At 65.4% G+C, this 55,594-nt stretch carries 55 protein-coding genes (2 of these 55 cut by a window edge); 24 read left to right on the top strand and 31 right to left on the bottom strand.

The window, feature by feature from the left end; all coding sequences use genetic code 11:
* Positions 1–2,138 carry the 5' portion of a TonB-dependent receptor plug domain-containing protein gene (locus V7778_RS00565; RefSeq protein WP_335551415.1) on the bottom strand. The gene continues 106 nt to the left of window position 1, outside the view, so only the first 2,138 of its 2,244 coding nucleotides appear in the window; the start codon lies at positions 2,136–2,138; its stop codon lies off the left edge, out of view.
* Positions 2,139–2,630: 492 nt separating this feature from the next.
* On the opposite strand from V7778_RS00565, the gene V7778_RS00560 reads away from it, so the two are divergent.
* Positions 2,631–4,049, top strand: a complete 1,419-nt coding sequence (locus V7778_RS00560; RefSeq protein WP_335551414.1) for a S41 family peptidase — start codon at positions 2,631–2,633, stop codon at positions 4,047–4,049.
* A gap of 132 nt (positions 4,050–4,181) precedes the next feature.
* Positions 4,182–5,303: a beta-ketoacyl-ACP synthase III gene (locus tag V7778_RS00555; protein ID WP_335551413.1), complete on the top strand. Its 1,122-nt coding sequence runs from the start codon at positions 4,182–4,184 to the stop codon at positions 5,301–5,303.
* A gap of 140 nt (positions 5,304–5,443) precedes the next feature.
* Here V7778_RS00555 and V7778_RS00550 read toward each other — a convergent pair whose 3' ends face one another.
* From V7778_RS00550 to V7778_RS00530, 5 genes are all read right to left on the bottom strand, one after another.
* Positions 5,444–7,477, bottom strand: coding sequence for an NADPH-dependent 2,4-dienoyl-CoA reductase (locus tag V7778_RS00550; RefSeq protein WP_335551412.1), 2,034 nt, complete (start codon positions 7,475–7,477; stop codon positions 5,444–5,446).
* A 43-nt stretch (positions 7,478–7,520) separates the two neighbouring features.
* Complete coding sequence (locus V7778_RS00545; RefSeq protein WP_335551411.1) at positions 7,521–7,976, bottom strand: hypothetical protein; 456 nt, start codon at positions 7,974–7,976, stop codon at positions 7,521–7,523.
* Positions 7,977–8,009: 33 nt separating this feature from the next.
* On the bottom strand, positions 8,010–8,456 hold the full coding sequence (locus tag V7778_RS00540) for a DUF2721 domain-containing protein (RefSeq protein WP_335551410.1): 447 nt from the start codon (positions 8,454–8,456) through the stop codon (positions 8,010–8,012).
* Positions 8,457–8,523: 67 nt separating this feature from the next.
* The gene (gene pip / locus V7778_RS00535) at positions 8,524–9,480 is read right to left on the bottom strand and encodes a prolyl aminopeptidase (RefSeq protein WP_335551409.1); all 957 of its coding nucleotides are present in this window, start codon (positions 9,478–9,480) and stop codon (positions 8,524–8,526) included.
* A 53-nt stretch (positions 9,481–9,533) separates the two neighbouring features.
* Positions 9,534–10,859: an amino acid deaminase gene (locus tag V7778_RS00530; protein ID WP_335551408.1), complete on the bottom strand. Its 1,326-nt coding sequence runs from the start codon at positions 10,857–10,859 to the stop codon at positions 9,534–9,536.
* A gap of 579 nt (positions 10,860–11,438) precedes the next feature.
* Here V7778_RS00530 and V7778_RS00525 point away from each other — a divergent pair.
* Both V7778_RS00525 and V7778_RS00520 read left to right on the top strand, forming a co-directional pair.
* Positions 11,439–12,641 carry a hypothetical protein gene (locus V7778_RS00525; protein ID WP_335551407.1) on the top strand — a complete coding sequence of 401 codons (1,203 nt, stop codon included), beginning with the start codon at positions 11,439–11,441 and terminating at the stop codon, positions 12,639–12,641.
* Positions 12,638–13,306, top strand: a complete 669-nt coding sequence (locus tag V7778_RS00520) for an ABC transporter ATP-binding protein (RefSeq protein ID WP_335551406.1) — start codon at positions 12,638–12,640, stop codon at positions 13,304–13,306. The genes V7778_RS00525 and V7778_RS00520 overlap by 4 nt, the downstream gene beginning before the upstream one ends.
* Positions 13,307–13,418: 112 nt before the next feature.
* On the opposite strand, the gene phbB is transcribed toward V7778_RS00520, so the two are convergent.
* Positions 13,419–14,159 carry an acetoacetyl-CoA reductase gene (phbB, locus tag V7778_RS00515; protein WP_335551405.1) on the bottom strand — a complete coding sequence of 247 codons (741 nt, stop codon included), beginning with the start codon at positions 14,157–14,159 and terminating at the stop codon, positions 13,419–13,421.
* A gap of 50 nt (positions 14,160–14,209) precedes the next feature.
* The gene (locus tag V7778_RS00510) at positions 14,210–15,388 is read right to left on the bottom strand and encodes an acetyl-CoA C-acetyltransferase (RefSeq protein ID WP_335551404.1); all 1,179 of its coding nucleotides are present in this window, start codon (positions 15,386–15,388) and stop codon (positions 14,210–14,212) included.
* Positions 15,389–15,706: 318 nt separating this feature from the next.
* On the opposite strand from V7778_RS00510, the gene minC reads away from it, so the two are divergent.
* From minC to minE, 3 genes are read left to right on the top strand one after another with little or no spacing between them, the layout of a single operon-like run.
* Complete coding sequence (gene minC / locus V7778_RS00505; protein WP_335551403.1) at positions 15,707–16,480, top strand: septum site-determining protein MinC; 774 nt, start codon at positions 15,707–15,709, stop codon at positions 16,478–16,480.
* A 35-nt stretch (positions 16,481–16,515) separates the two neighbouring features.
* A complete protein-coding gene (gene minD / locus V7778_RS00500) occupies positions 16,516–17,331 on the top strand; it encodes a septum site-determining protein MinD (protein WP_335551402.1) in 816 nt (271 codons plus the stop codon).
* A gap of 1 nt (position 17,332) precedes the next feature.
* Positions 17,333–17,584 (top strand): cell division topological specificity factor MinE, encoded by a 252-nt coding sequence (gene minE / locus V7778_RS00495; RefSeq protein ID WP_211521554.1) that lies wholly within the window; start codon positions 17,333–17,335, stop codon positions 17,582–17,584.
* A 484-nt stretch (positions 17,585–18,068) separates the two neighbouring features.
* Here the strand turns inward: minE and V7778_RS00490 are convergent, their stop codons facing one another.
* The 11 genes from V7778_RS00490 to V7778_RS00440 all read right to left on the bottom strand — a co-directional run bounded on the left by V7778_RS00490 (position 18,069) and on the right by V7778_RS00440 (position 28,619).
* Positions 18,069–18,764, bottom strand: coding sequence for a YIP1 family protein (locus V7778_RS00490; RefSeq protein ID WP_335551401.1), 696 nt, complete (start codon positions 18,762–18,764; stop codon positions 18,069–18,071).
* An 81-nt stretch (positions 18,765–18,845) separates the two neighbouring features.
* On the bottom strand, positions 18,846–19,613 hold the full coding sequence (locus V7778_RS00485; RefSeq protein WP_335551400.1) for an SDR family NAD(P)-dependent oxidoreductase: 768 nt from the start codon (positions 19,611–19,613) through the stop codon (positions 18,846–18,848).
* The gene (locus tag V7778_RS00480) at positions 19,610–20,248 is read right to left on the bottom strand and encodes a hypothetical protein (protein ID WP_335551399.1); all 639 of its coding nucleotides are present in this window, start codon (positions 20,246–20,248) and stop codon (positions 19,610–19,612) included. Before V7778_RS00480 ends, V7778_RS00485 begins: the two co-directional genes overlap by 4 nt.
* Before the next feature lie 64 nt (positions 20,249–20,312).
* Positions 20,313–21,554 carry an aminotransferase family protein gene (locus V7778_RS00475; RefSeq protein WP_335551398.1) on the bottom strand — a complete coding sequence of 414 codons (1,242 nt, stop codon included), beginning with the start codon at positions 21,552–21,554 and terminating at the stop codon, positions 20,313–20,315.
* Positions 21,555–21,566: 12 nt separating this feature from the next.
* On the bottom strand, positions 21,567–22,733 hold the full coding sequence (locus V7778_RS00470) for a site-2 protease family protein (RefSeq protein WP_335551397.1): 1,167 nt from the start codon (positions 22,731–22,733) through the stop codon (positions 21,567–21,569).
* A 3-nt stretch (positions 22,734–22,736) separates the two neighbouring features.
* Positions 22,737–23,561: a class I SAM-dependent DNA methyltransferase gene (locus V7778_RS00465; RefSeq protein WP_335551396.1), complete on the bottom strand. Its 825-nt coding sequence runs from the start codon at positions 23,559–23,561 to the stop codon at positions 22,737–22,739.
* A complete protein-coding gene (locus tag V7778_RS00460) occupies positions 23,554–25,548 on the bottom strand; it encodes a hypothetical protein (protein ID WP_335551395.1) in 1,995 nt (664 codons plus the stop codon). The genes V7778_RS00465 and V7778_RS00460 overlap by 8 nt, the downstream gene beginning before the upstream one ends.
* 305 nt (positions 25,549–25,853) lie before the next feature.
* Positions 25,854–25,964 carry a daptide-type RiPP gene (locus V7778_RS00455; RefSeq protein ID WP_307727610.1) on the bottom strand — a complete coding sequence of 37 codons (111 nt, stop codon included), beginning with the start codon at positions 25,962–25,964 and terminating at the stop codon, positions 25,854–25,856.
* A gap of 45 nt (positions 25,965–26,009) precedes the next feature.
* Positions 26,010–26,132, bottom strand: coding sequence for a hypothetical protein (locus V7778_RS00450; RefSeq protein ID WP_267876147.1), 123 nt, complete (start codon positions 26,130–26,132; stop codon positions 26,010–26,012).
* Between the two features lie 750 nt (positions 26,133–26,882).
* Positions 26,883–28,205: a YcaO-like family protein gene (locus tag V7778_RS00445; protein ID WP_335551394.1), complete on the bottom strand. Its 1,323-nt coding sequence runs from the start codon at positions 28,203–28,205 to the stop codon at positions 26,883–26,885.
* A 138-nt stretch (positions 28,206–28,343) separates the two neighbouring features.
* Complete coding sequence (locus tag V7778_RS00440) at positions 28,344–28,619, bottom strand: hypothetical protein (protein WP_335551393.1); 276 nt, start codon at positions 28,617–28,619, stop codon at positions 28,344–28,346.
* Between the two features lie 215 nt (positions 28,620–28,834).
* On the opposite strand from V7778_RS00440, the gene V7778_RS00435 reads away from it, so the two are divergent.
* On the top strand, positions 28,835–29,608 hold the full coding sequence (locus V7778_RS00435) for an ABC transporter ATP-binding protein (protein ID WP_335551392.1): 774 nt from the start codon (positions 28,835–28,837) through the stop codon (positions 29,606–29,608).
* A 4-nt stretch (positions 29,609–29,612) separates the two neighbouring features.
* A complete protein-coding gene (locus tag V7778_RS00430; protein WP_335551391.1) occupies positions 29,613–30,809 on the top strand; it encodes an ABC transporter permease in 1,197 nt (398 codons plus the stop codon).
* A gap of 70 nt (positions 30,810–30,879) precedes the next feature.
* Here the strand turns inward: V7778_RS00430 and V7778_RS00425 are convergent, their stop codons facing one another.
* Positions 30,880–31,425 (bottom strand): hypothetical protein, encoded by a 546-nt coding sequence (locus V7778_RS00425; RefSeq protein ID WP_335551390.1) that lies wholly within the window; start codon positions 31,423–31,425, stop codon positions 30,880–30,882.
* Positions 31,426–31,636: 211 nt separating this feature from the next.
* Between V7778_RS00425 and V7778_RS00420 the strand changes: the two genes are divergently transcribed.
* The 9 genes from V7778_RS00420 (at position 31,637) to V7778_RS00380 (ending at position 41,374) form a co-directional block, all read left to right on the top strand.
* Entirely contained in the window at positions 31,637–32,326 is a 690-nt protein-coding gene (locus V7778_RS00420; RefSeq protein WP_335551389.1) for a response regulator transcription factor, read from the top strand.
* Positions 32,327–32,380: 54 nt separating this feature from the next.
* Positions 32,381–33,655, top strand: a complete 1,275-nt coding sequence (gene hemA, locus V7778_RS00415; protein ID WP_335551388.1) for a glutamyl-tRNA reductase — start codon at positions 32,381–32,383, stop codon at positions 33,653–33,655.
* Positions 33,656–33,748: 93 nt separating this feature from the next.
* A complete protein-coding gene (prfA, locus tag V7778_RS00410) occupies positions 33,749–34,825 on the top strand; it encodes a peptide chain release factor 1 (RefSeq protein ID WP_335551387.1) in 1,077 nt (358 codons plus the stop codon).
* Between the two features lie 123 nt (positions 34,826–34,948).
* The gene (locus V7778_RS00405; protein WP_335551386.1) at positions 34,949–35,425 is read left to right on the top strand and encodes a disulfide bond formation protein B; all 477 of its coding nucleotides are present in this window, start codon (positions 34,949–34,951) and stop codon (positions 35,423–35,425) included.
* Positions 35,426–35,436: 11 nt separating this feature from the next.
* Positions 35,437–36,285, top strand: coding sequence for a peptide chain release factor N(5)-glutamine methyltransferase (gene prmC / locus V7778_RS00400; RefSeq protein ID WP_442920677.1), 849 nt, complete (start codon positions 35,437–35,439; stop codon positions 36,283–36,285).
* 59 nt (positions 36,286–36,344) lie between these two features.
* Positions 36,345–38,165, top strand: a complete 1,821-nt coding sequence (locus V7778_RS00395; protein ID WP_335551384.1) for a DUF885 domain-containing protein — start codon at positions 36,345–36,347, stop codon at positions 38,163–38,165.
* Positions 38,166–38,240: 75 nt separating this feature from the next.
* Positions 38,241–39,839 carry a glutamate--cysteine ligase gene (gshA, locus tag V7778_RS00390; RefSeq protein ID WP_335551383.1) on the top strand — a complete coding sequence of 533 codons (1,599 nt, stop codon included), beginning with the start codon at positions 38,241–38,243 and terminating at the stop codon, positions 39,837–39,839.
* A 12-nt stretch (positions 39,840–39,851) separates the two neighbouring features.
* Positions 39,852–40,898 (top strand): histone deacetylase family protein, encoded by a 1,047-nt coding sequence (locus V7778_RS00385; RefSeq protein ID WP_335551382.1) that lies wholly within the window; start codon positions 39,852–39,854, stop codon positions 40,896–40,898.
* A 23-nt stretch (positions 40,899–40,921) separates the two neighbouring features.
* The gene (locus V7778_RS00380) at positions 40,922–41,374 is read left to right on the top strand and encodes a GNAT family N-acetyltransferase (RefSeq protein WP_335551381.1); all 453 of its coding nucleotides are present in this window, start codon (positions 40,922–40,924) and stop codon (positions 41,372–41,374) included.
* 12 nt (positions 41,375–41,386) lie between these two features.
* On the opposite strand, the gene V7778_RS00375 is transcribed toward V7778_RS00380, so the two are convergent.
* The gene (locus V7778_RS00375) at positions 41,387–41,821 is read right to left on the bottom strand and encodes an FKBP-type peptidyl-prolyl cis-trans isomerase (RefSeq protein WP_335551380.1); all 435 of its coding nucleotides are present in this window, start codon (positions 41,819–41,821) and stop codon (positions 41,387–41,389) included.
* 187 nt (positions 41,822–42,008) lie between these two features.
* Positions 42,009–43,886, bottom strand: coding sequence for a potassium transporter Kup (locus V7778_RS00370; protein WP_335551379.1), 1,878 nt, complete (start codon positions 43,884–43,886; stop codon positions 42,009–42,011).
* 177 nt (positions 43,887–44,063) lie between these two features.
* Here V7778_RS00370 and rarD point away from each other — a divergent pair, with 177 nt between their 5' ends.
* From rarD to V7778_RS00355, 3 genes are all read left to right on the top strand, one after another.
* Entirely contained in the window at positions 44,064–44,942 is an 879-nt protein-coding gene (gene rarD, locus V7778_RS00365) for an EamA family transporter RarD (protein WP_335551378.1), read from the top strand.
* 96 nt (positions 44,943–45,038) lie between these two features.
* On the top strand, positions 45,039–46,706 hold the full coding sequence (ettA, locus tag V7778_RS00360) for an energy-dependent translational throttle protein EttA (RefSeq protein ID WP_335551377.1): 1,668 nt from the start codon (positions 45,039–45,041) through the stop codon (positions 46,704–46,706).
* A 165-nt stretch (positions 46,707–46,871) separates the two neighbouring features.
* The gene (locus tag V7778_RS00355; RefSeq protein WP_335551376.1) at positions 46,872–47,405 is read left to right on the top strand and encodes an REP-associated tyrosine transposase; all 534 of its coding nucleotides are present in this window, start codon (positions 46,872–46,874) and stop codon (positions 47,403–47,405) included.
* A gap of 198 nt (positions 47,406–47,603) precedes the next feature.
* Here V7778_RS00355 and V7778_RS00350 read toward each other — a convergent pair whose 3' ends face one another.
* A complete protein-coding gene (locus V7778_RS00350) occupies positions 47,604–48,179 on the bottom strand; it encodes an outer membrane beta-barrel protein (protein ID WP_335551375.1) in 576 nt (191 codons plus the stop codon).
* Between the two features lie 173 nt (positions 48,180–48,352).
* Entirely contained in the window at positions 48,353–48,919 is a 567-nt protein-coding gene (locus V7778_RS00345; protein ID WP_335551374.1) for an alpha-ketoglutarate-dependent dioxygenase AlkB family protein, read from the bottom strand.
* Between the two features lie 82 nt (positions 48,920–49,001).
* Here V7778_RS00345 and V7778_RS00340 point away from each other — a divergent pair, with 82 nt between their 5' ends.
* Positions 49,002–49,586, top strand: a complete 585-nt coding sequence (locus tag V7778_RS00340; RefSeq protein WP_335551373.1) for a molybdopterin-dependent oxidoreductase — start codon at positions 49,002–49,004, stop codon at positions 49,584–49,586.
* A gap of 16 nt (positions 49,587–49,602) precedes the next feature.
* Here V7778_RS00340 and V7778_RS00335 read toward each other — a convergent pair whose 3' ends face one another.
* The 7 genes from V7778_RS00335 to V7778_RS00305 all read right to left on the bottom strand — a co-directional run bounded on the left by V7778_RS00335 (position 49,603) and on the right by V7778_RS00305 (position 54,793).
* Positions 49,603–49,965 carry a hypothetical protein gene (locus tag V7778_RS00335; protein WP_335551372.1) on the bottom strand — a complete coding sequence of 121 codons (363 nt, stop codon included), beginning with the start codon at positions 49,963–49,965 and terminating at the stop codon, positions 49,603–49,605.
* A gap of 143 nt (positions 49,966–50,108) precedes the next feature.
* Entirely contained in the window at positions 50,109–50,486 is a 378-nt protein-coding gene (locus tag V7778_RS00330; RefSeq protein WP_335551371.1) for an MAPEG family protein, read from the bottom strand.
* 15 nt (positions 50,487–50,501) lie between these two features.
* Complete coding sequence (locus V7778_RS00325; protein WP_335551370.1) at positions 50,502–51,326, bottom strand: Rossmann-like and DUF2520 domain-containing protein; 825 nt, start codon at positions 51,324–51,326, stop codon at positions 50,502–50,504.
* 1 nt (position 51,327) lies between these two features.
* Positions 51,328–51,921, bottom strand: coding sequence for a DUF924 family protein (locus V7778_RS00320; protein ID WP_335551369.1), 594 nt, complete (start codon positions 51,919–51,921; stop codon positions 51,328–51,330).
* 36 nt (positions 51,922–51,957) lie between these two features.
* Positions 51,958–52,704, bottom strand: a complete 747-nt coding sequence (locus V7778_RS00315; protein ID WP_335551368.1) for an MgtC/SapB family protein — start codon at positions 52,702–52,704, stop codon at positions 51,958–51,960.
* Between the two features lie 8 nt (positions 52,705–52,712).
* Positions 52,713–52,976, bottom strand: a complete 264-nt coding sequence (locus tag V7778_RS00310; RefSeq protein WP_335551367.1) for a hypothetical protein — start codon at positions 52,974–52,976, stop codon at positions 52,713–52,715.
* Positions 52,976–54,793 carry an aminopeptidase P family protein gene (locus tag V7778_RS00305; protein WP_335551526.1) on the bottom strand — a complete coding sequence of 606 codons (1,818 nt, stop codon included), beginning with the start codon at positions 54,791–54,793 and terminating at the stop codon, positions 52,976–52,978. The genes V7778_RS00310 and V7778_RS00305 overlap by 1 nt, the downstream gene beginning before the upstream one ends.
* A 174-nt stretch (positions 54,794–54,967) precedes the next feature.
* Between V7778_RS00305 and V7778_RS00300 the strand changes: the two genes are divergently transcribed.
* The gene (locus V7778_RS00300) at positions 54,968–55,321 is read left to right on the top strand and encodes an MmcQ/YjbR family DNA-binding protein (RefSeq protein ID WP_335551366.1); all 354 of its coding nucleotides are present in this window, start codon (positions 54,968–54,970) and stop codon (positions 55,319–55,321) included.
* 201 nt (positions 55,322–55,522) lie between these two features.
* On the top strand, positions 55,523–55,594 hold the 5' end (the start) of the coding sequence (locus V7778_RS00295) for a hypoxanthine-guanine phosphoribosyltransferase (RefSeq protein ID WP_211521742.1). It continues 513 nt past the right edge of the window; only the first 72 of its 585 coding nucleotides appear in the window; its start codon is at positions 55,523–55,525; its stop codon lies beyond the right edge, outside the window.

Here is a 55,594-nt window from a genome sequence, read left to right as displayed (position 1 = left end):
GACAGCAGGTTGTTGCCGAACAGGCGGACCTGGGTCATGGCGGAGAATTTCCACAATGCGAACAGGTCGAGCTGGCGCTTGGAACCGGTGAAGGCCAGTTCCTCGTTGCTGACCTGAACCAGATAGTCCGGGGTCCAGTTCAGGCTCCCGCCCAGGGTCAGGGGCAGGCCCTTCAGGCGCCAGTCGGCGCCGAGGTTGGCGGTCTGCTCGGCCTGCCCTTCCAGGCGGTTGTGCGGCCCCTGGATGTCTTCGACGTCGCTCCAGAAGCGGCTGTAGTTCGCGCGCAGGTCCACGGCGGGCGCGTCGGCCATCAGGTCGGAGAGCTGGAACTTGGCTTCCAGCTCGATGCCGCTGGTCCTCGCCTTGCCGATATTGACCGGGCGCGAGATCCAGCGCGGGCCCTGGGCGGTCGGGACCTCGCTCACGGCACGGCGGATCAGGTCGTCGACATCGCGCACGAAGCCGCTGGCCGAGACGATGCCCGTGCGGCCGATGTAGTGCTCGTAGGCCAGGTCGATGCCGGTCGCCAGTTCCGGCTTGAGGTCCGGGTTGCCGCTGCGGTCGGGACGCACGAAGGAATTGTCGGCCGAGATGGTCGGCGCCGCGATCATGTCGTTCAGGGGCGCGGCGCGGTAGCTGCGCGTCAGGCTGGCGCGCACCTGGTCCTTGTCCTTGCCGGGGATGCGCCAGACCGTGTGCAGCACCGGGCTCCAGACCCGGCTCTCGTTCTTCACGCTGTTGGCAGTCCCTGAACTGGCCGTGCGGATGCCTTCCCAGCGCAGGCCCAGGTAGGCCGACCAGCGCTCGGTGATGTCGAATTCGTCCTGGGCGAACAGCGCGATGCGGCGCTGGTTGGCGGCCAGGTTGGCGCCCGATTCCTCGTACAGCGGGCTGCCGTCGTCTTCGGCCACCTGCACCTGCTTCAGGCGCGTGGCCTCGACGTCCCAGCCGATCGCCAGCAGATGACCCTTGGCGATCGGCGAGGTGTATTTACCGCCCGTGCTGGCGCCGCGAAAGCGCGTGTCGCCGCGGTCGTTGAACACGCGCAGCGGCTCGCCCGCGAAGCCGTAGGTACGGCGCAGGCTGCTGTTCTCGCTGTTGGCGCCGCCCGCGCCGAACTTGACGTCCAGCTTGGCGCCGCCGTCCATGCGGTGCAGCCAGTTGCCGAACACGCGCCCGAAGGTGGACTCGGAATCGGAGACCTGGTCCAGGCGCGCGTAGTCCGGCTCGCCGCCCAGGCGCGTGACCGTGTTGTCCAGGCGCGAGTCGTTGCGGTTCAGGCCCAGGAAGGGCTGGACCGTGAGCGTGTCCTTGTCGTCGAAGGTATACGTGAAGCGCGGCGAGGCGTGCAGGCCCTTGGAGCGCGCGTCGCTGCGGCCCTCGAGCAGCTGTTCGCTGTCGAGGCTGCCGTCGCGGCGTTCGGTGCGGTCGTAGGTCGTGCTCGCGTTCTCGTTGCGGCCCTGGCGCAGCATCACGTTGGTGAGCCAGCTCAACCGGCCGGATTTGCCCGGCATCGCCAGCGACACGTCGGGCGAATGCAGGCCGCCGGACACGCTGTCGCTGAGGCGGAACTGGATGTCCTTCTGCTGGTAGCCTTCGCGCAGCACGATGTTGATGGTGCCGGCGATCGCCTGGGTACTGTGTTCGGCGACCGGGCCGCGGATCACCTCGATGCGCTCGACCTGGTCGGGCGGCAGCGATTCGAGCGAGAAGCCCGGCGGCGGACGCTCGCCGTTGACCAGCATCTGGGTATAGCCGTTGCCCATGCCGCGCATGCGCACCCCGCCCCCGCCGCGGCCCGGCGGGCCGCCCATGGTCACGCCCGGCAGGCGCTTGAGGATCTCGCCGACATTGCTGTCGCCGTTGCGGTCCAGTTCCTCGCGGCCGAAGATCATCTTCGACGCCGTCGACAGGCGGCGCTGGTCGATGTCGTTGGCGCGGCTGCCGCTGATCGTCACTTGCTGCAGCTTGTCGTCGGCTGCGGGGGGCGCGCTCTGGCCGACATTCTGGCCGGCGTTCTGTTGCGCTCGTTGCGGCTGCTGCGGCCCCGCGGGGGCCTGGCTGTCCTGGCCGGCCGCGCCGGCAGGCAGGGCGGCACCAAGCAGCGCCGCGCAAGCCAGGGAAACATATGTATTCATTCGCGTTCTTGATCTTCGATAGCATGCCGTGGCGCGCAAGCGGCGCGCGGGCGAAAGACCATTCTAGCTGTTGAGAAACAGGCGGCGACCGGGATTAAATTTTTTTTACTTTTCGATACACGCGAGGCCGCGTTTTTCGCATATGCATGTGTTGGGGCGTGACAACAAGCCCAGATGCCGAGGACTGGCCTGGCGCCACGGCAGGTACAATCCAGGCAGAAAAAAGCCCACGGAGGGGGCCGTGGGCAAAGACCACTTCAAGAGTGGAGAGAGAGAAAAACTGGTAATGACTATAAGGCGGCGTTCCTCCCGTCCGCTTGCACTCTTACAATTGCTTACGCTCGTAAAAAGAGCGCTGTCCGCACGCATGTTTGCGCTTGCGCCCGCAACGCGCCGATGAACAGGTTTATACTGGGCTTGCGCTACCTCAGGGGTGTGCGGCGGCAAAAAAGCAGCAGCTTCATCGACGCGCGCAGCCACAACGGGTGACCCATGGGCTCCACATTCAAGAATTCCTGTCTCGTCGGCCTTGGCGCGCTTGCCGGCGTCGCGTTTTCGATGCAGTTCTCGGCCCTGGCCTACAAGCCGGTCGAGGAAGCCATGCCCATGGCCGAACTGCGCCAGCTGGCCGACGTCGTCGGCGTCATCAAGTCCACCTACGTCGAGCCGGTCGAGGACAAGGCCCTGCTGTCGGAAGCGATTTCCGGCATGGTGGCCTCGCTCGACCCCCACTCCGCCTACCTCGACCCGCGCGCCTACCGCGAACTGCGCGAAGGCACCGAGGGCCGCTTCGTCGGCCTCGGCATCGAGATTTCCGAAAGCGAGGACGGCTACGTCGAGATCGTCGCCCCGATCGAGGATTCGCCGGCCTACCACGCCGGCATCAAGGAAGGCGACCTGATCACGCAAATCGACGGCTTCCCGGTGCAGGGCGTGCCGATCGACGAGGCGATCAAGCGCATGCGCGGCGAACCGGGCACCCAGGTCACCCTGACCATCGCGCGCAAGGACGCGCCGGCGCCGCTGCGCTTCACCATCACGCGCAGCGAGATCGTCCAGAAGAGCGTCAAGGCGAAGATGATCGAGCCCGGCTACGCCTGGCTGCGCATCGCCCAGTTCCAGGAACCGACCGTGGACGACATGGCGGCCAAGCTGCAGGCCCTGTACCGCGCGAACCCCGACATGAAGGGCCTGGTGCTCGATCTGCGCAACGACCCGGGCGGCCTGCTGCAGGGCGCGATCGGGGTGGCGGCCGCCTTCCTGCCGAAGGACGCCGAGATCGTCTCGACCAACGGCCAGCTGGCCGACTCCAAGCAGCGCTTCTACGGCCGTCCCGAGTTCTACATGCTGCGCAGCGGCGCCGATCCGCTGGCCAGCCTGCCGCCCGTCTACAAAACCCTGCCGATGGTGGTGCTGGTGAACACCGGCTCGGCCTCGGCCTCGGAAATCGTGGCCGGCGCCCTGCAGGACTACAAGCGCGCCACCATCCTCGGCAGCCAGACCTTCGGCAAGGGCTCGGTCCAGACCATCCGCCCGATCGGGCGCGACGCCGCCGTCAAGCTGACCACGGCGCGCTACTACACCCCGGCCGGGCGCTCGATCCAGGCGCGCGGCATCGTGCCCGACTTCCCGGTCGACGAGACCGCCGACGGCGACGGCCTGAACGCGCTGCGCATGCGCGAGGCCGACCTCGAGCGCCACCTGTCGAACGACCGCGACAAGGAAGTGGCGACCCGCGAGGAAGACATCGAGGAGCAGATGCGCCTGCTGGCCGAGGCGCGCCTGCGCAAGCCGGTCGACTACGGCAGCGACGACGATTTCCAGCTGGCCCAGGCCCTGCGCCACCTCAAGGGCGAACCGGTCCAGCTGTCCAAGCGCGCCGCCGCCACCACCCTGGCCCAGGGCCACTAGGATGCCACCAAGGCCGGCGCCTGGCTTGCTCCCCGCCGCGCCGGACCGCCGGTTTCCACTTTTAGTACGACCGTGTAGAATTTGCGCATCTTACGGGCAAGTCCCGTTATTTCCATTGAAAGTTTGCCTATCATGAAACCTGTCGTCATCAGCGGCACCGGCCTGTTTACGCCTTCGCAATCCATTTCCAACGACGAGCTGGTGACGGCCTTCAACGCCTACGTCGAGCTGCACAACCGCGAGCACGCCGAGGCGATCGCGGCGGGCGAGGTGACGGCGCTGGAACCCTCGAGCAGCGGCTTCATCGAGAAAGCCTCGGGCATCAAGTCGCGCTACGTGATGGAGAAGGAAGGCATCCTGGCCCCGGCCCGCATGACCGCCCGCATCGCCGAACGCGGCGACGAGCAGGTCTCGCTGCAAGCCGAGATGTGCGTGGCCGCCGCGCGCGAAGCGATGGAACGCGCCGGCAAGACCGCGGCCGACATCGACATGGTGCTGGTCGCCTGCAGCAACATGCAGCGCCCCTACCCGGCCATGGCGGTCGAGGTCCAGGAAGCGCTGGGCATCGACGGCTTCGGCTTCGACATGAACGTGGCCTGCTCCTCGGCCACCTTCGGCATCGCCACCGCGGTCGACGCGGTGCGCAATGGCCGCGCACGCGCGGTGCTGATGCTGAACCCGGAAATCACCAGTGGCCACCTGAACTTCCGCGACCGCGACAGCCACTTCATCTTCGGTGACGCCTGCACCGCCGTGATCGTGGAAGCCGCCGAGACGGCCACCAGCGCCCACCAGTGGGAGATCCTGGACAGCCAGCTCAAGACCAAGTTCTCGAACAACATCCGCAACAACTTCGGTTTCATGAACCGCTTCGACGAAGCGGGCGTCGGCCAGCCGGACAAGCTGTTCCGCCAGCAGGGCCGCAAGGTATTCAAGGAAGTCTGCCCGATGGCGGCCGACATGATCGCCACCACGGTGCAGAACGCCGGCCTCGAGATCAAGGATATCTCGCGCTACTGGCTGCACCAGGCCAACCTGAACATGAACCTCCTGATCGCCCGCACCCTGCTGGGCCGCGACGCGACGCCGGAAGAGGCGCCGGTGATTCTCGACACCTATGCGAATACCTCGTCGGCCGGGTCGATCATTGCGTTCCACAAGTACCAGGACGATTTGCCGGCCGGGGCGAATGGCGTCATTTGCTCGTTTGGCGCGGGGTATTCGATTGGGTGCGTGGTGGTGCGTAAAAAATAAGCGTTGCTGGTCTGCTCATAAACCTGGGTCCCCGCCTGCGCGGGATGACGTGCTGAGGCAAAGGTGAAAGGACACCTAGCCTCAAAACCGTCATCCCCGCGCAGGCGGGGACCCAAGTTCCTTCGCGTACCGATAAGAGCTTAAAGCCGCGCCGCCAGCTCCGCCCCTTCCCGGATCGCCCGCTTCGCATCCAGCTCCGCCGCCAGCGCCGCGCCGCCGATCTTGTGGAAGCCCGGTCCTCCGTTGGTCCCTTCCGGCGGCATCAGTTCCGCCAGGCTCTCCTGCCCTGCGCAGATCACCACGTTATCCACTTCCAGCAGGCGCTGTTCGCCGCCGACCGTGATGTGCAGGCCCGCGTCGTCGATGCGGTCGTACTGCACCCCGGCCAGCATGGTCACGCCGTTGCGCACCAGGGTCGCGCGGTGCACCCAGCCCGAGGTCTTGCCCAGTCCCGCGCCGGGACGCGTGGTCTTGCGCTGCAGGAGCCAGACCTGGCGCGCGGGATGCGGCGGGGCCGGCGTGGCCAGGCCGCCCGGGGTCGACACCGACGGGTCGACGCCCCACTCCGCCATCCAGTGGGCGCCGGGCACCGGCAGCGGCACGGCCGGGTCGTGCACCAGGAATTCGCCCATGTCGAAGCCGATGCCGCCGGCGCCGACGATGGCCACCCGGCGTCCCACCGGTTTACCCTCGCGCAGCACGTCCAGGTAGCTCAGCACCTTGGGATGGTCGATGCCTTCGATCCTGGGCTTGCGCGTGGTGATGCCGGTCGCCACCACGACTTCGTCATAGCCCTCGGCCAGCAGCTGCTCGCGCGTGACGCGCTGGTTCAGGCGCAGCGTGACGCCGAGCAGTTCCAGGCGGCGGCCGAAATAACGGATGGTCTCGGCGAATTCCTCCTTGCCCGGCACGCGCATGGCGACGTTGAACTGGCCGCCGATGCGGTCCAGGCCGTCGAACAGGGTGACCTGGTGGCCGCGCTCGGCCGCCACCGTGGCCGCCGACAGCCCGGCGGGGCCGGCGCCGACCACGGCGATGCGCTTGGCCTTGACGGTCTTGCGGAAGACCAGCTCGGTCTCGTGGCAGGCGCGCGGATTGACCAGGCAGCTGGCGCGCTTGTTCTGGAAGGTGTGGTCGAGGCAGGCCTGGTTGCAGGCGATGCAGGTGTTGATCTCGTCGGTGCGGCCGCTGGCCGCCTTGGCCACGAAGTCCGGATCGGCCAGGAAGGGACGCGCCATCGACACCAGGTCGGCGCTGCCGCCGGCCAGCAGGGCCTCGGCCTCTGCCGGCATGTTGATGCGGTTCGAGGCCGCCACGGGGATGCCCACCTCCTTGCGCAGGCGCGCCGCCAGCTCGGCGAAGGCCGCGCGCGGCACCGAGGTCACGATGGTCGGGATGCGCGCCTCGTGCCAGCCGTAGCCGGTATTGAGCAGGTTGACGCCGGCCGCTTCCAGGGCCTTGGCGGTGGCCACCACCTCGTCCCAGGTATTGCCGCCTTCGACCAGGTCGAGCACCGAATGGCGGTACATGATGATGAAGTCCGGTCCGGCGGCGGCGCGGATGCGGCGCACCACCTCCACCGCCAGGCGCATGCGGTTCTCGATCGAGCCGCCCCAGGAATCCGTACGCTTGTTGGTGCGCGCGCACAGGAACTGGTTCAGCAAATAGCCTTCGCTGCCCATCACCTCGACGCCGTCGTAGCCGGCCTGCCTGGCCAGCTTGGCGCAGCGCGCATAGGCGCGGATGGTGGCTTCGATCCCGGCCTCGGTCAGGGGCTTGGGGGTAAAACGCGAGATCGGCGACTTGATGTTTGACGCCGACACCACGAAGGGCTGGTAGCCGTAGCGGCCCGCGTGCAGGATCTGCAGCACGATCTTGCCGCCTTCCTCGTGCACGGCGCGCGTCACCTTGCGGTGGTTGGGCAGGTCGCCCAGGAAGTTCAGGGTGCCGCCGAAGGGCAGCAGCCAGCCCTGGCGGTTCGGCGAGATGCCGCCGGTGACGATCAGGCCGGCGCCGCCGCGCGCGCGTTCGCGGTAGAACGCGGCCAGCTTGCCGTAGTTGTAGAAGCGGTCTTCGAGCCCGGTGTGCATCGAGCCCATGATCACGCGGTTCTTGAGGGTGGTGAAGCCCAGGTCGAGCGGCGCGAGCAGGTTGGGGTAGGCGGTGGTAGTCATCACGGCATTACACCGTGATTTCGTCGAGCCGTGGTTCTAAAATTCAGGCCAGGTGGCTTTCCCTGCTGCGCAGTTCCGCAAAAGCCTCGATGTTGCCGATGCTGACCGTCACCGGATGCAGGCTGGCGCCCGGCGTCAGCGAACGCCAGGCGAACTGCCATTCCTTTTCCTGGGAATGCATGGCGCTCTTCGAGAAGGCCGCGCCCAGGCGCGAGCGGGTGCCGTATTCGACCGGGCCGTCGATGCCGGCCCAGTTGGGCAGCAGGCGCTGCACCGCGCGGTGCAGGCGCTCGCCGAACAGCTCGGTGTTGTGGATGACCAGGCAAGTGTCGGCCGGCGCCAGGACGTCGAACAGGTGCTTGTCCCAGACCGTGGAGAAGGACAGGGTCAGGAAGCCGCCAGAGGGCTCGAGGCGGAACTGGCCGGCGCGCAGGGCCTCGTCCAGGTCGGCGTGCAGCGCGTAGCGGTGCAGGGTGGGGGGGCGTTGGTAGTCGTGCATAGGTTCTTTCGTGATGCGGCTTTCGATACTGCGCTAGCGCCCCTGCTGCAGGGAGTGCAGGTGCTGCTGGCGCATGAAGCGCGAGGCGATGAAGATCTCGCGCAAAAAATAAATGAAGCTGCTGATCAGGCCCATCATCGCGAACACGAAGCAGGCGGCGATGTACTGGTCGAGCGGAAGATTGGTGGTGTCGCCCAGGAACAGCATCGCGATGACCACGCACACCAGCAGGCCGCAGGCGGTGCTGGAGGTGATCGCGTAATTGATCAGGTGCGAGCGCTGGTACAGGGTTTCGAGTTCGGAGGCGTAGTCGCCGTTGGGGCTGACCGTGAGCCGGTCCTCGAGGACCCGGGTGCGGTCGATGATGCGCGCCAGGCGGTTGGTCAGGACCGTCAGCTTGGTGGCGACGCCGGTCAGGAGGAACACCGGCGCGATCGCCAGCTGGATGACGTGGCCGATGTCGCTGATCTGGATATTCATGGGAACGCGTTCGAATTGTTATGGTGCTTTGAGGCTAGTGTAGCAGCCCCCGGGGAGGGGCCGCCTTTCAATCGAAGCGGCCGTGGCGCTTGAACCCTTCGGTCGCCGCCACCAGGGCGCGCGCGATGCCGGTCTCCAGGGCGCCGTGCCCGGCGTCGGGAATCATGTGCAGTTTCGCACCCGGCCAGGCCGCGTGCAGGCGGTAGGCGGACAGCGGCGGGCAGATCACGTCGTAGCGGCCCTGGACGATGAGCGCCGGCAGGTGGGCGATGCGGCCAATGTCGCGCACCAGCTGGTCTTCCTCGACAAAGGCGCCATGCAGCATGTAGTGCGATTCGAGCCGGCCCACGCCCAGGTCGAGGGTATCGGAGGCGGCTTCCTCGGGTTGCGGCAGCAGGAACACGCGCCGGCCTTCGAAGCGGCTCCAGGCGCGCGCGGCCGGCCAGTAGACCGCGGGGTCCTGGCACAGCAGGCGGCTGGCGTAGGCCTTGAGCAGGTCGCCGCGCTCCGCATCGGGAATGGGGGCGACGAATTCCTCGTACAGCTCGGGGTAGAACCAGCGCACGCCGTTGATGAACCACTCGACCTCGTCCTTCGTGCACAGGAAGATCCCGCGCAGCACGAAGCCGAGGCAGCGATCCGGATGCGCCTGGCCGTAGGCCAGCGCCAGGGTCGAGCCCCACGAGCCGCCGAACACCAGCCAGCGCTCGATGCCGAACATCACGCGCAGGCGCTCGATGTCCTCGATCAGGAGCTGGGTGGTGTTGTTGCGCCATTCGCCCAGCGGGGTCGACTTGCCGGCGCCACGCTGGTCGAACAGGATCACGCGGTAGGCGCGCGGATCGAAGAAGCGGCGGTGCTGGGGCGACAGGCCCGCGCCCGGGCCGCCGTGCAGGAACACGACCGGGATGCCCTCGGGATTGCCGACCTCTTCCCAGTAGATCGTGTGCAGCTCGTCGACGGCGAGCATGCCCTGGCGGATGGGCTGGATCGGCGGGAACAGCGACGGCGGCGTGACGGGCATGGCGGCTCTTTGCAAGGGGACAGGAGCCGATTGTAACGTACCGCCCCGCCCTTTCAGAAGAAGGTATTCAGCGCGTAGCGCACGGTGTAGGCCTCGTCCACCGCCAGCAGTACCTGCCACTTGTCGAAGGTGGTGCAGGGATGCGAGATGCCGCAGCCGACCAGGTCGCCCACCGCCAGCGACGCGCACAGCGGATCGCCCTCGGGCAGGCGCAGGTAGGCGTGCTGGTCGTTGAGCTTGACGATGGCGCAGCCCGGCGGCAGCGCGCTCGGCGCGGCGGCGCCGCTGTCCGGACGGTGGCTGTAGAGCGGCACCGGCAGGTCGGCGTCGTAGGACGCGTCGCGCTTGCCCATGGTCAGGATCGCCAGGGTGGGCTCGGGGCGCGACTGCACCATGCTCCAGACTTCCAGCGCCGGGCGCAAGCCGTCCTCGCCCAGGCCTTCGCGCGCTTCGATTTCCGCCATGTGGCGCAGGTAGGTGCCATGGTCGGAGGTCAGGTAGCAGCCGCTGCGCAGCACCGCGCGCACCGGGCGCGACAGCCCGCCGACCTGGGAAAAGCCGCGCGCCACCAGGTCGAAATAGGCCGAGCCGCCGGCCGACAGCAGGATGTCGGGCGTGCCGAACAGGTTTTCTTCGTCGGCGGCGCGCACCAGCGCGGCCAGTTGCGCCAGGAAGTCGTTCACCGCGCGTACGTCCGCGTCCCGGTCGTTCGTCACCAGCAGGCCTTCGTAGCCCTCGAAGCCGGCCAGCGCCAGCCCATCGGCCGCGGCGACCTGGCGCGCCACGTCCATGGCCGCGTCCATCGTGCGGCAGCCGGCGCGCTTGCCGGCCAGGCCCAGCTCGACCAGCACCGGCAGCGGGCGCGCCAGCCCGGCCTCATTCACCGCCTGTGCCAGGCGCGCGGCGCCCTCGGTCGAATCGGCCAGCACCAGGCATTCGAAGTCGGGATCGCCGTGCAGCAGCTCGAGGATGGCCACGATGTCGGCCCGCGCCACCAGCTGGTTGGCCAGCAGCACGCGGCGCACGCCGAATCGGTGCGCCACCTGCACCTGGGCGGCGGTGGCCAGGGTGATGCCCCAGGCGCCGTTGGCGAGCTGGGCGCCGAACAGCTGCGGGCTCATCGTGGTCTTGCCGTGCGGCGCGAGGGTCACGCCGTGGCGCTCGCAAAAGCGGCGCATCCAGTCGAGGTTGTGGCGCAGCGCCGCTTCCTTCAGCACCGCGACCGGAAAGCTGGTATCGCCGCGCAGCACGTTCCAGCCCTGCACGCCGATCGCCCCCTGGCGCAGCGGCTCGCGCAAGGGCAGGCCCTTTGTGCCGGGATGCAGGAGTTGTTCGTCGAGGCTGGACAGGGCCAGCGCGCCATGCGGCAAGCTAGACATAAGGGGGTCCTCTTCATGCCGGTAAAAGACCGACATATTGTAAGTCCGGAGCGGCCGGGAAGGACAGGCGCTCACCAAGAGTCACCAGGGCGGCCAGCTTCCTGGATAATTGCCCCGTCCATTTTGGATATCTGCTCGGCTTCAATCATGTAACCTGGAACATCATAAGAAAATAAATAAACGCGCAAAATAGGCATTCCGCATAATCAATAAGAGCTCTGCATAGAATTATCCATCCAGGCCTGAAAAGCGAAATGAACTGCTATATTGATCCGGTATTTGCAATTTCGCCGATACGCTATCCACATAAAATATAATGGAGAATCACATGCAAGAACTGACCCAACAAGAAATGAATGAAGTCGGTGGCGCCGTGCCCCTGCTGCTGCTGGTCCGCGTCGGCGTTTCGCTGTATTTCTACATGAATGACGCGAAGTAATCCGAAGCATGATGCTATGATTCGGTGCGCAGCTGCATTCGCGTATTGACGGCATTTGATTCAAGCGGGGGCCTTGCCCCCGTATGTACTTCTGCTTCGACCTAACTTGTCGCGGCCATTCCGCACACCAGATTGCAGGCATGATCATTACCCTGTTGCGGATACGTTTCACGTTTTTCAGAGTAAACACCAAGGGTCTATACGACCGCTATCTCGACGTCTGCTTCCTGCTGGCCCTGCTGTTTGCGCCTGCGCTGCTGCAAACACCCACGCTCGCGCTGCGGCCTGTACTGGGTTTTTTTGAGCATCCGCTGGATATTTCGCGGAATCTGCTTCCGGTACTGGGATGGCTGGCGCTTGCCGTTGTATGGGCCCGGATTCACCGCGGCTTCATCCAGGGCGGACGGCTGGCCGAATTTGTCCGCAGTCTTGCGATCACCGGGCGCCAGCTGCACGTCGTCGATCTCGTCATGCTGGTCCTTGGCATGTCCGTCTTCATCGTCATCCTGGCCTGCGCCGCCTGGACAGCCCTGCACGCAAGCGACACCGCCGGCGCCGACGGGCGTTTCTGGTTTTACCTGCCTCTGTTCACCTTCCTGACACTGTCGCTCGCCAAGGACGTCGTGTATGGCGCACATGGAAAGAGCTTCGTGCTGCATCTGGGTGCGCTGCTGGCGCTACTCGCCCCCGCGGCATGGGAGGTGCTGCGCGAACCGCCGGTCCTGTGCGCCCTGTCGGCGTTCCTGATGGCCAATCTGGCCCGCACACGGGCCGAGCCACGCCCGGGAAGCCTTACCCGGCTGGCCTTCCTGGAAAAGCTGGCATGGTGCCCGCCGCTGGTGCTCATGGTGACCAATGTGCGCAGGTTCCTGAATACGCAGTGGCACGATTCGGTCTCGCGGATCCTCTGGGCCGGATTGCCGCTCGCATTCAGCTGGTGGCTGATCGTCATCGTCGGCAAGCGGGAGGACGCCCACCTGTTCGTGCATTTCGCGCTCGGAACCTTTACCGGCGTCCTGGCAGGCTCCTACCGTGCGCTGCTCGACAGCCGCGCCAAGCTGACCGCTTATGCGCGCAGTATCGCGCATGGCGTCCGCATCCTGGCGTTATGCGATCATGTTCTGGTGGCGGCATTGGGCGCCCTGATTTTGATTCCCTGGCTGGTATTGCTCAAAGCCCGGACGGATATTTTTAGCGGTATTTACCTGATCAAGCTTTTCTGTTTTTATACGGCGCTCCTGCTTATTCTCGGCAATAGCTGGATCCAGCTGCATAAAAGGACTGTCGTCGTCAAATTTTGCGTGGCCGCGGCCGGCATGTTTATTGGTGGAACCTTGCTATGATCCCCTCCCCTCCCGTATTGACCTGCAGTGGCCTGCGCAAGCGTTTCGGCGACAAACTGGTCTTCGACCACCTGACGCTGTCGCTTGGCGTGGGCGTGGTGGCGCTGACAGGAGAGAACGGTTCCGGCAAATCGACCCTGTTATCCCTGCTCTGCGGCATCCACGCTCCCGATGCGGGCGATATCGTCATTGCCGGGCATGACCTGCGGAAGGATCCGGTCCGGGCCAAAAGCCGGCTGGCCTTCGTCCCGGACGAGCCGGTTGCCTACGACTTCATGACGGGTTTCGAATACCTGACGATGATGCTCACCCTGAAGCGCATGCGCCCGGAGGAACACGATCCGGCCATCCTCGAACGCTTCCATATCGACCCCTACCGCCACCTGCAGTTCAAAGATATGTCCCTTGGCACCCAAAGAAAGTTCATGCTGGCCGGTGGCCTGCTGGGCAAGCCTGCGGTCCTGTTGATGGACGAGCCGACCAATGGCCTGGATGCGGCGTCCAAGGCCACCCTGGCGGCCTTGGTCAATGAGCGCCGCCACGATACCCTGGTCCTGTTCAGCACCCACGACCACGTCTTCATGGCAATGACCGAAGCGTGCGTACTGGCGCTGCCGGAAGCGGCGGCTGGACATGGCACGGTGGCGCTTGCCGTCTCCGCGTAGGCGAGCCGGAAAGGTCCAGCCGGATGGCGCCCGTGATGGCGCCCGAAACAAAAAAAGCCCGGGCGATTGCTCGACCCGGGCCCGAGAGCGCAAGGCGCTGATCAACGAGTGATCAATACATGTGCTGGCCGCCGTTGATGGCGATGTTGGCGCCGGTGACGAAGGCCGCTTCGTCCGAGGACAGGTAGGCCACCAGGCCCGCCACTTCTTCGGGCTTGCCAAGGCGGCCCATCGGAATCTGCGGGATGATCTTGGTTTCCAGGACTTCGCTCGGGATGTCCATCACCATCTTGGTGCCGATGTAGCCCGGCGAGATGGTGTTGACGGTCACGCCCTTGCGCGCCACTTCCAGCGCCAGCGCCTTGGTGAAGCCGTGCATGCCGGCCTTGGCCGCCGAATAGTTGGTCTGGCCGAAGGCGCCCTTCTGGCCGTTGACCGACGAGATGTTGATGATCCGGCCCCAGCCGCGCTCGACCATGCTGTCGCAGACCGGCTTGGTCATGTTGAACACCGAATCCAGGTTGGTCTTCATGACCGCGTCCCAGTTGACCTTGTCCATCTTCTTGAAGGTCATGTCGCGGGTGATGCCGGCGTTGTTGACCAGGACGTCGACCGGGCCGATGTCCTGCACCACCTGACGCACGCAGTCCTGGGCCGAGTCGTAGTCCGACACGTCGCAGGCATAGGCCTTGAAGTCGTAGCCCTGCTCGCGCATGCTGCTGAGCCAGTTATCCACCTTCGTGTTACCCGGTGAAAAAGTAGTAACGACCGTATACCCCAATGCAGCCAGCTTGATGCAGACCGCTTCACCCAGGCCGCCCATGCCGCCCGTCACTAATGCCACTCTAGCCATCGTCTTCTCCAGTGTTGGTATTCGTCGTTTCCCTATGCGCTACCCGTCTGTCAGTCGCGTTCGACCGCCAGCGCCACGCCCATGCCGCCGCCGATGCACAGGCTGGCCAGGCCGCGCTTGGCATCGCGCCTGATCATTTCGTGCAGCAGGCTGACCAGGACGCGGCAGCCGGACGCACCGATCGGGTGGCCCAGCGCGATCGCGCCGCCGTTGACATTGATCTTCGAGGTGTCCCAGCCCATTTCCTTGTTGACGGCAATGGCCTGGGCGGCGAAGGCCTCGTTAATTTCCATCAGGTCCACGTCCTCGTGGCGCCAGCCGGCTTTCTCCAGGCACAGGCGCGAAGCCGTGACCGGCCCCATGCCCATGACGGTCGGGTCGATGCCGGTCGAGGCATAGGCCTTGATGCGCGCCAGCGGCGCCAGGCCCAGCTCGCGCGCCTTGGACGCGCTCATCATGATCACGGCGGCCGCGCCGTCGTTCAGGCCGGACGCGTTGCCGGCGGTGACGCTGCCTTCCTTGTTGAAGGCCGGACGCAGGCTGGCCAGCGCTTCCAGCGTGGTGCCGTGCTTCGGGTATTCGTCGCTGTCGAACACGATCGCGCCCTTCTTGGACGGGATCTCGATCGGGATGATCTCGTCCTTGAAGCGGCCTTCCTTCTGGGCGGCCTCGGCCTTGAGCTGGGATTGCAGCGCGAACTCGTCCTGCTCGGCGCGCGAGACCTCGTGCTTGCGCGCGACGTTCTCGGCCGTTACGCCCATGTGGTACTGGTTGTAGGCATCCCACAGGCCGTCCACGATCATGGTGTCGGTCATCTTGATGTCGCCCATGCGGAAGCCGTCGCGCGAACCGTTGAGCACGTGCGGGGCGGCGCTCATGTTCTCCTGGCCGCCGGCGATGACGATCGAGGCATCGCCGCAGCGGATCGCCTGGGTGGCCAGGTGGGTGGCCTTGAGGCCGCTGCCGCAGACCTGGTTGATGGTGCTGGCCGGCACCGAATTGGGCAGGCCGGCCTTGATGGTGGCCTGGCGGGCCGGATTCTGGCCGACACCGGCGGTGAGCACCTGGCCCATGATGACTTCGCTGATGGCCGCGGGATCGATGCCCGTCTTGGCGAGGAGGTGGCGGATCACATGCGCGCCGAGTTCGGCGGCGGGGATCTTGGCGAGCGTGCCGCCGAACTTGCCGACGGCGGTGCGGCCTGCGGCCACGATAACTACGTCTTCCATGTCGATCTCCGTTCTGCCGGCCGTTCCGGCCGGGTTTGTCGAGATGGCGGCGATGCCGCCAGCATCCCTTGATTGGCGCCAGGGTTGCGAAACCCAAGCATATTACGTTCCGTGCCCTGCCCATGTTTGAGCAAAATCAATCTTATCAGCTTATTCACGGAATACAACCGCCGGTGAACCGCCTTTCGGCGGATGGCGCGACTTATTTTTTGGGTTTAGCAAAGCATCAATTTCCCCTAGGAATGATGCGCACGGTCTGACCTTTTCCGTAAATTTCACAGTAGAATGCACGAGCGCAACGCCAACCATTCCCGTTTTATGCCGAAAACCACGCTGCCCATCGAAATCAAGATCTCCACGGTCGTCGCCATCTCGACGATCCTGCACTCGGCCGATCCGGTGGCCATCGATGCGGCCCTGACCCAGATGACCGGGGGCGTCTCCGACTTCTTCGAGGACGAATTCGCGGTGATCGACGTGGCGGCGATCGCGCACGAGAGCCCGGCCATCGACTGGCCGGCCCTGGTTTCCCTGCTCAAGAAATACCGGCTCAACGCCGTGGCGGTGCGCGGCGCGACCCCGGCGATGGCCGAGGCGATCCGCGCCCACGGCCTGGCCCTGGACGACGGCTCGAGCGGCGCGCGCGCGCCGGAGAACGTGGCGCCGGCCGCTGCGCCGACCGCTGTTCCCGAACCCGCTCCGGCCCCTGCGCCCGAGCCCGCGCCGGCTCCCGCGGCGCCACCCCCGGCCATGATCATCGACACCCCGGTGCGGGCCGGCCAGCGCATCTATGCGCGCGGCGGCGACCTGATCATCACTGCGGTCGTCAACAACGGCGCGGAAATCATCGCCGACGGCAGCATCCATGTGTACGCGCCGCTCAACGGACGCGCGCTGGCGGGCGCCTCGGGCGACGCCGGGGCCCGCATCTTCGCCCTGTCGATGCAGCCCGAGCTGGTCTCGATCGCCGGCGTGTACCGCACCTTCGACGACGGATTCCCGAACGACCAGGCGCGCCAGCCGACGCAAGTCCGGCTGGTCGGCGACCGGATCGACATCCAGTCGCTGGCGCTGGCATCGACCCGCGCCTGAATCCCGCATTCACAGATATTGAAAAGGACCTTTTTGTGGCAAGAATTATTGTTGTGACGTCCGGCAAGGGCGGTGTGGGCAAAACCACCTCGAGCGCGAGCTTCTCGAGCGGGCTGGCGATGCGCGGCTACAAGACCGCGGTCATCGACTTCGACGTCGGCCTGCGTAACCTCGACCTGATCATGGGCTGCGAACGCCGCGTGGTGTACGACCTGATCAACGTCATCAACGGCGAAGCGACCCTGCACCAGGCGCTGATCAAGGACAAGCACTGCGACAACCTGTTCATCCTGCCGGCCTCGCAGACGCGCGACAAGGACGCGCTGAGCGAAGAAGGCGTCGAGACCGTGCTCAACGAGATGGTCAAGATGGGTTTCGATTTCATCATCTGCGATTCGCCGGCCGGCATCGAGCACGGCGCCCTGATGGCCCTGACCTTCGCCGACGAGGCGATCGTCGTGACCAACCCGGAAGTCTCGTCGGTGCGCGACTCGGACCGCATCCTCGGCATCCTGCAGGCCAAGTCGCGCCGCGCCCAGAGCGGTTCGGAGCCGGTCAAGGAACACCTCCTGATCACCCGCTACTCGCCGAAGCGCGTCGAAGCCGACGAAATGCTTTCCTACCAGGACGTGCAGGAAATCCTGCGCATCCCGCTGATCGGCATCATTCCGGAATCGGAATCGGTGCTGCACGCCTCGAACCAGGGCAACCCGGCGATCCACTTCAAGGGTACCGACGTGGCCGATGCCTACGAGGACGTGGTGTCCCGTTTCCTCGGCGAGGAACGCCCGCTGCGCTTCACGAGCTACGAGAAGCCGGGCCTGTTCCAGCGTATTTTCGGAGCAAAATGATATGCCGCTGCTCAATTTCCTCTTCCCTGAAAAAAAGAAGAGCGCGACAGCCGCCAAGGAACGCCTGCAGATCATCATCGCACGCGAACGCAGCAGCCGCACGGGCCCGGATTTCCTGCCGGCCCTGCACCGCGAGCTGATCGAGGTGATTTCGAAGTACACCAAGGTCAACCCCGACGATATCAAGATCTCGCTCGACCGCCAGGGCAACCTGGAAGTGCTCGACGTGAACGTCGTGCTGCCCGACGCCTGATCCGTTCAAGGCACGTCGAAAAACCTGCTGCGCGTTGCGTGTGCGATCTGCGATGCTCATCGTACGCCTGTACGATTGCGCTTCTCGAACGCAACTGCTGCCGCTCGCGACGGTTTTTCGACGTGCCCGTAGGCGCTCCCGACAATGCCCGCCGCGTGCGGGCATTGTCGTTTTCAGGGCCGGCGTGAAGATCAGGTAATGATGAAGATCATGGCAGCGGCGCCGAACATTCCCACTGCCCAGATGACTTCATACTCTTCTTGCTGCAGCGGGGCTTCGATCATGTCCAGCTGTTGAATGTCCAGATTCATTTTTTATCCTTTCAGTTTATTAAGAAGTTATTTAAACAAGGTAAAACAACACAACATCTCGCGCATGCCGATTCATTGCAGGAACATACAACCACCCGCATCAATCAGCCTGCACGACTTTCCGGCAAATACATGGTGCCGATCAGCTTTTCATTCATGACAACCAGGTGACCTCAGCCGAATACGAGGATTTTTGCCGCCCAGGCGCCGTAGACGATGGCCAGCGGAAGCAGGCACAGGCCGATACAGGCGCCGGTGCTGCGCCCCGTCCAGACGCGCAGGCCGAGCACGGCCAGGACGCAGGACCAGAGCACCGACAGGTCGAGCCCGGCGGCGAAGCCGGCCCAGGGATGGCTGTTCGGCAGCTGCAGGAACAGGGTGTTGATGGAGACCATCGACAGGTCTTCCGGCGCCACGCGGCCGTCGGAGGTCAGGATCTGGAAGGCCATCAGCGGCAGCAGCAGCAGGCGCGGCACGCTGGTCCACACGCAGAAGGCGAACCAGTCGCGATAGCGCAGGCCGGTGTCCGTGATCTTGCCGACGATCGAGTAATAGATGGCGAACACGGCGAAGGAGAGCGGTGTGATGATCAGGGTCGCCGCCAGCGAGCTGTTGGTAATGAAGGCCGGGGTCATCATCGAGCGCGTCGATTCGCGCTGCTCGTCGCTGAAGTCCGGATTCGCAGCCAGGGTATGGTCGACCAGCCAGCCGAAATCGACCGTCTGGTAATACCACCAGTACACGAGGGCGGTGCCCAGGGTGACGGCGACCAGCGGCAGCCAGCTCGAGGTGCGCGCCCGGAGGCGGTCGAAAGCGGTGCTCGGGTCGAAGAACATACCCGACATGATGGAGAGGGGCGTAGCGGACATGAGGAACCTGCTAGTTAAGGGTGGAACACAAAATAAAGGTGGAACACATCAACGATGGCGACCGGCGGCGCGGCGTGCGGCTCAGCGCGCCGTCCATCCGCCGTCGATGACCAGGTTGTGGCCGGTGACCATGCTCGCCATCGGCGAGACCAGGTAATAGATGCCCCAGGCGACCTCTTCGGTCGTAGCGGCCCTGCCAAGCAGGACGCCCTGCTTGATTTCCCTGGCGACCTCCCCGGATTCGATGATCGACTGGTTCTGGCCGGTCACCACGAAGGTCGGGCTGATGGCGTTCACGCGGATGCCGTATTCGGCCCATTCGATCGCCAGCGCGCGCGTCAGGTTGATCAGGCCCGCCTTGCTGGCGCAGTAAGGTGCGCGCAGGCTGTTGCCGACCACGCCGTGCTGCGAGGCCACGTTCACGATGCAGCCGCGCTTCTGGTCGGCCATGACCGCGCCCGCGGCCTGGGCGCACATGAAGGCGCCTTTCAGGTTGACGTTCATGACCTCGTCGAACTCGTGTTCCTCGAGGTCCAGCGCCGGCTTCAGGATCTGCGTTCCCGCATTGTTGACGAGGATGTCGAGGCTGCCGAAGCGCCGCACCACCTGCTCGATCACGAAGGGAATCGTCGGCGTGGCCTTGACGTCGAGGGTGATCGCCATGGCCTCGGCGCCGAGCCCGTTCAGCTCCGCGACGATCTCGTCCGCCAGGGCTTTGCGCCCTGGCAGCTCGGTCACGACCACCCTGGCGCCGCGCTGGCCCAGCACTTGCGCGGTGGCGCGGCCGATGCCGGAACCGCCGCCCGTGATCAGCGCGACCGCGCCGTCCAGCCTGATCTCGCCCTTCATGCCGCCACTCCCAGCATGTGGATGCGGAAGGCCAGCAGCAGGAAGGCGCCCCACACCAGCAGGACCCCGCCCAGGGCGGAATAGCGCTTCAGTCCCGAGACGCAGACGAAACCCACCGTCACCAGCACCGAGATCCAGATGTCGAACATGTCGAAGGTCTTCAGCGCCTCGGCCAGGAGGCCGGATTCGGGAACCGGCAGCAGCCGGTGCAGGGCCAGCAGGCTCCCCACGCCATCGTTCCATCCGCCCAGGTAGGCGGCGCCGCGCGACAGGTGGTCCAGCAGGGCCGGGGCCGAGGCCAGCAGCAGCATGCCGAACACGGCGCGGTAGCTCGGCTTGCCGCCCAGGATGTAGGCGACGATCAGGAACAGCACCGCCAGCAAGGCCACCATGAGCGTATAGCCCATCGACGACAGGAAGATCGTGATCGCCACCAGGTAGGGGGCGGAGCCGGCGGTCAGGTGCGGCGAGGCGGCGATGGCCTTGGCCGCTCCTTCCGAGAAATGGCTGTAGATCGACAGCGAATACAGGAACTCGATCAGGATGAAGGCGACGACCAGGCGCGAGACCTTGATGTCGGCGAGACCGGTAAACACCCGCTTGGGCTGCCACAAAACACCGTAGAGTGCATGCATAAGGATTCCAGATTCAAATGACGGATGCGCTGGCGAAGGCGGGCCGGATCGCCGGCCCTTGCCTTCAGCAGAGCGTAGCCAGGACTTCGTTCAGGATGTCGAGCATCACGGCGACTTCATCGTCGGTGATGGTCAGGGCCGGGAACAGGCTCAAGCCCGCGTCGAAGTGGTACACCAGCAGGCCCGCCTCCTGGCACAGCAGGCGCACGCGCGCCGACTCCTCCGCGCTGAACGGCTCGCCGCCGTGGACATGCGCCAGCTCGATGCCGATCATCATCCCCAGGCCCCTGACCTCGCGGATCACGGGGCAGCCGCTGTTCGCGAGTTCGCCGCGGATGTGGGCGCCCAGCTCGGCCGCACGGCGCTCCAGGCCGTTCCCGGCGATGAAGTCCAGGGTCGCCAGGGCGGACACGCAGCCCACCGGATTGCCGTCCTGGGTACAGCCGTACTGCAGGGCGAGCTGCGCCGCCGAGATCGGCTGCACCACATGCTCGGCGAACAGGGTTGCCGCGAGCGGGAAGTAGCCTCCGTTCAGCCCTTTCGACAGGGTGATCACATCCGGCGCCAGGTCGAGCAGGTCGGAGGCGAACATGGCGCCGCAACGCCCGGTGCCGGTCGCGACCTCGTCGGCGATCAGGAGGGCGCCGTGCGCGCTGCACAGGCGCCGCACCTCGCGGCAGTACTCCTTGCTGGGGACGATCACGCCGCCCGATCCCAGCACGGGTTCCATGATCAGGGACGCGACGTCGCCCGCATGCAGCGCGCTGGCGAGGGCGTCCAGCGATACCCCTTCGCGCAGCGGCGACGGGATGGTCTGTACGTGCGGCGGAAAGTCTTCGGACTTGGCCACCTCGCCGGCCAGGATGCCGCTCACGCCCATGCCCAGGCCGGAGCAGCCGTGGTAGCCCAGGTCGAAACCGAGGATGCGCTTCTTGTCCGGCGTGCCGCGGGCGCGCTGGTAGATGCGCGATACCCGCAGGGCCACCTCCACCGCGCTGCTCCCGGTCGTCGACAGGTACACGTGCTGCATCCGGCCCTGGCTGAGTTCGACCAGGCGCGTGCTCAGCCGCTCCGCCGGCGAATTCGTGGCATGGAACAGCGACGAAAAGCTCAGCTCCTGCAACTGGGCATGCATCTGGCTCACCAGTGCCGGATTATTCAGGCCGACGGAGGTGTTCCACAGGCCGCTGACCGCGTCCAGGTATTCCCTGCCCTGGCGGTCGGCCAGGTTCACGCCCTGGCCTTTCCTGACATGGAGAGGACTGGCAAGGGCCGGAACCGAAAAAGGACGCCATAGATTACTCACGACCACTCCCCATCAGGATTTCAATGAACGAACATAGCTGCGCGCGCGCACGGCGAAGCGGACCGCGTACACCGTGCACAGCGCAATGACGCAGGCCAGGCCCAGCTCGGCGGAGATCAGCGACACGTACTTGTGGATGGTGTAGCCGCCCAGCACCAGGAACAGCACCGTGGCGACCATGCTGCCGATGCCGAAGCCCGCCAGCACGGCCTTGAACGGAGCCGCGGTAGGCTGCTTGGCGCCGATCGCGCGCCGCACCAGGCGGTCGACCTCGCTGAAGCCCTTGGTCCGCAGGTTGGGTTCGTCGAGCACGTGCACCAGCATCCAGTAGCCGTCCAGCTTCACGAAGGGGAAGAAGTTGAACAGCGCGATCAGGGCATTGAAGAAGCTGAAGTGCAGCAGGGCCGCGCCGCCGGTCACCGTCCATGCGACGAAGACGAGCGCGGAGACCAGCAGCTGGACGAAAATGCCTGCCGCCGCCACCGCCAGCTTCTGCTCGCGCGAGCTGAAACGGTAGCTGTCGCTGATGTCGCAATAGACGACCGGCTGCAGGTAGAGCAGCATCAGGCCGATCTTGTGCACCTTGCCGCCGAAATGCTTGCATGCCGCGGCATGGGCCAGCTCGTGCACCGCGATCATCGCCAGGATGGCGACATAGATGCCGACCCAGTCGAGTACCGACAGGCCGCTGTCGGTCAGGATGGATACACCGGCCAGAACGCCCGGATCGGCGATCAGGACGAATACCGGGCTGAGCAGTATGAGCAGGTAGCACAGCAGGGCCGGACGGGAGAACAGCGCGTGCACGATGCCGATATGGCGGTCGAGCAGGTCGTTCGGATCCAGCAGGTGGAAGCGCCACTTCGCGTTGCCGGTCACGAAGTCCTGGGCGCGCCCGGACAGCGACCTGGCGGCTTCCGGTGGCACATGCTGCCCCGTCAGCTGCAGCTGCTCGAGCTGGTCGAGCAGGTAGGCCACTTCCTCGGCCGAGAAGCCGGCGCAATTATCGGCCTGCAGTTCGGCGCGCGTCTTGCTGCCGTCGAGCGCGGCGAGGAAGCTGGCTTCCCGCTGGCCCAGCTTGAAGTATTTGCGCGTCGCCGCATTGTGGACGATGCAGCTGCCCCCTTGCGGGGGATCGACGATCACGTCGGGATTTTTCGCGGGAAGATGGGCTTGCATGGCTCAGTTCCCCGGCGCCGCGGTCACGAAGTAATGGGTGTCGTCGGCGTGGAATTCCTCGACCATCTCCAGGCCGGTCGCCGCGGCGTGGCGGCGCAGCTCTTCCGGTTCGATCCAGGCTTTCGTGCTGCTCGACATGCTGCGCCGGGTCTCGCCATCCCAGCCCACGAATTCACGGTAGACGTTCAGGGTGAAACGCATTTCGTCCGGAAAAACGCGCTGGCCGAGGATGACGAATTCCTGGCCGTCCTTGTCTTCGTGCGACAGGACGTCGTGGTAGTGATCGAAGTTCTTCCAGCGCCCGCCGCTGAAATCGACGACGTTGAAGACGAACTTGCCGCCCGGGTTCAGGTGCCGGCGCACGCAGTCGAACAGCCGGCGGCGCTCGTCGGCGCTCAGGAGCAGGCTGATGCTGGTCGTGCCCAGCACCACCAGGTCGTAGCGGTCCTCGAGCGTGAATTCGCACATGTTCCCCTGGAAGAAGCGCAGGCGCTCGCGCACTTCCGGGGGCTCGGCGGCCAGGCAGTCGCGCGCCAGGCCCAGCATCCCGGAAGACAGTTCCAGGCCGTCGACCCGCGCGCCCAGGCGCGCCAGGCCGATGCCGATGCGTCCCGAGCCGGAAGCCAGGTCGAGCACCCGCCCTTCCTTCGGCAGGAAGCGCACCAGGTGCCCGACGTCGGACAGGTCGTTGCCGTTGTAGCGGTCCCAGAAATCCGCGAACTGGCCGTCGTACAGGTCGCCCTCGAGCCGGTCGATGATCTCGAGCTGGCTCAGCTTGGCGAAGATGCCGTGGTAGCCGCCGGATTTTTCTTCGTTCGCATCACGCATGGATCACCCCTTGTTCGCGCAGTTTGTCAAAGCCCTGGAGCAGGCCGGCATGCGCCTCGTCGGCGCCGATCGAGAATTTCTGGGCCAGCGAGGCCGACAGGTCCGCCTCCTCCGCGCCCGCCCACCAGCCTTCGGCCATCACGGCCAGGGGCTCGCTCAGGCGCAGCACCTTGCGCGTGCCGCGCCACCAGACCAGGTGCTGGCCCAGCATGTTCACGAACACCGGACGCTTGCCGCTGCGGGCCTGGCCGACGGGGCCGCGGTAATACTGCAGCGGCAGGCCGTCGAAGGACACCTTGAGCGCCACGCTGTCCGCCGGCAGGTCCTTGAAGGTCGGCGAGCACAGTTTCGCGAAGCCGTACAGTTCCAGGTAGAGCGAGCTTTGCTGGTAGCGCTTGCGGAATTCGCAGTAGCGTCCGCCCCATTCGCTGGGCAGCTGGGTGCAGTGGCTGCAGGAGTCGCGCACTTCGCAGGTCGCGCACTCGCGCCGGCCCTCTTCCAGCTGCTGGTGCTGTTTCACGCGGATCACGATCTGGTCGTAGTCCTCGCCGACTTCGCCGATGCTGCCCGAATCGCGGCAGCTGCTCAGCTTCATGGACTCGTCGACGGCGATACGGCGCAGCATCGGCAGGCGGCAGCCGCCATAGCTCATCCAGCGGCAGCTGTTCTCGAAATGCAGGTTGTGGCGCGGGCTCGGCACCGTGATGGCGCCGTTCTCGTGGAAAGCATGCAGGTGGCGCTCGAGCTCATCCGCATCGCGCGCGGTCCGCATCGTGATGAAGGCGGTTTCATCGGCATGCCCGTTCATGGCGTGCAGGTCGCTGAAGGCCACATAGCGCATCGCCTGGCGGGTCGTTTCGACGCCGTCGAAGGTCATCGAGGCGGCGCCGTCGCTGGCATGGCCGAGGGCGTAGGTGTGCTTGGGCCAGCCGGAGGTCTCGAGACTCAGCGGTGCGATGAATTTGTCCAGGTGCTCGGACACCCGGCCAGGTTCGCCGCGCAGTACGGCGGCGCTGCGGATGTCCATGCCCGACCCGGCCCAGGAGTAGACCTCGGCCCGCGCCGCTGGGGGCATGGACAGGGGGAGCTCCAGGTGATAGATGCCCGGCGTCTGCTTGGCATCGAAATAGAATCCGGTATGCAGGACGATGTTGCCGTTCTTGCCGTAGATCGAGGCCCTGGCGTAGCGGTCTTCCGCGCTCTCGGCCGGCACGATCTGCAAGGATCCGGCCTGGGCGCGGATACGGTCGGGGATGTCGCCGCTCACGACCAGGCGCGCCACGCTGGGCAGCGCCAGGGCCTGGAGCACCTCGTCGCTCAGGGCCGCCGCCTGGACATGCAGTTCGAACCGGGCGCCTTCGACCGCGCCGAAGCGGGAGGCGATCGCCAGCAAGTCGGCCGGGCCCTGGCGCAAGGCCTCGAACACGATGGCCGTGCCGCTGGCCGGCCGGTTCGCCGCCAGCCACTCCAGTTCGGCGATGGTGAGGGCCTGCGGCTGGTCGGCCGTCATGCCGAAGCGGCCGACGTCTTCCGCCGCCAGCAAGCCGGACAGATAGGGGGAGTGCAACTGGACGCCGGCTTGTTCGCCGGTGCAGGCTTGCAGGACGTCCTCGATGCCGGCCGCCGGCAGGAATTGGCCGAGAGTGGCCGCGCGCTCGGCCAGGACAGGATTCGCCCCCTCCACATTGCCCCAAAAGGTGACGGACACGGTCGGCCGCAGGACCTTGAGCTCCTTGACCAGTTCGCAGACCGGGCCCAGGGTGTCGGGGGAAACGAAGATCAGGTAGCCATCGGCGCGCATGCGCGCCAGCTGGCGGGACAGGTCGAGCACGCGCCCTTCGCTCTTGCCCGCATACAGCTTGGCACCGATGCCTGCAGCGATGAGGCTGGCCGCCAGTCGGGCGTCATCGAGTGCATAACGGAAAGCGGCGACATGCCGGCCATCCAGGACGATTCTTGCGAGACCAACTGAATTTGCACTTAACATTTCAAACCTGCTAATGATATTTCTTATCCTGCGGCTGAATCCAAACTGCTGATTGGCGCCAACTAGCAAAACCGCCTGTCATGAACTGCCCGCTCCAAGACGTTTTTACAGACTTGTCTTCCAATGTCGCTCGTCTTGATCCCACCACCCCCAAGAAGCCCTACCCTTACCGCATCATCCTCGTTCGCTGCCCGGTCATTGCCAGGACAGTCATTCTTGTTTCAAGACCACATGCCGTCGACCTGCACCGCTTGCCAATGCGGGAGAGGACATGGTCCTCTCCCACACCAGTTACCTGATCAGGATCAGGTCACGATGATGCCGGCGCCGATAGCGACGACGGCCAGGAAGCCGGTCCAGTAGTCGTTGCTCAGCGGAGCTTCGAGCTCTTCCAGTTTTTCGATCGACAGATTCATGATGGGTCCTTGATTTTTTAGGTTGTTATTCAGCTGGAGGCTGAATCAGGTCACGATGGCCGCGCCGATGTAGTAACCGGCGATCAGGGCTGCGCCGCCGATCATGCCCCATTCCATGTCGGTCAGCGGTGCTTCGACTTGTTCCAGCGTTTCGATTTGCAGATTCATCTTATTTCTCCTCTAAGTTAAGTGACGGCTTTAACCACTAGAAAGTGGCGTGGCCTATTATTAGGTGATCAGCATGCCGGCGATAATGCCGACTTCCAGTGCGATGATGGTGTATGCAATACCGTCAGCAGTGCTGATCGGGGTTTCTTGCACGTCCAGAGCTTCGATTTGCAGGCTCATAGTTTTTCTCCGTTTTAAATATGAAACATCGGCGCCGCCGGAGCGGCGCCCCCTTTTTATCCCGAACAGGATTCGGGAAGATTCCCCTTACGTTTGCAAGACAAATCTGAGAAAAATAGTAGCCCAATAAATTTTTACGTACAACAAATTTTGCGCGAAATATGCAGACAATTCAGCGAGCATATAATCGGTTTTTATGCATGGGAAATCGACAAATTGTTCGGCATTATGTAATCACGCGAGCGCGCCGAATAACATGGCGCACATGAAAATCGACGATTGAAAAAACAATACGCCATTCTCACGCATGTTATTGCGCGAGAATGGCGTATTTAATTTGCGCAAATAAACCCGGCGCGCGATCGGCGCCGAAATATTTACCCTGCAAATGGCGCATGACCGGAGATGGATCGGCATCCTCCATTTCTTCGCAAAAGGCGCCCTACATTATCCCGGACTTATCGGCATACCTGCTCCATATTCATGCGTATTCGACTTTCGGACAATCTGATGCAATAGTGAATAATCAAAGCCCGGCATTTCCCCCGGCCAGGATATGAACAAGGCCGGTTACAGGCCGAAAGCGGTGTCCAGGCCCGGGCAAAAACATTTGACCACGACCACAGGCAGATCGGGCGGACTGATGACACAGGAATACAGCCTGTCGCATCCCATGCGCCTCAATCCCTGCACCAGCTTCTGGAGTTCCTCCGCGGTCGAGCGCGACGCCTCGCCCGCCCGGTCATGGATCGGCAGGTATTCGTAGTCGATCGGTTCCAGGCGCTCGCGCAGGCTGGTCAATGCACCGTGCGCACGCAGGCGCTGCCTGTCCATCGCCTGGGCGTCGAAGGCGGCGGCCTGCTTGGTGGTCATCACGGTGCGCGGCGCCGATGCATCCTCGCCAGCCTCCCCCGCGCCGTTCACGGGGCACAGCGCAAGGATCTGCACGGCTTCCGCCAGTGCGCGGGCCATGGCGATCTGCGGATCGGGGTTGGCGCCGAAGCCCTCCACGGCGGCGCGCCTGGCCGCATCGTAGGGAAGATCGAGAAAACAGACGAACACGGCCACGTCCGCTTCCGAGGACACGTGCAGGAACTCGGCGCTGATGTCCTTCTCCTTCAGTTGCCTGAGGCAGCGCCAGAGGTTCTCCGCCTCCGGCGGCGGGACGACGCGTTCATGCTGCTGTCCCGAGAGCGCGGTGGCGCCGATACCGAAACGATACAGCGCGGCAAGCGCGTGACGCTCGAGGAGTTCGCCGATCGCATGGCAGAGCGCCTCGGGAACCGAGTTTCCGCTGGCAATGCCGTTCGAGGAAGCCGCACTGCGCTCGCCGTCGGCGGCCAGGCCGAAAAACACGTCGCGCGCATCGATCCAGACTGCCGATCCGCTGCGATGATCGACTCCCCGGACCAGCTTGCCCTCGCCGCTCCTGCCGCTTCCGTCCGCCGTCTCGTCCTTGCGCCCCAATAAGTCGGCGGTGGGGACGAGCGGCAAGCTTCCCGCGGCGGAGGCATGCAGCAGGCTGGGGTCCGCATGCTCGAAACAATGCACCTCGAGGGCTTCCATCAAGCCCGAGACCATTGCTTCCGCCCGGGTGTAGCCCTTGCCCGCGTTGAAATACTCCGAGCGGATGTCCTCGCGCATGACCTGGAATGCGGGACAGGCGGGCACGCCGTCCAGCGTGATGTCGATAATCTCACTGACGCCGAATCGCGACAGCACCGGCCTGATTTTCTTCAGCGTGCCGATTGCCGAGGTTTCCCGCAGCGAGGTATTCAGCTTGCGCATCCGCCCGCCATCCTGCAAGGACTCGTTGCCGGCCAGAGCAATTAATTCGTCAAGCGCGCCGGCGCCGGGCAAATCGCCGCCGCGGGATATAGTATCTCTAGCCATTATTATTGATGATCATCGCCGGAGGAAATAAGAATATGCAGCGCGCCGTCAAATTGATTCAGGCGTGCGCAGCCCCGCGCCGGCCGACTGCCGGCGCCTGGATAAACAGAAAAGGATAATCTGACAGCGCGGGTCGTCTTATTTCCCGAACCTGTCGTCCTTATTGGAGGTATTCTTTTTTCTAGACAGCATGCTGATGACCAGCACTGCGATTCCAACCACGAACAGGAAGCCACCCCAATATGCGTTGCTCAGTGGTGCCGCCATCGTTTCAAGCTTTTCGACTTTCAACTTCATCGCTCCTCCGGTCATCGTATTCCCGACTGCGTTTCGTTTTCTGCCTTGCTTTGCCTGCGCTTTCATTGCGAAATGCGCACGTGGCGCAATGCCGCTGTATGCAGCACTGCTATTCATGCTGCATCGATCGGCTGTTCATGTATTGTCTTTCTTTCATTTGATGCCGATCAATGCATCATTTCTTGAGGTAAATATATCGACCACGTAACCCCAGTGCAAGCGAAATTTAGGAAGCAACACATAATATGCACGTCGCGTATTTCCCGTTGTTTCGCTAATAGTTCTTTTTACCCATGCTAGAATTTTTCTTCCAGGAACTCTCCGGTGATGTGATGATCGAAGTCAAAAATCTCTCCAAGCGTTTCCGTCATGTGGAGACAAAAACGGCGACCCGGCGCGACGTGCGGGAAGCGGACGGATGGTTCAAGGCGGTGCGCGGCGTCAGCTTCCATTGCGCACCGGGCGAGGTACTCGGACTGCTGGGGCCGAACGGCGCCGGCAAGACGACCACCTTGCGGCTGCTTGCCACGGCGCTCAAGCCGGACAGCGGCGCGATTTCGATCAATGGCGTAGACGCGGTCGCGCAGCCGATGGAGGCGCGCCGGCAAATCGGCTTCCTCTCGGGTTCCACCGGGCTGTACGGGCGCCTGACCGTCAGGGAAAACGTCGAGTTTTCCGGAAAACTGCATGGCATGCGCGGGCAGGACCTGAAGCGGCGCTGCGACGAACTGTTCGAACTGCTCGACATGCATGACTTCGCCCACAAGAAGGCGGGCCAGCTATCGGCCGGCATGAAGCAGAGATGCGCCATCGCGCGCACCGTGCTGCACGACCCGAAAGTGATCGTGCTCGACGAGCCCACCACGGGGCTCGACGTCATGGCCGCCAAGACCCTGATCGACTTTATCGGCAACTACAAGCGCCGCCGCGTGCCGCTCATTTTCTCGACCCACCACCTGCACGAGGTGGAAAAGCTGTGCGACCGCGTCTGCATCATCAACCGCGGCGAAACGGTGTTCAACGATACGACGGCCGCGCTCCGGCAGGCCGGCGGCGCCGGCGGCTTGTTCGACGGATTCATCCAGGTAGTCAACGGGGGAGCTTGAAACAATGTGGACGATTTATCTGAAGGAGATGCGTGAACTCCTGGGCGAAACCAAGACCCTGATCTTTACGGTTTTGATCCCCGTCTTCGCGATTCCCGTCCTGACCCTGGGCTTCGGCTTCATCGCCACCAAGCTGTCGGAACAGGCCCGGAACAACGTGATGGAATACGCCATCATCGGCGCGCCCAACGCCCCCGGGCTGAGCGAGGAGTTTGCCAAGGACAAGCGCTTCCGCGAGGTGCGCCTGAGCCCGGCCACCAGTGTGAAAAAGGCCATCGAGGACGACACCGTCAAGTTCGTGCTGGAAGTGCCGCCGGGGCTCGACACCGCCCTGCAGGCGAACCAGCAGGCGCGCCTGCGCCTGCACTTCAATGCCGCCTCGTCCGGCGACGTGACCCGCAAGCGGGTCTCGGCCGTGGTCGAGGCCTATGGCAAGAAGCTGCGCGAGCAGCAGCTGTCCTCGCTGCAGCTGAACCAGTCGCAGCTGGACTTCGTGCTGCTGCCGATCGCCATCGACGAGCAATCGACGGCGAACCAGCGCGAGCGGATCGGCGCGCTGGCGGGGGGCATCCTGCCCTACTTCCTGATGATCGTCTGCCTGATGGCCGCCATGTATCCATCCATCGACCTGGGCGCCGGCGAAAAGGAAAACGGCACCCTCGAAACCCTCCTGCTGGCGCCGATTCCGCGCAGCCACGCCGTGATGGGGAAATTCATGGTGCTGCTCACCATCGGCTTCACGTCCTCGGTGCTGATGGTGGCGAGTATCGGCGTGCTGTTCGGTCTCTTCGGCAGCGCCGTGGACCGCGACCTGGCCGAGATCGCCTCCGCGATCAGCTTCACCGACTTGTGCGCGCTGGCGCTGATGCTGCTCCCGGCCTGCGCGATGTTCGCCTCGGTGCTGCTGTCGATGTCGATTTATGCCCGCAGCTATAAAGAAGCGTCAGGGATGATGCAGCCCATGCTCATGCTGACCATCCTCCCGGTGGTGCTGGCCATGCTTCCCGGCGTCGAGCTGAACTGGATGTGGGCGACCGTCCCGTTGACCAATATCGCATTGGCAATGAAAGAAGTCGTCAAGGGGACGCTCGACTACCGCATGCTGGTGATGATCATGTCCTCCAGCATCCTGATCGCCGGCGCCCTGCTGATGTGGTGCCGCTGGTGGTTCAGCCGCGAGGAAGTCCTGTTCCGCGATTAAGCATGCGGCCGCGCCCCGGCGTCCTCCGCCAAGGGGGCGTGCCGGGGGACGCCGGGGAACGCCAACCCGCCTACATGACCGGCATCGGCGACTCGTTACCGAACTCCTCCTTGCCGGCCGCTTCCAGCTCGCGCGCCACCTTGGCGCAGGCTTCCACGTGCTGGTCGCCCATTTTCTTGAACAGCGCGTAACCGATCGCCGCCGAGGCCAGCTGTCCGGCCAGCGGCACGAACTTGGCGGTCGACTTGGCCGCCATCTTCCCGGCCGAGCGCTTGAACAGGCCCATGATGAGCCTGCGCGTCACCATCTTCCCGACCATCATGCCGCCCACCGAGGCCGCTGCCTCGTAGGCGATCCTGCGCAGGCGTGGGGTCAGGCGTTCGATCTGCTTCTGGGTCAGCCCGAATTCCTTGTTCACTTCGTCCACCACCACGGCGAACCCGGTCGCATCCGACAGGATGTCGATGCCGGGCAGCGGAATCGCCGCCACCCCGGCCGACATGGCGGCGCGTTTTTTCACGATCTGCAGGCAGCGCTGGCGCGCCTGCTCGATCTGGGTCCCGGTCACGGGCACACGTCCCGATTCGTCGATCTTCGGTTTACGTCGGAATAACATGTCGTCACCTCGCGTATCTGTTGTAAAAAGTCGTCGATTCGAATGTACTCCTAAGGGTGAAATTGCTCAGTGGTCCCTTTCACACAACAGATAAGTAGTTGCGATTGTAAATTCCGTGTTTATCTGTAGCACTATTTTGTGAAAGTCTGATATATTTGGTTTAACCATGTAGGACTCTTCCTACAAAGGCAACCTTTCTAAAAGCGTCAACATGAAGATCGCAGTCCTCGAGCAAGACCGTAGCCAAGCAGACCTGATCTGCCAGGTCCTGAGCGCCGCTGGCCACAGCTGCCAATCCTTTGATAGCGCGAAGGAATTGCTCGGGCAGTTACGCAAGGACAGCACCGATCTGCTGGTCATGGACTGGAACGTGCCCGACATGGAAGGCGCCGAAGTGCTGCGCCGGGCCAAGGAAAAACTGGCGCCGAACGCGCCGGTCGTGTTCCTGGTCGGCAGCAATGCCGAGGACGACATCATCGAAGGCGTGAGCGCCGGCGCCGACGACTACCTGGTCAAGCCGCTGCGCCGCGGCGAACTGGTGGCCCGCGTCTCGGCCCTGCTGCGCCGCGCCTACCCGTCGCAGAACAGCGCCGAGCAACTGCAATTCGGTCCGTATATCTTCGAGACCCGCCCGGGCCGCCTGCTGAAAGACGGTTCGGTCATCGACGTGACCCAGAAGGAATTCTCGCTGGCGCTGCTGTTCTTCCGTAACATCGGCCGCCCGCTGTCGCGCGCCTATATCCACGAGTCGGTCTGGGTGCGCGATACCGACGTGCCTTCGCGCACCATGGACACCCACGTCTCGCGCGTGCGCAACAAGCTGCACCTGCGTCCGGAAAACGGTTTCCGCCTGGTCCCGGTGTACAGCTACGGCTACCGCCTGGAAAAGCTGGGCGCCTGAAACCCTGCTGGCGGCAGGGTATAATGCTGCATACCTGTTGACCCCCGTCCCAGAATGCAACTCCTCGCCGTCGGCCTGAACCACACCACCGCACCGGTCTCGCTGCGCGAGCAGCTGGCGCTCGCGCCCGACCAGCTCGGGCGCGCGGTGCAGGCGGCGCGCAGCTGGTTCACGCGCCAGGGTTCGACCGGCGCCGAAGAAGCGGCGATCCTCTCGACCTGCAACCGCACCGAGCTCTACGCGGCAAGCAACCTCCCGCATCCCCTCGACGCCTCGGCCCAGTTCCTGGCGCATTATCATGCGCTCAACTACGCCGAGCTGCGCCCCCATCTCTACCTGCTGCCCCAGCACGACGCCGTGCGCCACGCCTTCCGCGTCGCCTCGGGCCTGGATTCGATGGTCCTGGGCGAACCCCAGATCCTGGGCCAGATGAAGGACGCGGTGCGCACCGCCGAGGAAGCCGGCGGCCTGGGCACCTATCTGCACCAGCTGTTCCAGCGCAGCTTCGCGGTGGCCAAGGAAGTGCGCACCACCACCGAGATCGGCGCCCACAGCGTCTCGATGGCGGCCGCCGCGGTGCGTCTGTCGCAGCGCATCTTCGACCGCATCGCCGACCAGCACGTGCTGTTCATCGGCGCCGGCGAGATGATCGAGCTGTGCGCGGCCCACTTCGCGGCCCAGAATCCGAAATCGGTCACCATCGCCAACCGCACCATGGAGCGTGGCGAGGCGCTGGCCACCCGCTACAACGGCAAGGCGATCCGCCTGGCCGACCTGCCCGACTGCCTGCAGCAGTTCGACATCGTCATTTCCTGCACCGCCTCGACCCTGCCCCTGATCGGCCTGGGCCTGGTGGAACGCGCGGTCAAGGCGCGCCGCCACCGCCCGGTGTTCATGGTCGACCTGGCCGTGCCGCGCGATATCGAACCCGAGGTCGCGCGCCTGGACGACGTCTTCCTGTATACGGTGGACGACCTGGCACAGGTGGTCCAGACCGGCATGGAAAACCGCCAGGCCGCCGTCAAGCAGGCCGAGGCCATCATCGACGCGCGCGTCGAATCCTTCATGCACTGGGTCGGCGACCGCGCCATGGTGCCGGTGATCCGCGAGCTGCACGAATCGAGCGAGGCCCTGCGCCTGGCCGAACTGGAACGCGCCCGCAAGCTGCTGGCGCGCGGCGACGACCCCGAAGCGGTGCTCGAAGCGCTGTCGAAGGGCCTGGCCGCCAAGTTCCTGCACGGTCCCCAGCAGGCCCTGCACCATGCCCAGGGCGACGAGCGCGCCCGCCTCGCCAGCCTGCTGCCGCAGCTGTTCCGCAGCCGCCGTTAGCGCCGCTCGGCCTTGCGCGTCCCGCCGGGACGCCTGTTCGCATGCCACCTTCCGTGGCACACTCCGATCCGATTTTCTTGTTCCGGGAACCGTATGAAACCTTCCATGCTGGCCAAGCTGGACCAACTTGCCCACCGCCTCGTCGAACTGGACGAGCTGCTGATGCAGGAGGGCGCCACCACGAACATGGACAGCTACCGCAAGCTCACCCGCGAGCATGCCGAGCTGTCGCCGCTGGTTGCGCTCTACCGCGATTATCAACAGGCATTGGACGACATCGCGGCCGCCCAGGACTTGCTGATGGACCCCGAGATGAAGGAATTCGCGCAGGAGGAAATCGAGAGCGCCAAGGGCCGCCTGGCGGACCTCGAGCTCGACCTGCAGAAAATGCTGCTGCCGAAGGACGCCAACGACGAGCGCAACATCTTCCTCGAGATCCGCGCCGGCACCGGCGGCGACGAATCGGCCCTGTTCGCGGGCGACCTGCTGCGCATGTACACCCGCTTCGCCGAGCGCAACCGCTGGCAGGTCGAGATCGTGTCGGAATCGAGCTCGGACCTGGGCGGCTACCGCGAAGTCATCGCGCGCATTATCGGCAACGGCGTGTACTCGAAGCTCAAGTTCGAGTCCGGCGGCCACCGCGTGCAGCGGGTGCCGGCCACCGAGACCCAGGGCCGCATCCACACCTCGGCCTGCACGGTGGCGGTGATGCCGGAGGCGGACGAGGTCGAGGACGTCAACATCAATCCGGCCGACCTGCGCATCGACACCTACCGCGCCTCGGGCGCGGGCGGCCAGCACATCAACAAGACCGATTCGGCGGTGCGCATCACCCACCTGCCCACGGGAATCGTGGTCGAGTGCCAGGACGACCGCAGCCAGCACAAGAACAAGGCGCAGGCCCTGAAGGTGCTGGCCGCGCGCATCAAGGACGTGCAGCTGCGCGAACAGCAGTCGAAGGAAGCGGCCACCCGCAAGAGCCTGATCGGCTCGGGCGACCGCAGCGAACGCATCCGCACCTACAACTTCCCGCAGGGACGCCTGACCGACCACCGCATCAACCTGACCCTGTACAAGCTGGACATGATCATGGACGGCGACCTGATCGACCTGACCAATGCGCTGTCGGCCGAACACCAGGCGGAACAGCTGGCGGCGCTGGGCGATTGAGCCGGTGGAATTAAGCAAAGGTTAAGTTGCCAGACTGAAAATATGTGCAGGCAGGCGCGCGAACTTCGTGCGAGAATGCCCCCGATTTCCTCCGTCTGAACCACGCCCCTAAGAAAGCAACGCATGCTGCCTACTTCCCGCCAGGTCCTGTTCGCCATTTCGTCGATCTGCTTCGCGCTGATCGCGGTTGCCCTCTATCTGCAGCACATCATGCAGATGCAGCCCTGCCCGCTGTGCGTGATCCAGCGCTACATGTTCCTGGCCATCGGCGTATGCACCCTGGTGTCGGCCATCAGCGGCAAGGAGCGCGAAGGCACGATCCTGGCGCTGATGGCGGCGCTGGGCGGCCTGTACGCGGTCGGCAAGCACCTGTACGTGATCGCCAACCCCGGCTTCACCTGCGGGATCGATCCGATGGAAACCTTCCTCAACAAGATCCCCACCGCCGAATACCTGCCCTGGCTGTTCCGCGCCGACGGCCTGTGCCAAGGCGCCACCGACACCGTGCTGGGACTGGCGATTCCGCAGTGGTCGGCGGTGTGGTTCGTGGCCCTGACCGCGCTGCTGGCCTGGGTGCTGCTGCGTAAAAAACAGGCATGACCCAAACAGGCATGATCCGGGCCGGCGCCACCCTCGGGCAGCTGCAGCAGGGCCTGCCGCTCGATCCGCTGGAAAACCGCATCCTGCTGTGCCATGCCCTGCAGTTGCCGCGCGTGGCCCTGATCACCCAGTCGGAGCGGGCGCTCACTAGCGAGGAAGCGGGCCGCCTGGCCGGCCTGGTGCAGCGCCGCCTGGATGGCGAACCGATCGCCTACATCGTCGGCGAGCGCGAATTCTTCGGACTGCCGTTCCGGGTCACGCCCGCCGTGCTGATTCCCCGTCCCGACACCGAACTGATCGTCGAACTCGCGCTCGAGCGCCTGCCTGCGCAAGCGCGCCTGCTCGACATGGGCACCGGCAGCGGCGCCATCGCGGTCGCCGTGGCCCATACGCGGCCGGACGCCCTGGTGACCGCCCTCGACCTCAGCGCCGATGCGCTGGAGGTCGCGCAAGCCAACGCCGCCGCCAACGGCGCCCGCGTACGCTTCCTGCGCAGCGACTGGTATGCGGCGCTGGGCGGCGAACGCTTCGGCCTGATCGCGTCCAACCCGCCCTATATCGCGTCGAGCGACCGCCACCTGGGCGAAGGCGACCTGCGCTTCGAGCCCGCCGGCGCCCTCACCGACCACGCGGACGGCTTGTCCGCGCTGCGCATCATCATCGATGGCGCTCCCGCCCACCTGGAACCGGGCGGCTGGCTGTTGCTCGAACACGGCTACGACCAGGCCGAGGACGTGCGCGTCCTGCTGGCCGCGCGCGGCTTCACCGAGGTCCGGAGCTGGCGCGACCTGGCCGGCATCGAACGCGTCAGCGGAGGCCGCGCAGGACAGGTCCCCGAGTCCCCGCCTTCGGAGGGGTGACGGCGCGCGTCGAATCTGGCCGGCTTGCTAGAATGGCCAGCCCGAACCACGGAGCCCGCATGCGCCACCTGTTCGCTTCTCTTGCCTTGCTCGTCCCCCTGGCCGCCGGCGCAGTCGCGCTGGGTCCAGCCACACCGGCCCCGTCGGCGGCCGAGCAGGCGGGCAAGCTGTTCGAACGCGACTGGCAATGGCAGCTGCGCCGCGCACCCGAGCGCGCCACCGGCCTGGGCGAGCAGCGCCACAACGCGCTGCTGTCCGACACCAGCCTGGCCGCCCGCGCCGCCGCCCTCGAGCACGAGCGCGAGATGCTGGAGGCGGCGCGCGAGATCGACCGCGGCCGCCTGGAAGGCCAGGCCCTGCTCTCCTACGAACTGTTCCTGTTTGACAAGCAGCAGCGCCTGGACGCCGGTGCGCTCACCCCCTTCGACCCGCAGCCGCTCACCGCCTACGACGGCCTGCAGGTGCGGCTGCCGCGCCTGGTGGCGCAGATGCCCTTCGCCACCGAGGAAGACTACCGCGCCTATATCGCGCGCCTGAAGGCCCTGCCCGCCCACGTGGACGGCCTGGTCGAGCAGCTGCGCGCCGGATTGAAGGCGGGCTGGCCGATGCCGAAAGCCGCGCTGCGCGGCGTGCCGGACGCGCTGCGCAGTTTGCGCGAAGGCCTGGCGGAGGGCGCGCTGGGCGCCCCGTTCAAGCGCATCCCCGCCGCGATCGCGCCGGAAGTGCGCGAGGCCTTGCAGGCGGCCGGCGCCGCCGCCCTGAACGACAGCGCCGCGCCGGCCCTGCGCAAGCTCGAGGATTTTCTGCGCACCGACTACCTGCCGCTGGCGCGCGACAGCATCGGCGCATCAAACCTGCCGGACGGCGCCGCCTGGTACGCCCTGCTGGTGCGCCAGGCCACCAGTACCGAACTTACGCCGGCCGAGATCCACGCGCTCGGCCTGAAGGAAGTCGCGCGCCTGCGCGCCGAGGTCGCGGCGCTGGTGCCGCGCACCGGCTTTCGCGCCGATGCCGGCAAGTTCCTGGTGTTCGCGCGCAGCGATCCGCGCCTGTTCTTTCCCGATGCCGACACCCTGCTGGGACGCTACCGCCGCGCCCTCGCGCGCGCCGCCAACAAGCTGCCGGCAGTCGTGAGTGCGGCGCCCGCCGCCGGCCTGGCGGTCAAGCCGATGACGGCGGCCGGCCCGGGCCAGCCGGCCGCCTACTACGAAGCCGGCAGCGAAGGGCGCAGCGCGGCCCTGGTGGTCAACGTGGCCGACTTGCCCGCGCGGCCGATCTGGCAGGTCGACACCATCGCCCTGCACGAAGGCCTGCCCGGCCACCACCTGCAGGCGGCGCGCGCCCAGGAGCTCGACCTGCCCGCCTTCCGGCGCCATGCCTGGCATCCCGCCTTCGGCGAAGGCTGGGCCACCTATGCCGAGACCCTGGGCCCGGAACTGGGCTTCTTCCAGGACCCGTTCTCGCTGTTCGGCCACCTCAACGAGCAGGTCTTCCGCGCCGCGCGCCTGGTGGTCGACACCGGCATCCACGCGCTGGGCTGGCAGCGCCAGCAGGCGATCGACTACCTGAACGCCCATACCGCCAATCCGCCCGCCGACAACGAGGCGGAAGTCGACCGCTACATCGCCCAGCCGGCGCGCGCCCTCAGCTACAAGATCGGGCAGCTGCGCATCCTGGCCCTGCGCAAGAAGGCCAGGGCCGCGCTCGGCGAACGCTTCGACCTGCGCCGCTTCCACGACGCCGTGCTGGGCAACGGCGCCCTGCCCCTGCCCCTCCTCGAACGCCAGGTCGAGCGCTGGATCGCGAGCGAATCCAAGCCTCCCGCCGCGCCTCCTTCCAGTCCGGCCAGCGCTCCTGTCCCACCCCAGGGTAAGGAATAAGCCCCTTCCGGCGAACTTGGCGGTTTTCGGTTAATCTCTGCTCCACCGCACTGGCAGTATAAGAAAGGAAACACCGTGTCGAACCAATTCAACCGCCGACTGGCCTTGCTCGACGACGACGAACATCGCGCCCTGCTGGGCCAGGGCTTGCGTGGCATCGAACGCGAAACCCTGCGCGTGGACCCACAAGGCCACCTTGCCCGCACTCCCCATCCGGTTGCGCTGGGCTCGGCACTGACGCATCCGCAGATCACCACCGACTACGCGGAAACCCTGCTGGAATTCATCACCCCGGCCGAACACGACATCGGCCTGGCCCTGCACCGCCTGGACGCCATCCACCGCTACGCCTATGCCAAGCTGGGCGACGAGATGCTGTGGGGCGTGTCGATGCCGGGCGAGCTGCCGCCCGAGGAAGACATCGAGATCGCCTGGTACGGCAAGTCCAACCTGGGCATGCTCAAGCACGTGTACCGGCGCGGCCTGGCGCTGCGCTACGGGAAGGCCATGCAGTGCATCGCCGGCATCCACTACAACTACTCGCTGCCGGAAAAGCTGTGGCGCGTGTTCGCGGAAAACGAAGGCATCGCGGAAGAACGGCGCAACGCGCTGCGCGACTTCCAGTCCGAGAGCTATATCGCGATGATCCGCAACTTCCGCCGCCATGCCTGGCTGCTGATGTACCTGTTCGGCGCCACCCCGGCCTTGACCACCAGCTTCCTGCGCGGCCGCCCGCACGCGCTCGAACGTTTGTCCGACGACACGCTGTACCTGCCCTACGCCACCAGCCTGCGCATGAGCGACCTGGGTTACCAGAACGATGCCCAGTCCGGCCTGTGCCCGCACGAGAACAGCCTGGAAAGCTATGTCACCAGCCTGATGGACGCGGTCAACCGCCCCTACGAGCCGTATGCCGCGATCGGCACCAAGAAGGACGGCGAGTGGATCCAGCTGTCGACCAACGTGCTGCAGATCGAGAACGAATACTATTCGACCATCCGTCCCAAGCGCGTGATCCGTACCGGCGAGCGCCCGGTGCAGGCCCTGTGCAACCGCGGCGTGCAGTACATCGAGGTGCGCTGCCTGGACGTCGATCCCTTCGAGCCGATCGGCATCGCGCTCGAGACCGGCCGCTTCCTGGACGCCTTCCTGCTGTTCTGCGCGCTGGACGAAAGCCCCCTGATCAGCTCCCACGACGGCGCCATCCATGCGCGCAACTTCGCGCGCGCCGTCAAGGAAGGCCGCCGTCCGGACCTGACCCTGACCCGCGACGGCCAGGAAGTGCCGCTCAAGGAATGGGCGCTGGAACTGATCGAGCGCATCCGCCCGGTGGCCGAACTGCTCGACGACCAGCACAACGAAGGCGGCGTGCACGCATCCTCGCTCGGCCTGCAGAAGGCCAAGATCGAGGATCCGTCGCTGACCCCGTCGGCGCGCGTGCTGGAGGAAGTGCGGGCGCTCGGTTCGGCCGCCGCCTTCGGCCTGCGCCAGAGCGCGCTGCATGCGGCGAGCTTCCGCGACAGCCCGCTGATGCCGGCCGAAGCGGCCCTGTTCGACGAGATGGCGGCCGCCTCGCTGGCCGAGCAGGCAAGCATCGAAGCCAAGGACAGCGGCAGCTTCGACGACTTCGTCGCGGCCTATAACAGCAGCACGCTGTGCGGCAACCACCACTGATCCGGGGATGCCTTGCTCACGTTTTATAACGAACACCATGCCCAGCATGCGGGACGCTTCGCCTTCGTGCGCGGCGAGCTGGCGCGGTGTCCGGAACAGCCTGAGCGGGCCCATCTCGTCCTGAAGGAATGCGAGCGGCGCGGGCTGGGCCGCATCGTCACGCCGCAGGGCGTGCCGCTGGTGTCGCTGGAGCGGGTGCACAGCCCGCGCTACCTGCACTTCCTGCGCACCGCCTGGAGCGAGTGGATTTCCCTCGATTCCGGCAACGCCGCGCGCGACGCCTTTCCCACCGTCTGGCCACTGCGCCCGGTGGCCGGCGACACCGAACCCGAGCCTTTCGACGCGCGCTTCGGCCTCTACGCGATGGACAACGCCACCCCGCTCACCGCCGGCACCTGGCTGGCCGCCAAGACCGGCGCCGATTGCGCCGTCAATGCGGCCCATGCGCTGCGCATGGGCGAACGCGGCAGCTTCGCGCTGACCCGTCCTCCCGGCCACCATGCGGGCGCGGACTTCTTCGGCGGCGGCTGCTTCCTGAACAATGCGGCCCTGGCCGCCCAGCACCTGCTGGACGACGGCCTGGCGCGGGTGGCGATCCTGGACCTGGGCTACCACCACGGCAACGGCACCCAGGCGATCTTCTACGGCCGCAGCGACGTGCTGGTTGTGTCGCTGCACGCCGATCCGCGCACCAGCTATCCGTGGTACACGGGCCATGCCCAGGAGACGGGGGTGGGAGCGGGTTTGGGCTACACGATGAACCTGCCGCTGGCGCCGGGCCTGGGCGGCGCCGACTGGTTCGCCGCGCTGGAGACGGCCTGCGTCAAGCTGGCCATGTTCCGCGCCGAGGCGCTGGTGGTGTCGCTCGGCGCCCCCGCCTTCGGCGCCGCGCCGGAGACGCGCTTCCGGCTGCAGGGAGGCGACTTCCTGCGCATCGGCGAACGCATCGCCCACCTCGGCCTGCCCACCGCCTTCGTCCTCGAGGGCGGCGACGCGGTTCCCGAGTTGGGGGTGCAGGTGGTGAACGTGCTCGAGGGCTTCGAAACGGCCGCCGAATAACTTATTTTTACGTGATGACTTCCATGCTCGACTGGCAATTCTCCAGCTTTTCCGACCTGTCCAACAAGGACCTCTACGAGGTGCTGGCCCAGCGCCAGAACATCTTCATCCTGGAACAGACCTGCCTGTATCCGGACATCGACGGCTACGACCTGGAAGCCCATCATCTGCTCGGGTGGCGGGTCGAGGACGGCAAGCGCGAACTGGCCGCCTATCTGCGGGTGCTGGCGCCGGGCGCCAAGTACGAGGAAATGTCGCTGGGCCGCGTGATCACGACCCAGGCGGCGCGCGGGACCGGCGCCGGACGCCAGCTGCTGGCGCGCGGCATCGCCTGCGCCGAGGCGCTGCATCCAGGCCACCGCATCCGCATCGGTGCGCAGCAGTACCTGGAGCAGTTCTACCAGAGCTTCGGTTTCGAGACCGTCTCCGCCCCTTACGACGAAGACGGCATCATGCACATCGATATGCTGCGCTGAGCAGCGGGCGGTTTATTCGACCTTGTTGAGGGTGATCTCGAACACCAGGCCCGAGTTCGGCGGCACGCCACGGCTGCCGGCCGCGCCGTAGCCCAGGCTCGACGGCACCAGGATGGTGCGCTTGCCGCCCACCTTCATGCCGGTCACGCCCTGCTCGAAGCCCGGGATCACCGCGTTGGTGCCCAGCTTGAAGGTAAAGGCGTTCGATTCCAGCTGGGCGCCCTTGAAGTCGGCGGCCGAGGCGTTGTACAGCCACAGGGTGTAGTTCAGGGTGGCGGTCTTGCCGCTGACGGCTTCCGCGCCGGTGCCGACGACGTTGTCGGTCTTGGTCAAGGTGGCCGGGCTGGTGACGGCCACGCCGCCGCCGGCGGAATCACCGCCACCGCCGCAGGCGGTCAGGGAGAGCATGGCGACGAAGGCGGCGATCAGGGGGAACTTCAATTTCATGGGAATCCTCGGCGAGAACAGGTGACTAAAAAGTTTGCGAAGCGAAACTTTGCACCTTACCGTATCAATGCCATGAAAGTGTGAAGATTTTGTATCCGATTTGTAATTGCCGCCGACGCGTTCCAGCGACACTCACCGGCCGCTTGAACGCGTCGGCAGGGAAGCTGCCGACCCTACGGACGGGCGCTCAGATCTCGATCTGGGTGCCGAGCTCGATCACCCGGTTCGGCGGAATCTGGTAATAGTCCGCGGCCGCACGGGCGTTCCGCGACATCATCACGTAAAGATGCTCGCGCCATGGCGCCATGCCGCGGCCCGGGGTGGAGATCACGGTCTGGCGCGCGATGAAGAAGGAAGTCTCCATCATCTCGAAGGCCAGGCCCAGGTCGGCGCACTGGCGCAGGATGCCGGGGATGTCCGGCTCGTCCTTGAAGCCATACTGGACGTTGAGCTGGAAGCAGTTGTGGCCCAGCTCGACGATGCGCACCTGCTCGAGCGGCGGCACCCAGGGCTCCTCGCGCATGTGCACCGTCAGGAACACCACGCGCTCGTGCAGCACCTTGTTGTGCACCAGGTTGTGCAGCAGCGCGTGCGGCACGCCGTCGCTTTCGCCGCGCAGGAACAGGGCGGTGCCGGGCACCCGCACGGGCGGGGCGACGAATAGCGATTCCATGAAGGCCTCGAGCGGAATCGCGTGTTTTTCCAGGTTCTCGAACACCAGCTCGCGGCCGCGCTTCCAGGTCAGCATCAGGGTCAGCAGCACGGTGCCCAGCAGCAGCGGGAACCAGCCGCCGTGGAACAGCTTGAGCGTGGTCGACGAGAACAGCATGATGTCGATCACGAAGAAGAAGCCGGTCGCGCCCAGGCACACGGCCAGCGGCAAATGCCAGCGGTAGCGCGTGACGAAGAAGGTCAGGATGGTGGTGGCCATCATGGTCGCGGTGACGGCGATGCCGTAGGCGCCGGCCAGTTCGTCCGAGGAGCCGAAGCCGATCACGGCGATCAGCACCACGCACAGCTGGGCCCAGTTCACGGCCGGGATGTAGATCTGGCCGATCTCGCTTTCCGAGGTGTGCAGGATGCGCATGCGCGGCAGCAGGCCGAGCGCGATCGCCTGCTTGGTCATCGAATAGGTGCCCGAGATGGTCGCCTGCGAGGCGATCACCGCCGCCATGGTCGACAGGATCACCAATGGAATCACGCTCCAGGAGCCGAGCTGGTGGAAGAAGGGATTGTCCACGGCGTCCGGCTGCGTGATCAGGAGGCCGCCCTGGCCCAGGTAGTTCAGCGCCAGCGCCGGGAAGGCGATCAGGAACCAGGCCATGCGGATCGGCTTGCGGCCGAAGTGGCCCATGTCCGCGTACAGCGCCTCGGCGCCCGTGATCGCCAGCACCACCGCGCCCAGCGCCACGAAGGCCAGCAGCTTGTTTTCCAGCATGAAGCGCAGCGCTTCCCAGGGATTCAGGGCCTTCAGGATCACCGGCGCTTCAACGATGTTGATGATGCCCATCACGGCCAGGGCAATGAACCACACCAGCATGATCGGGCCGAAGAAACGGCCGATGCCGGCCGTGCCGTGACTTTGCACGCTGTACAGGATCAGCAGCACGACAATCGTGATCGGCACCACGTAGTGCGACATGCCCGGCGCAGCCACTTCGAGGCCTTCGATCGCGCCCAGCACCGAGATCGCCGGCGTGATCACGCTGTCGCCGTAGAACATGGTGGCGCCCAGCACGCCGATCACCAGCAGCGGGAAATGCCAGCCCGAGTGCTTCGTCACCGAATTGGTGGCCAGCGCCATCAGGGCCATGATGCCGCCCTCGCCGCGGTTGTCGGCGCGCAGCACCAGCGTCACGTACTTGAGCGAGACGATGATCGTCAGGCTCCAGAAGATGAGGGAGATGATGCCGAGGATGTTGCCCTCGTTGAGCGGCAAGCCATGTTCATGATCGAAGATGGCCCGCAGGGTGTAGAGCGGACTGGTACCGATATCGCCGTAGACGATGCCGACCGCGGCCAGGGTCAGCGCGGCCACGCTGCTTTTCTTGTTCTCAGCACTCAAGATTGCACCATGTTGTTGTTCTGGTGCGGCGCACCATAAAATATCGACAAGAAAATTGCAAGAACATTTCGTCCTGCATCATACACCTGCGCAAATCCGGCCTGCGCCAGCAGGGATCGTGCGCATCGGGGATAATGTCATCCCAGCAAACGTTTCTCCCCCCGCCTCTCCCTCCCCATGCGCTCCGGTATCCTCTCCGCCACCCTCGCCTTCCTGTGCTGGGGGCTGTTCCCCTTGTATTTCCATGCGATCGGCGAAGTGCCGCCGCTGGAAATCCTCATGCACCGCGTGCTGTGGTCGCTCGCTTTTCTCTTGCTTGTGCTGGCCCTGCGGCGCCAGTGGACATGGCTGGCGCTGGTGCGCCAGCCGCGCGTGTTCTTCAGCTTCCTGGCCTCGGCCTTCCTGCTCAGCGCCAACTGGCTGGCCTATATCTGGGCGGTCAACAATGGCCACGTGATCGAGGCCAGCCTCGGCTACTTCATCAATCCGCTGGTGAACATCATGTTCGGCTACCTGATCCTGAAGGAACGCCTGCGTCCTGCCCAGTGGGGGGCCATTGCGCTGGCGGCGCTGGGGGTGGCCTGGCTGACCTGGCAATCGGGCTCGGTGCCCTGGATCGCCCTGTTCCTGGCCGCGTCCTTCGGCGGCTACGGCCTGCTGCGCAAGACCGCGGCCCTGGGCGCGCTCGAAGGCCTGTCCTTCGAGACCATGCTGCTGTTCCCGGTCGCCGCCGCCTACGTCGGCTGGCTGACGGTCACGGGCGACAACGCCTTCGTCAACACGCCTTCCGATACCACCCGCCTGCTCCTGATCGCGGCCGGTCCGATCACCGCGATCCCGCTGCTGCTGTTCGCCAGCGGCGCGCGCCAGATCCCGCTCTCGATCCTGGGCCTGCTGCAGTACCTGTCGCCCACCATCCAGTTCCTGCTGGGGGTGTGGCTGTTCCACGAAGCCTTCAGCGCCGACCGCCTGGTCGGCTTCATCCTGATCTGGTCCGCGCTGGCGCTGTTCGGCGGTGAAGGCCTGTGGCGCAGCCGCGCGGCCGCCAAAGCCTGAGCAGACCGCGCCGGGACAGGAATTCGCTAAGAAATCCTGTGTCCGGCGCAGGTTCTGTCGTATCCTGTGCACCTTAAACAACACCAGAGTTAAAGCATGGCCAATTACGTCTATACCATGAACCGCGTGGGCAAAATCGTCCCGCCAAAACGCCAGATCCTGAAAGACATCTCGCTGTCCTTCTTCCCGGGCGCCAAGATCGGCGTGCTGGGCCTGAACGGCTCGGGCAAGTCGACCCTGCTGAAGATCATGGCCGGCATCGATACCGACATCCAGGGCGAAGCGCGCCCGATGCCGGGCCTGAACATCGGCTACCTGCCGCAGGAACCGCAGCTCGATCCCGAAAAAACCGTCCGCCAGGAAGTCGAATCGGGCCTGGGCGAAGCCTTCGAGGCGCAAGCCAAGCTGGAAGCCGTGTACGCCGCCTATGCGGAAGAAGACGCGGACTTCGACGCCCTGGCCAAGGAGCAGGAGCGCCTGGAGTCGATCATCGCCGCGGCCGACGGCGGCAACCTGAACCTGCAGATGGAGATGGCCGCCGACGCGCTGCGCCTGCCGCCCTGGGACCAGAAGATCGCCGTGCTGTCGGGCGGCGAGAAGCGCCGCGTGGCGCTGTGCAAGCTGCTGCTGTCCAAGCCCGACATGCTGCTGCTCGACGAACCCACCAACCACCTGGACGCCGAATCGGTCGAGTGGCTGGAGCAGTTCCTGCTGCGCTTCCCCGGCACCGTGGTGGGCATCACCCACGACCGCTACTTCCTCGACAACGCCGCCGAATGGATCCTGGAGCTGGACCGCGGCTCGGGCATTCCCTGGAAGGGCAACTACTCGTCCTGGCTGGACCAGAAGCAGGCACGCCTGAAGCAGGAAGAAGCGACCGAATCGGCGCGCCAGAAGGCCTTGCAGAAGGAACTCGAGTGGTCGCGCCAGAACCCGAAGGCGCGCCAGGCCAAGTCGAAAGCCCGTTTGGCCCGCTTCAACGAGCTGAGCGAATACGAATACCAGAAGCGCAACGAGACCCAGGAGATCTTCATCCCCGTGGCCGAGCGCCTGGGCAACGAAGTCATCGAGTTCAAGAACGTCTCGAAGGCCTTCGGCGACCGCCTCCTGATCGACAACCTGTCCTTCACCGTGCCGCCGGGCGCGATCGTCGGCATCATCGGCCCCAACGGCGCCGGCAAGTCGACCCTGTTCAAGATGATCGCCGGTAAAGAACAGCCGGACAGCGGCGAAGTCGTGATCGGCAAGACCGCCAAGGTCTCGCTGGTCGACCAGCACCGCGACGAGCTGGCCAACAACAAGACCGTGTTCGAGGACGTCACCGGCGGCGCCGACATGCTGAGCGTGGGCCGCTTCGAGATGCCGTCGCGCGCCTACCTGGGCCGCTTCAACTTCAAGGGCGCGGACCAGCAGAAGGTGGTCGGCAACCTGTCGGGCGGCGAACGCGGCCGCCTGCACCTGGCCAAGACCCTGCTGCAAGGCGGCAACGTCCTGCTGCTGGACGAACCGTCGAACGACCTGGACGTGGAAACCCTGCGCGCGCTGGAAGACGCCCTGCTGGAATTCGCCGGCAGCGTGATGGTCATCTCGCACGATCGCTGGTTCCTGGACCGCATCGCGACCCACATCCTGGCCTTCGAAGGCAACTCGCAGGTCACCTTCTTCAACGGTAACTACCAGGAATACGAAGCCGACAAGAAGAAGCGCCTGGGCGAGGAAGGCGCGAAGCCGAAGCGGATCCGCTACAAGCCGCTCACCGCGTAATACGCTTCATCCAGGAAAGCCCACTTCGGTGGGCTTTTTTTACGCCCGGAAACGGAACAAGGGAATGAAGACTTCGTGTGTAGAATTCCTGCGATTAGGCCGTGCAGGCGCTTCGTCCAGTCCTCAGCCTTGCCGTTGCTGCGGCTGCCGGGCGTCGAAGAATCCATGACAGACTACTGCGACAACCGGGTCCCGGGTGGGACTTTCTTTTTCACAGTGCGCCTTCTCGACCGTGGCAGCGCCCTGCTGACCGAGCACATCTCCGCGTTTGGCGAAGCCATGCGCCTGGCGCGCGTGCGCAAGCCCTTCCACGTCGACGCCTGGGTGGTATTACCCGACCATGCCCACACGATCTGGACCCTCCCACCGGGCGACCACGACTGCTCCAGCCGCTGGCGCGCGGTCAAGATCGCGTTCTCGAAGGCCTTGCGCAAGGCCGGCATCGGCGACGCCAACGACGGGGCGGTATGGGAGCGCCATTACCGGCACTACCGGGTGCAGGAAGAATCGGACTATGCGGCCCTGGTCGATTGGGTGCACACCGACGCCGTGCGCCACGGCCATTGCGCCGCGGCGCATGAATGGCCATGGTCCTCGCTGCACCGGTTCTTGTCGGCGGGGCACGCCTATCCCGAGCCGGACCTGATCGTGCCGCCATGGGTGGCGCGGCCGCAGGGACTGGCGCTGGCGCGGCTCTGAACAGACCGCAAAGCTGGCGTAGGGTGGGCGGGTTTCGCGCCCACGCGGTGATAGTTAACAGTGCCGTTTTCGCGCGCGGCCCGGCAAAGGTGGTTTGAACGCGTGGACGGCAAAGCCGTCCTCCCTACAGCCGGTTTTCGCTCTGCTCAGAAAACAAAAAGGCCCCATAGGGCCTTTTTGTTCTGGGATGCGACGCAGTCAGAAACTGTACTTCGCCCCAATCGTCCACACATTCGGCTTGGCGCCGAAGTCCTTGGTCTTGCCATAGCGCTCGTACTCGGCAATGAAGGACACATCCTGGTTGATGTTGTACTGCAGTCCCAGCGCGCCATAGGCCTCGGTCTTGCTCTGGCTGCGGTTCATGACGGCGTTGACCGTCTCGAGTTCGTTCTTGTTGCGCGCCACGCCCAGCTTGGCATAAGCCAGGAACTGCTCGTTGATCGGCATGCTCGCCTTGCCCGCCAGGTAGAGCGAATGGCCTTTCGTTTCACCGGAACCGCGCACGCCGCCGAGCGAATAGTTCACGCCCGAGCTGCGGAAGTCGGTGTAGCCCGCTTCCACGCCCCAGTTGCGGCTGAAATCATAGCCACCAAACAGCTTGCCCGACGCTTTGTAGCCGTCGGCGTCAATGCCGGTCGCGCCAGCCGGCAGCGCATTCTGATGGTCGGCGCTGGCCACGCCCACGCCCACATAGGCGCGCGGGGTGTCCTGCTGGGCTTGGGCAGCCGACATGGCCGCCGCGGATGCGATCACTGCAAGGAAAAACCTCTTCATTACGAACCTCTTTCTTGCTCTGGTTCGCGATTCCCAATGAATCGCGATACGGCCACGATAGCATTGGCAAAAATGGAAAACCGTGCCGAATCCGTAAAAACTGTAATCAGATGTTACATAATGACTCTGAGGTCATTAACGATGACGACAATTTGGCGTAGAAAGACGGTATTTCAGCGTATCTTGCGGAAAGTTAGATTGATGCGCGGTCCTCGCGGTTTTCTCGTTTTATTGATTCCGTGCAACCAATTCTGTTGCGTCTGCCCACTCATCAAGAGCAGGCCGCCGTCCGTCAGCGGCAAGCGCAGGGTTTCTTTCGAGCGTTTGTGGCGCAGGACGAAGACGCGTTCCGCCCCAAAGCTGAGCGAAGCGATGGCCGGTTCCCTGCCGAGCTCGGGCTCGTCGTCGGCATGCATGCCCATACTGTCGCGTTCGTTACGGTAGTAGTTCAGCAGGACGCTGTTGTAGTCGCGCCCGGTCGCTTCCTGCACGGCGGCGCGGATCGTCTCGAGCAGTGGCGTGAAGGGCGCCGGGGCCAGGGTGAGACCGGAATAACGGTAGGCGGCGTCGCCATACCAGGCGCTCAGCCGCGGCTGCAGGTGGCGCTTGCCGTAAACCAGCACGGTTTCCTCGCGCCAAGCCGTTTCATGGATCAGGCGCGCCAGCACCTCGGCGTTTGGCCAGGGCAAGGGCAGCTGTTGCAGCCAGCCCAGTTCGCCGTCCGGCAGCGGAATCGGCATCAGGCCGGGGCCTGCGCTAAATAAATCCATTGTGCAAGTTTGGAGGCTAAGATGGCGGCTTTTCACGGAAGGACATTCTCGCATGGACAAACGCCACTTCCTCGGCGCCGCTGCGCTTGCCGGCGCCACGCCCGCGTTCGCCGCATCCTGCAAGCCAGGCCCGGGCGCGCGCGGTCCAGCACTGCTGACCATCACGGGCGACGTCAAGCGCAGCAACCGCGGCGCCCTCGATCCCGCGCTCGACCAGATGATGCACAAGCAGAAGCTGGCCTTCACCCAGGCCTACGCCCTGGATTTCGCCGCGCTGGCAGCCCTGCCCGCGCGCACGATCCGCCCGACCTTGGAATACGACGGCAAGCCGCACAAGCTGCGCGGCCCCTTGCTGGAAGACGTGCTGGCGCAGGCGGACGCCCGGCCGGGCGATGCGGCCAGGGTCCTGCTGCGTGCGGTGGACGGCTATGCGGCGGTGCTGGAGATGCGCCAGCTGCGCGCCTGGAAGCTGATCGTCGCCACCCACCTGGACGGCAAGCCGATGCCGCTCGGCGGGCTCGGTCCGCTATGGGCGGTGTACGACGCCGACCGCGTGCCGGACATGGCGAAGCGCCCGCTGAACGAACGCTTCGGCGCTTGTCCCTGGGCGCTGTATCACATCGAGGTGCAGGCCTGAGCGGCCCGCCTGCGGATCAGCGGTAGGCTTCGGCCAGGCTCATCACGCGCGGAGCGAGCGTGATGCCGACGTTGCCGAACAGCGCGTTCAGCGCCGCCAGGTTGGCGGTGCACTCTTCCGATTTCCAGCCGTTGAACAGGTCGGTTCCGTCCTTCTGGAAATGCAGGTCGAGGACCTTGCCCTTGTCCTTGTGGACATAGCTTTGCTCATGGACGTTACGGAAACCCAGCTCGGCCAGGCCGGCGAGGATGGATTGCGGCGGATTGTCCGGATCGGTCGCCATGAAAACGCCGAAAGTCTTGCCGGGCGGCTTGGCCGCGACATCGACTTCATAGATGCCCGGGGCCTTGGTAACGCTGGTGCTCTTCAGAAACAACATCCTGTTCTCCTTCCAGATACCGCGCCGGCAAACTCCTCGAGATGGCGCGCGGATCGACTGTGTAATGTGCTTAGTGATCTAGCTTATTGCCACCCGGGAACTTTGTCGATCTTTCTGTGCAGTTTCTCACCAGTTTCTGCATGTTAGCGCAGCAATAGGCCCACAACTGTTGCGCCAATCAAACCCGCACAGGCAAGCATGCCAAGAATGAAACCCGCTTCGCGCTTGGCCGGATCTCGGTAATAACCGAGCGCATACAGGATCCGGGCGGCGCACCACAGCAGGCCGCCGGCCGCCGCCCAGGCGTCGCCGAGGAAGGCGCCGCACAGGAACAGGGGCACCAGCACCAGCGGCAACTGCTCGAGCGTGTTCATCTGCACGCGGTGGGCGCGCAGGAAGCTTTCAGGACCGTCCATCGAAGGCGCCGGCACGCCGGAGCGCGCCCGCGCCCGGGCGGCATTGGCCCAGGTCCAGAAATACACGCCCAGCACGGCCAGCGCGGCCCATGCGGTCAATACCATGTCTTCTCCTTGGTGTCAGATATTCTTGCGCGCGGCCAGGCCGGCGGTCGGGGCGACGAGCGCTTCGTAGAGCTGGCCGGTGGGCGCATCCCATTGCGCCAGCGCGGCTTGCTGGCGCGCGACGGTGGCGAAGTCGCCGCGCGCCACCGGCCCGCTGAGGGCGGCGGCCGGCCCGAGGCGGAATACGTTGGCCAGGGTTTCCTCGGCCAGCGGCCGCGCCAGTTCGCGCGCCACCTCCTCGGGCACGCCCGCCGCCCCGTAGGCGCGCAGCGAGGCGTCCAGCACGGTCACCAGGTAGTTCGACGCGAACACGGCGGCGGCGTGATAGACGGTCTTGGCGGCCGGGTCGATCGGCACCAGGCGTGCGCCGATCGTTTCAAAAGCGGGCGCCAGCAGCGCCAGCGCCGCCGGGTCGCCTTCGATGCCGCAGAAGGTGCCGCCGAAGGCGCGCGCCACCCCTTCCGGATCGGCGAAGCTGCGGATCGGATGCACGCTCGCCACCCAGGCCCCGGTATCGCGCGCCGCCTGCAGTTCGCTGGAAGCCTTGGCGCCGCTGCAATGGAACAGCACCGCGCCATGCAGGTCGTGGACCCGGGCCAGCTCGGCGCACACGGGTGCGATCTGGTCGTCGTTCACGGCCAGCATCCAGGCGCGCGCCGGGCGCATGCCGGCCAGCGACTGCGCCGCGCCGCCTGCGCCGATGAAGTCGAGCGCCTGGCGCGCGCTGGCCTGCGAACGGGTCAGCAGGTCTTGCGGCATGAAGACGCCGTGGGCGTGGAACAGGCGTCCCAGGGCACGTCCGACGTGGCCCGCGCCGACCAGGTTCAGGGCCGGCGCCACCTCAGAAGCCCGAACCCGGCTGGCGCAGGTAGTCGGTTTCTTCCTGTGTCGAGGCGCGGCCCAGGATGGCGTTACGGTGCGGGAAGCGGCCGAAGCGCGCGATCACGCCGCGGTGGCGGTGCGCGTAGTCGAGCGTCTCGGTGAAGCCCGGGTGTTCCTGGGCGAGCGCGGTGAACAGGGCCACCGCCTGTTCCTGCATGCGTGCGTCCTCGGCATGCTCGAAGGGCATGTAGGCGAAGGAACGCTCGACCGGCGACAGGTCCAGGTGGGCGCCGGAATCAACCAGCTCGCGCGCGGCCGCCAGCGCCAGGGTGTCGCCGGCGAAGGACGCCGGTGTGTTGCGATGGGCATTGCGGGTGAACTGGTCGAGCACCAGGATGCGCGCCAGCACACCGCGCGCGCCCAGCGCATCCCATTCACGCAGGCCGCCCGCCACCGCATTGGCGATGGTGGCGCCGAAACGCTCGCGGATCCGGGCATCGAAGGCCTCGTCCTTGCGGAACCATTCGGGACGCTGCTTGCCGTGGCCTTCGTGCGAAGGCGGCAGGAACCAGAAATCGAGGACATCTTGCGCGGTGGGGTCTGAAGCTTGCATGGCTGTTCCGGTCTTGGATAACTATTTTTATAAAAGTCAGTTGCGGGCGTGCGAGAGCTGGAATGCCTCGACGCCTTCGAAAGCGGCCAGCTCTTCGGCCAGCTCGTGCAGCGGGGCGCCGGTCTTGCGCGACAGCGCCAAGGCCACGAAGCGCCATTCCTGGCGCCCGTTGTCGCTGCTGATCGTGACCGAGCTGCCGGCGATCTCGTAGCCACGTTCCAGCGCGGCCTGGCGCAGGCCCTCCTCGCGCGGCAGGAACTCCGGCTTGAAGCGCATCCGCACCGCCACCGCACGGCGCGCCGGCAGGTAGCTCTCCAGGCGGTTCAGGTAGATCATGATCATCGACGAGAAGAAGGCCAGGCCCATCGCCGCCAGGTAGAAGCCGACGCCGACCAGGATGCCGATCGCGGACGAGGCCCAGATCGAGGCCGCCGTGGTCAGGCCGGTGATGTTAAAGCCTTCGCGCATGATCACGCCGGCGCCGAGGAAGCCGATGCCGGTCACCACGCCCTGGATGATGCGGGTGGGATCGATCGGCGCCAGCAGCCCGGCATGGCCGCCGCCATACCAGAAGTCCGGATAGCCGGCCAGGATGGTCAGCGCGGCCGAGGCCATGCACACCAGGCCATAGGTGCGCATGCCGGCCGCGCGCCCGTGGTAGGCGCGTTCGTAGCCGACCAGCAGGCCCAGCGCCAGCGCGCCCGCCAGGTGCAGCAGGATCAGCGCGTTGGTGAAAATCTCGGGCCCCGACCAGTAGGCGGCCAACAGTTCGGTTTTGTTCATGCGATGGCCTATTCAGGCTTCTTCTTGACCAGCTGCTTCTCGAAGGCGAGGTCGTGTTTGCTGATGCGCTTCACTTCCTGCGGACCGAGTCCGTTCACGAAGGCGACGAAGTCGTCCAGCTCGAGCGGTGCGCACAGCGGCGGCGCGCCGGGCGCTTCGGACAGGAAGAAGGCGCCGTCACCGGTGCGCGCCATCGAATAGCCCATGTTGCCGGTGCGCTTCTTGAGCCGCTCGACTGCCGAGCTGGCGCGGGTGGAACGTCCGCTGGCCATCAGATTGCCTCCGTCCGCAGCATCAGCCAGTCGCGTGCGGCGCCCTCGACATGCGGCGCCAGGCGCGTGCGCACGGTCGCGTGGTAGTCGTTGAGCCACGCGATCTCATCTGGCCGCAGGATGTCGCGGTCGATGCAGCGGGTGTCGATCGGGCACAGGGTCAGGGTTTCGAAGGCCAGGTACTCGCCGAACTCGGTGCGCTCGTGAGGGCGGTTGAGCACCAGGTTCTCGATGCGGATGCCCCAGCGTCCCGGGCGGTAGATGCCCGGCTCGATCGAGGTGATCATGCCCGGCTCCATCGCCGTGTGCGGGTCCGGCGGCGCCGCCGGAGAGATCGTCTGCGGGCCTTCATGTACGTTCAGGAAGTAGCCCACGCCGTGGCCGGTGCCGTGGCCGTAGTCGATGCCGGCGGCCCAGATCGGGGCGCGCGCGATCGCGTCCAGCATCGGCGAGCGGGTGCCGCGCGGGAAGCGGGTCGAGGACAGGTTGATCAGGCCTTTCAATACCAGGGTGTAGTCGCGCTTCTGCGCTTCGGACGGCGCGCCGACCGGGATCACGCGGGTGATGTCGGTGGTGCCGCCCAGGTACTGGCCGCCCGAGTCGATCAGCAGCAGGCCGTCGCCTTCGATGACCGCGCAGGAATCGAGCGCGGCGCGGTAGTGCATGATCGCGCCGTTGGCATTGAAACCGGCGATGGTCGAGAAGCTCGGGCTGATGAAATTCGGCCGGCGCGCACGCGCCTGCGTGATGTGGGTGTCGATATCGACTTCGTTCAAGGGCTGGCGGCTGGGGTTGGCCAGCAGCGGCTCGAGCCAGGAGAAGAACTCGCACAGCGCCGCGCCATCTTGTTCCATCGCGGCGCGCACGTTGGCCGCTTCGCCTTCCTCCTTGCGCGACTTGGCGAAGGTGGTCGGGTTGACCGCCTCCAGCACGCGCACGCCCTGCGCCACGGCGTCGCGCATGCCGGCCGTCACGCGGCGCGGGTCGACCAGCAGGGTGGCGCCGTCCGGCAGCGCAGCCAGGGCATGCGCCGCGTTGGCATAGGGCGCCAGGTGCACGCCGTCATGCTCGAGGCGCGCGCGCAGCTCGTGCGGCACCTTGCCTTCGCCGACGAACAGGGTGGCGTCGGCGCGGCCGATCAGGGCATGCGCCAGGAATACCGGGTTGAAGCTGACATCGCTGCCGCGCAGGTTGAACAGGTAGGCGATGTCGTCCAGGGTCGAGATGAAGTGGAAGCCGGCGCCATGCGCCTCCATTGCGGCGCGGGTCGCGGCCAGCTTCTCAAGCCGCGTGACCACCGCATAGGGCGGCAGGTGCTCGAACACCGGGTCGAGCGGCAGCGCCGGGCGCTCGCTCCAGACCTCGTCGAGCAGGTCGACATCCGTGCGCAGCGTGACCCCGCGCGCATCCAGCGCCTCGCGCAGCAGGCGCGCACCGGCCAGGCCGAGCACGCGCGCGTCTACCGCCACCGTGCCGCCCGCGTGCACATTGGCCGCCACCCAGTCGATGTGCATCTGGCTCGCCGCGCCGGGGATCTTCATCAGCTGGATTTCCGAGCCGCCGAGTTCGGTCTCGGCCTGGGTCCAGTAGCGGCCGTCGGTCCAGACGCCGGCGAAGTGCGCGGTGGCGATGAAGGTGCCGACCGAGCCGGTGAAGCCGGACAGCCATTCGCGGCCTTTCCAGTGGCCGGGCAGGTATTCCGAGAGGTGCGGATCGCTCGACGGGACGATATAGGCGTCGATGCCGTGGCGCGCCATGGCGCCGCGCAGTTGGGCCAGCCGTTCGTCGCGGGCGCGGTGGGTCTCAGGGGTCGACATAGATGGCATGTGTTTTGTTTTCCAAGCCACGTATGATACGCCGCAATGCCGGGATGTGGCGCGGCGGATTATTGCGTCACGACATCGAAATCGGGAGACGCGCCCGGGAGGCGGTAAGATGGCGCTTCATGACAGACAAGACCGGCCACACACGCCGGCAGCGAGGAGACGCACATGGATTTCGAAGCGGCCAAGGACGTATGCCGGACTTTTCCCGGCTGTACCGAAGACATCAAATGGGACCACGACATCGTGTTCTCGGTCGGCGGCAAGATGTTCGCCGCCACCAACGCCAGCTCGCCCGCCGAGGGCATCAGCTTCAAGGTCGAGGACGACCGTTTTCTCGAACTGACCGACCGTCCGGGCATCATCCCGGCGCCCTACCTGGCGCGCGCCAAGTGGGTGCACGTGAACGGCGAAGCGGCCTTGGACGACGCCGAGGGTGCCGCGCTGCTGCGCCGTTCCTACGAACTGGTGTTTGCCAAGCTGACGCGCAAGCTGCAGCGTGAGATTAACGACGCTGCCTGAGCCCCTTTGAGCGGCTAACAAAATCTTCAGGCCAAGGCGCGGAGTCGAAGACAGTACGGCTGTACGGCGAGACGACGCAACGCAGCCATGGAGGTTTTGTTAGCCGCTCTTCCCTGTTCCAAGCGGAACGCCGCCTATGCCGGGCTTGGCGCATAATGGCCCGGCCACCACTAGACCCGTATGACCATGCAAGAAATTCCTCTGCCAGAGTTCCATGACGAGCGCGCGCGTGCGCTGTTGGCCAATGCCCGCGAAATCGTCACGCCGGAACAA

Source organism: Massilia sp. DD77 (assembly GCF_036961685.1).
Classification (GTDB): Bacteria; Pseudomonadota; Gammaproteobacteria; order Burkholderiales; family Burkholderiaceae_D; genus Telluria.
The sequence above is the reverse complement of the archived record's forward strand: the minus strand, read 5'-3'. Positions and strand labels throughout refer to the sequence as shown.

Excerpts from the sequence above, each read along its gene's own strand:
- V7778_RS00510 (WP_335551404.1), bottom strand. The coding sequence starts at position 15,388 with ATGGAAGACGTAGTTATCGTGGCCGCAGGCCGCACCGCCGTCGGCAAG.
- V7778_RS00340 (WP_335551373.1), top strand. The coding sequence starts at position 49,002 with ATGGACAAACGCCACTTCCTCGGCGCCGCTGCGCTTGCCGGCGCCACG.
- V7778_RS00440 (WP_335551393.1), bottom strand. The coding sequence starts at position 28,619 with ATGAATAGCAGTGCTGCATACAGCGGCATTGCGCCACGTGCGCATTTC.
- V7778_RS00560 (WP_335551414.1), top strand. The coding sequence starts at position 2,631 with ATGGGCTCCACATTCAAGAATTCCTGTCTCGTCGGCCTTGGCGCGCTT.
- V7778_RS00405 (WP_335551386.1), top strand. The coding sequence starts at position 34,949 with ATGCTGCCTACTTCCCGCCAGGTCCTGTTCGCCATTTCGTCGATCTGC.
- V7778_RS00355 (WP_335551376.1), top strand. The coding sequence starts at position 46,872 with ATGACAGACTACTGCGACAACCGGGTCCCGGGTGGGACTTTCTTTTTC.
- V7778_RS00540 (WP_335551410.1), bottom strand. The coding sequence starts at position 8,456 with ATGAATATCCAGATCAGCGACATCGGCCACGTCATCCAGCTGGCGATC.
- V7778_RS00425 (WP_335551390.1), bottom strand. The coding sequence starts at position 31,425 with ATGTTATTCCGACGTAAACCGAAGATCGACGAATCGGGACGTGTGCCC.
- V7778_RS00555 (WP_335551413.1), top strand. The coding sequence starts at position 4,182 with ATGAAACCTGTCGTCATCAGCGGCACCGGCCTGTTTACGCCTTCGCAA.
- V7778_RS00315 (WP_335551368.1), bottom strand. The coding sequence starts at position 52,704 with ATGAACAAAACCGAACTGTTGGCCGCCTACTGGTCGGGGCCCGAGATT.
- hemA (WP_335551388.1), top strand. The coding sequence starts at position 32,381 with ATGCAACTCCTCGCCGTCGGCCTGAACCACACCACCGCACCGGTCTCG.
- ettA (WP_335551377.1), top strand. The coding sequence starts at position 45,039 with ATGGCCAATTACGTCTATACCATGAACCGCGTGGGCAAAATCGTCCCG.
- V7778_RS00470 (WP_335551397.1), bottom strand. The coding sequence starts at position 22,733 with ATGCAAGCCCATCTTCCCGCGAAAAATCCCGACGTGATCGTCGATCCC.
- prfA (WP_335551387.1), top strand. The coding sequence starts at position 33,749 with ATGAAACCTTCCATGCTGGCCAAGCTGGACCAACTTGCCCACCGCCTC.
- V7778_RS00395 (WP_335551384.1), top strand. The coding sequence starts at position 36,345 with ATGCGCCACCTGTTCGCTTCTCTTGCCTTGCTCGTCCCCCTGGCCGCC.
- prmC (WP_442920677.1), top strand. The coding sequence starts at position 35,437 with ATGATCCGGGCCGGCGCCACCCTCGGGCAGCTGCAGCAGGGCCTGCCG.
- V7778_RS00350 (WP_335551375.1), bottom strand. The coding sequence starts at position 48,179 with ATGAAGAGGTTTTTCCTTGCAGTGATCGCATCCGCGGCGGCCATGTCG.
- V7778_RS00490 (WP_335551401.1), bottom strand. The coding sequence starts at position 18,764 with ATGTCCGCTACGCCCCTCTCCATCATGTCGGGTATGTTCTTCGACCCG.
- V7778_RS00485 (WP_335551400.1), bottom strand. The coding sequence starts at position 19,613 with ATGAAGGGCGAGATCAGGCTGGACGGCGCGGTCGCGCTGATCACGGGC.
- V7778_RS00435 (WP_335551392.1), top strand. The coding sequence starts at position 28,835 with ATGATCGAAGTCAAAAATCTCTCCAAGCGTTTCCGTCATGTGGAGACA.
- V7778_RS00545 (WP_335551411.1), bottom strand. The coding sequence starts at position 7,976 with ATGCACGACTACCAACGCCCCCCCACCCTGCACCGCTACGCGCTGCAC.
- V7778_RS00320 (WP_335551369.1), bottom strand. The coding sequence starts at position 51,921 with ATGCAAGCTTCAGACCCCACCGCGCAAGATGTCCTCGATTTCTGGTTC.
- V7778_RS00345 (WP_335551374.1), bottom strand. The coding sequence starts at position 48,919 with ATGCCGATTCCGCTGCCGGACGGCGAACTGGGCTGGCTGCAACAGCTG.
- V7778_RS00460 (WP_335551395.1), bottom strand. The coding sequence starts at position 25,548 with ATGTTAAGTGCAAATTCAGTTGGTCTCGCAAGAATCGTCCTGGATGGC.
- V7778_RS00335 (WP_335551372.1), bottom strand. The coding sequence starts at position 49,965 with ATGTTGTTTCTGAAGAGCACCAGCGTTACCAAGGCCCCGGGCATCTAT.
- minC (WP_335551403.1), top strand. The coding sequence starts at position 15,707 with ATGCCGAAAACCACGCTGCCCATCGAAATCAAGATCTCCACGGTCGTC.
- V7778_RS00480 (WP_335551399.1), bottom strand. The coding sequence starts at position 20,248 with ATGCATGCACTCTACGGTGTTTTGTGGCAGCCCAAGCGGGTGTTTACC.
- V7778_RS00450 (WP_267876147.1), bottom strand. The coding sequence starts at position 26,132 with ATGAATCTGCAAATCGAAACGCTGGAACAAGTCGAAGCACCGCTGACC.
- V7778_RS00525 (WP_335551407.1), top strand. The coding sequence starts at position 11,439 with ATGATCATTACCCTGTTGCGGATACGTTTCACGTTTTTCAGAGTAAAC.
- V7778_RS00530 (WP_335551408.1), bottom strand. The coding sequence starts at position 10,859 with ATGTCTAGCTTGCCGCATGGCGCGCTGGCCCTGTCCAGCCTCGACGAA.
- V7778_RS00430 (WP_335551391.1), top strand. The coding sequence starts at position 29,613 with ATGTGGACGATTTATCTGAAGGAGATGCGTGAACTCCTGGGCGAAACC.
- V7778_RS00420 (WP_335551389.1), top strand. The coding sequence starts at position 31,637 with ATGAAGATCGCAGTCCTCGAGCAAGACCGTAGCCAAGCAGACCTGATC.
- V7778_RS00445 (WP_335551394.1), bottom strand. The coding sequence starts at position 28,205 with ATGGCTAGAGATACTATATCCCGCGGCGGCGATTTGCCCGGCGCCGGC.
- V7778_RS00455 (WP_307727610.1), bottom strand. The coding sequence starts at position 25,964 with ATGAATCTGTCGATCGAAAAACTGGAAGAGCTCGAAGCTCCGCTGAGC.
- V7778_RS00310 (WP_335551367.1), bottom strand. The coding sequence starts at position 52,976 with ATGGCCAGCGGACGTTCCACCCGCGCCAGCTCGGCAGTCGAGCGGCTC.
- V7778_RS00520 (WP_335551406.1), top strand. The coding sequence starts at position 12,638 with ATGATCCCCTCCCCTCCCGTATTGACCTGCAGTGGCCTGCGCAAGCGT.
- V7778_RS00300 (WP_335551366.1), top strand. The coding sequence starts at position 54,968 with ATGGATTTCGAAGCGGCCAAGGACGTATGCCGGACTTTTCCCGGCTGT.
- phbB (WP_335551405.1), bottom strand. The coding sequence starts at position 14,159 with ATGGCTAGAGTGGCATTAGTGACGGGCGGCATGGGCGGCCTGGGTGAA.
- V7778_RS00550 (WP_335551412.1), bottom strand. The coding sequence starts at position 7,477 with ATGACTACCACCGCCTACCCCAACCTGCTCGCGCCGCTCGACCTGGGC.
- pip (WP_335551409.1), bottom strand. The coding sequence starts at position 9,480 with ATGCCCGTCACGCCGCCGTCGCTGTTCCCGCCGATCCAGCCCATCCGC.
- V7778_RS00375 (WP_335551380.1), bottom strand. The coding sequence starts at position 41,821 with ATGAAATTGAAGTTCCCCCTGATCGCCGCCTTCGTCGCCATGCTCTCC.
- V7778_RS00465 (WP_335551396.1), bottom strand. The coding sequence starts at position 23,561 with ATGCGTGATGCGAACGAAGAAAAATCCGGCGGCTACCACGGCATCTTC.
- V7778_RS00305 (WP_335551526.1), bottom strand. The coding sequence starts at position 54,793 with ATGTCGACCCCTGAGACCCACCGCGCCCGCGACGAACGGCTGGCCCAA.
- rarD (WP_335551378.1), top strand. The coding sequence starts at position 44,064 with ATGCGCTCCGGTATCCTCTCCGCCACCCTCGCCTTCCTGTGCTGGGGG.
- minE (WP_211521554.1), top strand. The coding sequence starts at position 17,333 with ATGCCGCTGCTCAATTTCCTCTTCCCTGAAAAAAAGAAGAGCGCGACA.
- V7778_RS00380 (WP_335551381.1), top strand. The coding sequence starts at position 40,922 with ATGCTCGACTGGCAATTCTCCAGCTTTTCCGACCTGTCCAACAAGGAC.
- V7778_RS00330 (WP_335551371.1), bottom strand. The coding sequence starts at position 50,486 with ATGGTATTGACCGCATGGGCCGCGCTGGCCGTGCTGGGCGTGTATTTC.